The organism is Elusimicrobiota bacterium (assembly GCA_016180815.1).
Lineage (GTDB): Bacteria > Elusimicrobiota > Elusimicrobia > JACQPE01 > JACQPE01 > JACPAN01.
In genome coordinates, this window is record JACPAN010000007.1 from 1 (window position 1) to 57,671 (window position 57,671).

Here is a 57,671-nt window from a genome sequence, read left to right on the forward strand (position 1 = left end):
GTTAAAGGGATCAAGACTTTTTAGACGGGCCAGCCTCTTGATGCCGGAAATGGCGCCTGGACCAAGGCCGGCTAAAATCGCCGGGCCGTCTTCCGTGATGAAGTCCGAAAACCCATCATCAAGATCGAGACTAAAGAGCTTCTCGAAGTAAGGCAAGGCATCGGGCTCTCCCAAAGCGCCCAAAAGGTACATGGCATGGATAGGGGCCCAGCCTTTGGGCCATTCGGCGTTATGCAACTTTTTATCCAGCATAATGGCAGCCAATGGCTTTAAAGCCTTTTTGCCGAAGGAAAGAATCTCTTGGGGCAGCCCTTCAGGGACATCTAGGCCGCAGTTTAAGAGCGTTTGGAGGCTTTTTTTGGGAGAGCCGAGCCTAAGGCCGAACATCGCTTGAAATTATAGCGCACAGACACAGGCCAACAGCCTAAAAATTTGCTTTATTTGGATTCTCTCCCCGCTCTACGCGCTCAACGTCATCATCAAGAAAAACCATACCCGACTTTCTACCGGGAACCCGGTAGGGAGACCCTGCTTTATAACGGGGGCAATCTTTGGGACCGTAACAGTGGGTTTCAAAACGCCAGCACTTTTTTGATGGATTCCAGTGGTCCAGAATAATCTCTGTCACCATGCTCAAACCCCAAGGACATCGCTGGCATTGTGTTTCCCAGGTCGTTTTATCCAGCCTACAGTGGCCATTGGCTCGGTAAACGGGTAAAGGCGGGGCAATGCCTCCATCGGGATGCGGTGGTTCATTATCAGGCGTGGGGCTTCTTTCCAAGAACTTCAAGCCGCTAACCTGATAAAGCTCAGCCCATTCTTTCAGGGTATCGGGGATAGGGGCTCCTTCTCCCGATAATTTATCCTCTATGCGAAAACGATGCTTTTCATGGGCCTTGGGGCCTATGGCCACGCGAAAAAGCCTCTCTTGACCTTGAATTTTGCCCTGTAGGATGAGCGTATAGCCCTGGTATTGATGCGTGGGGATTTGGTCGAAGGACCGGATCAGGCGGATTCTGGCTTTAACCGCCTGGATTTAGCCTTTAAACGAAATTTTCATAATGGGATTCATTGATCAATCAGGACTTTAGAACCGAATTATTGCGCCATAGATTGTTTAGCCGGCGCTTTTCAACAGACCGGGATTTTCTGCAACGGGAACACCATAAACCTCCCTGCGCCACATCGTTAGGCCTATGGAAGAATACGTGTCCCTCCCCACATCGCCACTTTAACGGCGTATGGTTATTGCTATAAATCCTGGAGAGGCAAGCGCCTCCTTTTAACCGAGCTAACGTGCGCATATCCTGAATGGTTTTTGTTTTGTGGCCGGAGCAAATGAGGCACCAATGACCCCGGGCAATGCCATGCGGTTTGGCCCGCCACTGGTGACCTTGGCGGCATTGCCACAGCAAAGGAGTTTGATTATTGACGTATTGATCCGATAGGCAATAACCTCCGCGGGTTTGAGCCAAATGGTGCATCTCCTCAATGGTCTTTTTGACCTTACCAGCGCAATACGGACACCAGGAGCCGCGTTTTAAAGATGCGGCCAACGGTTCCCAGTGATGGCCCTGGCCGCATTCCACCGCCATACGCGTTAAGGCGTTGGTGAACTCATATGCTCCGGTCAGGCACCTGCCCCCTTTATCGGTGATAATTTTTTCAATCATTTCAAAGGTGTAAGGATTTCCTTTTTCCGGATCGCACCGGGGGCATTGGAATCGACGCTCCAGTGTCCTAGGTAAGGCCCAAAATATATGTCCCATCGAACATTCCCAACGAAGCATGGTTTTTCCATTGCGATAAACCTTGGAAAGGCATCGGGCATGGTGCCGATGGGCCATTTCTTGCATTTCGTCTATTGTCTTGCCGAATCCTAGACAACGCAAGCACCAGTGCCCCTTTTGTAAGGCCAATATTCTGGGGCGCCAAATATGCCCCCTGGGACAGCGGACCCTCAGGCAAGACCTGGCGTGCAGGGAAATCGGCTTCGTTGTGAGACAAATGCCGCCTTTGGATTCAATCAAGCGGACGATTTCTTGAAAAACAGGCTGGCTTCTTTTGACCTTCCGGCAATAAGGGCACCAGAATCCCCGTTTGACCGTGCGCAGGCTCATCCTCCAGTGATGGCCCTGGCCGCACATCCATTCCAACGGCTCTTTATAGCGAACGTAATTTTGGGAAACTAAGATGCCGCCCCTGGGCCGGACCATATCCTGGATTTCCGGGATGGTCAATTTGGCCACTCCGGCGCACCGGCCGCACCAAGTTCCGGCTTTCACTTCGTAGGGCATCGCACGCCACCGGTGCTTATTTGCGCATATCCAAAGCAAGGGCGTGCGGGCGTTTCCGTATTGCTCGGATAAGCAGTCGCCGCCTTGGGATCGGGCGATCCGCCTCATCTCTTCAAGCGTTAATTTGATCTTGCCGTTGCACAAGGGGCACCAGCGCTTCAGATACAACACATTGCGTGGAATAGCCTGCCACGTATGGCCCTTCGCGCATCGCCATAAAAGCTTTGTAAGGCCGTTGGCGTAGGCAGCTGATAGGCAATCGCCTCCCCGGCTTCTGGCCACCTGTTTAATGGCTTCAATGGTCCACTTTCTGTTCACTGCAAACCTTAAACAGTGTTAATCAAAGCACTCAGAATATTTCTGGCATCATACCAGTCGTTTTGATTGTAGGCTGCATGAAGCTTCGGCAACTTACCTTCTAACTGCTTTAATTTTTTACTCATATCCTGGTCAAAAACGGACCGACAGGCTCACCCGATGCGTATCCCCCAGCAGCCCGAAGGGTTTGAAGGCGTAATCAATCTGCGCTCCCATCAAACGGAAGCCGACGCCTCCTGAGATTCCGTCTAATCCCCCGTTGCCGGCGAGGGGGACTTGTTGGCCCAGGGCGGCGATATAGCCTCCGCGCAGGCTCAGGACCGGCAGGGCCTGATACTCCGTGCCGATATTGATATTGGTTTTATGGCTGTAGAGCTGTTGTTTGACGTCTAAAGCCAAGGCAATGCCCACAGGGAGCCTGTAGCTTAACCCTCCTGAAAGGCTTAACGGCAATGGATCGCGCTGTTCGATAAATCGAATCCCTGGGCCTACGTTCTGCAAGGCTAGACCCAGGGATATGGGGTTAGTACGCAAGGGAACGATGAAGCCAAAATCAAAAGCAAAACTATTAGCCATAAACCCGGCAATCTCGCTTTGAATGAGCTTTGTATTTAACCCTGCCCGGATAAAGCCTATTTTTCTGCCATAACCCAAGGATAAGGATTGATCCTGGGCTTTGATCGAGCCTGTTCTCTCCCTGTTTTGTCCCCTGGATTGGGATTCTCCCTGGGAAAGAACGCTGATGGAGCCGGCCAGGGTTCCTTTCCCCTGTGGCAGAGGGTATCCTAATCCCAGGAAATTGTATTGACTGTCTAAAAGCCATTGGGAATACATGGCCCCGATTTCAGGCTGATTCATTAAAGCCAATCCCGCCGGGTTCCAGTGCAAAGAGGAAATGTCATTGGCCAAGGCTGTGTAAGCGCCGCCCATGCCCACGGGCCGGGCTCCTACCGGGATATTCAAAAACTCGGCCCCTGTTTTCTGGGATGATTGGGCAAAAAGGGATAGGCTTAAAGCCGCAATCCAAACTAAGGCAACCAAAACAGCCACCAGCCAAGCTCTGTCCTTTCGCGCCGGTTGCTGTGGCGGGTATACATGCTTGGTCATGAGATTATCACCTGATGACATAAAATTTGCCTTTTGCCCTTAAGACTTCCGAATCTTTTTTGGCTTCAACCAGATAAAAGTAAGTTCCTGAGGGAATATGCCCGTCCCAGCCCCATTCATAGGCGTATTGGGGGCCTTGCCCGTCGTCAATGACTTGGGGCTGTCCGCTTAGGTTTGTTTCCTGGACAAGCTCCCCGGATATCGAATAAATCAGGATACGCGCTGAATCAGCCATGCCGGTTTCAATGTGAATAATAGGCCTGGCTCCTCCTGCCGCCGGGTTGGGGTAGGCGTAGGCCTCTCCAAGTTTAAAGGCAGGGTCAGGACCAAATTGCGAAGGCGCGGATGCCAGGCTTGCCGTTTTTTTCGAGCCTCCATCATCGTTGCCGGCATTGTTTTGATTGCTCCCCTCTTTAGGCGGCAATAGGCCATCGGTTGCATAGAGAATGGGATTGCCTTTGATTGAGGCAGAGGCAAAATAAGCATGCCCGGCCAAGCGCACATTTCCATCTATTGAAGCTGCTGATAACGGCGCATACACAAAAGCCGCAGCCTCCACATTGCCTTTAGCCAGAAAAGTCGAAGAAGTGGACACAATAACCAGGTTCCCGGATTCACCCAAACTGTTGACTGCGGCATTGCCTTCCCAAATGATGGCTCCGCGCACGAACAGAGCTACGGGGCCTTGGACTTTGATTTCCCCATTGCCCGCGACCTCCAAGCCGTTGATAAGGTATTGGCCCGTGGTGAGCGTCAATGTTTGGTCCTTAACAACTAAGGAGCCGTTGACCAAATACTGGCTGGGAATCAGATGATTGTTATTGGATTGGCTTATGTTGCTCAGCAGCACCGCCAAATCTATAGGACTTGGATGAGGAGCCAAAGCAGTATTGACCAGCCGCGATCCTTTGATGGAGGCATTACCGGTCAGCTCAATCTGATCCGTGGTTCCAGCAGTCAAAATAGCATCGCCTTCGATGACGGCATTGCCGACCAAACGAATGCTTGAGGCAATGACGCTGGATACGCTGACCGGATTGCCGTTGGCCGTAAAAGCGCCCGAGGAAGCGACGCTCCCTTCAATGCGGACATTGCCGTCTAAATCCGAGGCTCCTTGACCGGTTACCAAAGCATGCTGCAGCAAAGCCGAGACATGGAAAATTTTCTTTTGCATAACCTCCGTATTGCCGAGACGATCCTTGGCCAGGAAGCTCACCGTATGCGTGCCCTGGGCTAAAGTGAAGGTGGAGGAATAAACCGCCATCGGAGTTTGATCAACGGCAAAAAGAATTTCTTGAAGGCCGGAAGCCGCGTTGTTGACGAGGGGGTCAACGGCGCTAAGCGCGATTGGGGTTTCAGGCGTAATAAACGTCTCGCCAAAAGCCTCAAACAATGGTTGGCCCACGGCCAGGCTTGTCTCGGGCGCGGTGTTATCCACCGCCACTTTAAGGAAGCGGGATGCTTCCGCATTGTCCACTCGGTCCTTGGCGAAATACTCGATTAAATAAACGCCTTGAGAAGGCAAAGTAAAGCTGCCGCTATAAACCAAAAATTCTCCGCCGTTGATTCTGTATTTGATTTCTTTGACCCCGGATGCGACTTCCTGGGTCACCGGGTCCTGGGCCGAAAGAGCAATCTTTGTATCTCCGGTGATAAAAGCGCCCACGTCAGAAGGTTGGGCGTCGGCAGGATGGTCGGGGAACGCCGCGGGCCCTATATAAGACACCAAAGTTTGAGGAGGGGTCTGATCAACGGATGCTTCGACTGTTTTGACGGGTTCTTCATTATTAAGCCGGTCTTTGCTTGTGATGAGCACAGTTCTTTTGCCTTCGGGCAAGGTGAAGCTCGCGGCGAATACCTCAAAAGCCCCGCCGTCAATGCTGAATTTCGTTTCTTGAAGCCCCGATGCCACGCCGTTGACGATAGGATCAACGGCATCCAAAGAAATCAAACTATGCGTGGCGATAAACAACGGCCCGCCCACGGCGTCGGGCACATCCCCTATCGCCTTGAACTGCGGTCCTGAGATATGAACCGAGGTCAAGGGATGGCTGTTATCCACGGCCACGGTTGTTGTTTGAACTGTCTCTTTATTGCCGATCACGTCTTCGGCAAAGAAGCCCACGGCATAAATGCCGTCCGTGTCCCCGGAAAGTAGCAATTGCGAAATAAAACTTTGCCCCTGATTTGGAGACGGATCGACGAATATCGAGCGAATCACACCGTTGACGGATACGGTTTGGGTCGCCACGCCCAAACCTTGATTGTCGCCCGAGATAACCAAATCATCAATCGAACTAAAAGTAAACGTGGTCTGCTTCGTGACAAAGGTAATCGGGTCGGGAGACGGGGGCGCGGACAATTCAAAAGCCGGTATCTTGGGAGCGCCGATGGCCAGCGATGTTCTAGGCGCCAGGATATCATGAATAACTTCGAAGGGCTCGGTTGCCGCGCTTGAAACATTCAGCGCCCAATCCTGGACTGAAACGGTGAAACTCCATATACCGTCATCTATACTCAGCGGATTGATCCTGTCTCCAGCAATAACGGTTAAAACCGTGGGGCCGCGTAAAAGCCCCCTGTTTTCTACCTGAACCAATTGCGCCGATATAACTGGATTGGGATCAAGATCACTGACCGCAAACTCAATGGGAATCGAACTTATGGCAGCTACATAGACTTGTCCGGCTAACGGGGATTGAACGCTGATAGCGGGATTCGTAGCGTCAAAAGCGATGCTTCCGGTCTCGTCAGTTCCGGTATTTCCGGCCAAATCTTGGCCTTCAATGCGGATCGCGTGTATGCCCTCCGGGTCATCCGGCCTTGTCGTGGCCGTAAAGTTCCAGAGAAAACTGGGCGGCGTATTACCATCAACAGCCTGGATGCCGGACACAGTGACGGTGGGCATAGCGATCAAACGCTCCGAGGAAATAAAGTTGATCCCAAATTTCGACTTTGTGGGATTGATTGCGCGAACTGTGGTCAATACCTGACGCTTTAATTCAAATGAGAACGAATCAAGTTCAGGGGAAACCTCAGCCAAGGAGTTCCGGCTTAACGTTGAGCGAAATTTGACCTTCTTGGAGGAGGGATCAGCATTGCCCAAATCAGCGACCGGCCGGTAATTGAATCCATCAGTGCTGAATTCATGAACAATATTGCCCTCCCTTGGATTTTCCACACTTTGGAAATTGTTTATTTTGGTCACCTCGGTGAACTCGATGAACGGGGTTTCCACGGTCCCCGCCAGACTGCCCGCAAGCTCGATCGTCGGCGGCGGAGGTTCGCGGGCTTCCTGGTTGTTGACGCGGATGTAATCGATTTCAACCGAGCCGCTGATGGAAAAATTGGCCCCCCGCAAGCGATTGTCTATTTGTTGGCCGAAGGAAGCGGCCGGGTCTTTGTAATCCGATACCACGGTTTCCATGCCGTCGACAAAAAGCTTAAACACATTATCCGGCCTATAGACGAGCCTGTATACGTGAAACTCCCTGGGATCGATGTTGGGAAAGAACAGTTGGCCGAAGCGCGGTCTCATAAACACTTCCCTCGAAAAGGGCGTCACTGATATTCCCAGCGTAGAATCAACCTGGGGCGCAAATATGGAAACGAACATACCGGCGTCATCGACCGCCCGCACTCTCAATTCCACGGTAAAGCCGACCGAGGCGTTGACGCCGGTGGAAAACATGCTCAGAATGTATTGAACCGGATCGCGCGGCACGGGACCGGTAAAACTGACTTTATAGATGCCGTCTTGCACGCTTTCGCTGATATTGGCGTCCCTTTTAAAGACGGCAAACTGAGGATCGCTGCCCGGCAAAGAGTCTCCTTCAAAGCCCATATTCCAGACGATATTTTCCGGCGAAAAAACGGTTATCGTCGTTGTGATGAGACGCGCCAAGCCGCCTGCCGCCTCAATGCCGGCGAGGATATTTTTAGGGTCTTCAGCTTGGACCAAGACCGTATTCGTCCCGGAGAACGTAGGCGGCGAATTGTCGATGACTATGGTCGCCTGCTGCAACCCCTCCTGATGCCCCAGACGGTCCACGGCGTTGAAACTCACCACATGAGTCCCTTCTTGCGCAATCGAGAAGGGTTCTCCCGTAAAAACCTGATCCGGGCCATCATCAATCTTAAATGTGATGCGCTCAATGCCGGAAAGATTATCCGTCGCCACAAAGGCGAAAGTATCTTTGCTAGTGGCGTAGAGCATTCCGTTTTCCATAAAAAGAGGTCTTGATGCCACCAACCGGGTTAAGGGGGGCAGGCTGTCTATGGCTATGGTGCGCGTTGAAAGCGTTTCAGTTTGACCCAAAACATCGATTCCTGCAAACCTGAAGCTATATACGCTATCTGGAACCCCCACGAAATTAAAACTGGCGACGAATGTTTGTCCGATAGCCGGACTGGGATTGGTAAAGGTTGAAGAAAACAGGCCGTCCAAACCAACGATTATGCTGGAGACGCCGACCCCCTGACTATCCCCTGTTTGCCGGAAATCATCAATCGAACTTAAAACCATGAGGCTCTGAGGCGATACGAAAGTCACAGGGAAAGCTGACTGATCTAGAGTGACCGCGCTGGAGACAAGTTCGGCATTATCAATAGCCGTAAATTTTGGGCTGCCTTCGCTTAAAACAGTACGCGGCGGCAGTTCGTCCCCCGCGACGATGGTAAACACTTGGTTGCGCGCATTGCCCACGTTATCTAGCGCGATAACGCGCAATTGATGGACGCCCGGCCCCAGAGTAATGGTCGCACTCGAACCTACAACAAAACTGCTTGTCGTCTGATTCAGCCCAAATGAAAGGGAAGAAACTCCTGAAGCGACGCTTTCTTTGATCGGGTCCGATGCCTTAATCAAGACGGACGCCGTTTGACCGCGCACGGCCAGCCCGCCGGGCAAAAGAACGTTCGGTTCTATTGAAGCCAAAGAAATGGCAGGGCTTGTCGCATCGGTGCCCAAGGAAGCGCTTTTAATGGGTTCCGTATTGTGGGCCAAGTCAAAACTTCTAAATTGAATGGTATGGAATCCTTCGGTAGGAAAAGCTAGGGCGAAACCTGCTACATAGGGTTCAAAAGGCGCGACCGTGGTGTCAATTCTAAATTCCGTACCCAGCACCCCAGATCCCGCAAGCTTGCCCAAGGGCCGGTCGCTGGCCGAGAGAATATGGGTTGTTTGACTTGAAATAAAGACTTGTCCTGACGTGGATACGAATTTAGGTCCTTCGAGCAAATTTAAGGATGTAACCGGAGCGATCCGATCTTTAAGAAGCACCGCAAACAAAGAAAGGTGGTTAAGCGGCACGCTAAAAAGATTGTTGGCCGTATCCGGCCCTACGTCAGCCGCAAGCTGCCACATGGAAACAGCGGTGTCAAAACGATACACCCTTAATTCCTGCTCCAAAGCATCGCTGCCTAAATCCTGATAGCGGAAATTAAGCGTCGCGCCTCCGGGCAAAGAAGGATCGGGACTTAATATGTCGAATAAATTGCCCGCTAAAATCAGACCCTGGACCGCGGCCGCGCTCGTGGCAATGGCCACGGCCGGATTGACGGTTACAGTGGAAACGTGGTGGATCGTAATGCCGGGAACTTGAGAAGCCAGGGCAAGTTCGGGCTCGCCCGCCAAATTTCAAATTCTTGATTCCCCGGTGCAGCAATAGGCGATGGAGGATTGGGGGCTTTAACGCCTTGACCAAAGTTCTCCGCAGAAAGGGCAAAACTCGCAAAACGGATATCGTAATTCATGACCGTGCCCACGCCCGCATCATCACCCGGAGCGCTCCAAGCAAGCCGGACGCTTCCTTCGCCCTGAGGCTGGGCTAAAAGATCGGTTATGGCTCCCGGAGCAACCGGGTCGATGCCCGCAAAATAGCCCGTATAGAGGTGGTTTGCCCCTGAGGCCAAATACCCCGTCGTGCTGATAGAAGAGTCCGGCCCTGGCCCGATTTCCCCAATAGCGATTTCCATTTGCGATTGTCCGATGGCTTCGCTGAAACCTCCGCCTGAGTTGATGGACAATCTCGCCAACCTTGCGGTTCTCTGGGCCGTGTCGATTAATACGCTTTGATTAAACCCGAATCCATCCAAGCTGATATTGACGTTTTTCTCACCCTGGGCCACTGTCCCGGTATCCACAAACACTTGGGCCGCTGATGACGTGCTTAAAACAAGAAAAACGGTTTGTCCGTTGATGGTAACCGTGGCCATGGTCACGCCTGGATTGGTGACGGAAATGGCGATGGGTTTGGTCACATCCACCACCCCGAAAATATCCTGCGGAATAAACACATTGGCCGGCGTTGTGAAATTTCCGGTTTGAGATGTTGTTATCAGCCCTGTTTTGTTGATCGCCGTAATCCTGAAGTAAATCACAGCCGGAGACAAAACCGAACAATCGATGAAAACCCCGTGCGTTCTTGTTGAAACGCCGACCGCTTTGGTTTTGGTCAAACCAATCGGAAAAGCGCTGTTTGTTGAATACTCCACCAAGGCCGTCGTCCGGTCGTCCGTGGTCCATACGATTTGCGCGAAATTAGAAGCGATCAACGGCACTTGGACATTGGATATGACCGCAGACGAAGCGTCGAAGAAGGCCCCGGCCTTGGCCGGCGTCGTGCTTAACGGCGCATCCTCAAAGTTTCCGGCAATATCCTTAGCCTGAGTGTAAAACTCGTAATTGCCGTCTTGTAATCCGGGAATCTCAAATATGAAATTCCCCGTGTTCCCAAGAATCTCAAGACCTGTTTGCTGCCAATCCCCAAGTATCCCGTCGTCGTTATTATCCCGCCTAAACCATAAAAATGTCCTCTCCATCCCGCTGCCCACCGTGCCGTTTTGATCGAAAGACGCAAAGCTCACCGGGATCGGCCCCACGGAAAACGTGGATACCAGCACAGCCGCCGTTGATTGGGGTTTTAAATCATCGTATCTCAAATTGACGATTTGAGCCGTTGCATTGTCCGTATTGCCGACATTATCGGCAAGCCAGACGTACAGTGGGTTGCTGCCGTTGACCAAATTGCCCGACGTGAAATTAAACGACGTGAAATTTGACATGAAACTACCATCGTTCGGGGATGCAGGAGCTTCTCCCAGCTTGACAAACGCCCCACCCACACCCGAAGCGTCATCCGAGCCGGACAAAGTTACCGTAAAAGTCGAAATGTTCCTCCAAGGAGAAGGATTGGCGCCACCGGCCAGCAGGCTTGAAGGGGTTGCCGGAGCCTGAACGTCCACAATAAAGCTGCTGATTTTTACGGACTCGGCATTGCCCGCATTGTCCGAACTGCCAAAAACAATGAAGTGGCTCCCTGAAGCCGAAACTGTAAAGGTGCCTACAAAAACATCCAAGAGATTGACGTCCCCGATAGACTGATCAAGCTTAAACCCGGTAAAAGCCACCTCCGAGGTCACCGCGTCCACGACAATGGCATCTATACCTTCAAGACTAAGCGCTGTAGATGAAGAAATGAATAGAGCGCCCTGACTGTCGGTAAATGTCGGGCCGATGAATGAAAGCGTAGTTTCCGGAGGCTCGGTATCGGGAGATAACGCGCCGCCGTAGGAACCGCCTTCTTCGTCTAGGCATTCGGCATTTGATGTTTTGAACCCGTTTGAAGTGCGGAAATGCCAGCGATAAAGCGTGGCGTTGAGGTTCGTAACATCGGTTTTGACCTCAACGACGACCTGGGCGGCGGCCTGGGCGGGAGTAAAGGAACCGTTTATTTCAAAATGAAGAATAAAGTCAACCGATTCGCCAGTGGGAAGCTCCACGGGGCCTGTAAACGATGTCGGAAGGAGAGTCAACCAGGCAGGCGCGGAAATAACGATAGTCCGGGCATTCGATAGGTCGCCATCATTGTCGCTGCCATTGGTCAACGGTATGGTCAGGGCAATTTTATCCCCAGGCTCGACAACCCCAGGCGTTTGATGAAGAGCATAGGCCTTCGAGCCAGCCAGAATGCCGGTCAGCAACAATATGACGACTTTTCCCTTACCCATGGCCTTTGTTATTCCTATCTCATTTGTTACGTTCGCGGCTTAATCGACCGCTACATCCTCCTGGCTCCAAGCAATGTGTCCCTTACCCATGAAAAATCCTTTTATTTCTTGCCCTTTTCTTCTTGATTCATTCTCTTAAGCAGATAAAGAGCATTAAGCCGAACTAAGGCATCCGCTTCATCGGTTAATCGGCCAGCTTTGTGTTCTTTTGAGACGTATTTTTCTATGACGTTAACGGCTTTCTTCAGTTTCTTCTTGTCTTGCGTGTTTAAATCTGCGATCAATTTTTTGATCTTGTCCAACTGGTCATCGGATTTGATCCAGCCGAGCTTACGGGCCTCGGCAACATCGGAGAGCATCCGGGCGGTCCAGGCGCTGGCCGTGAAGGGCTCGGGAGGGGAGGCGGGGGCGAGAGTTGTTTGGTAGTAATCTTCATTCCAATCAGTTTCATTCGAAGCCCTGAGCATAGAATTTCTGATGCCAGGCGGCTCTTTCGTAATCAATATAAATCCAGATAATTTTTGCCCTGGTTTTACGCTAGCCTCCCTATCAGCCCACGATGGACAAGTCCACCAGCCGTGATAGGGGGTTTCCAAAACATATTTATGGTCCCATAGCAAAGGGGCTAATTTTTTGACTGGATAAACTCGCGGAACCTCATCAAGATTTCTATCGTGTTCATCACCGGGTTCGGTTTCTGGTTCTCTATGAGGGTAAAAAAAAGAATGCCCAAGGGGATTGTGTCGCAGGTCCACTCTAAACTGACCTACGCGGCCAAACGGATTAGAATAGAGGTCGCCCGTTGGATATGAAATCGTGTATTGGTAATGATATCCCTCTTTAGCTTGGGTGACAGCAACAGCGACTGTTGATGAACTTGATTGAGCTAGGCCAAATTCATTAGCCCTGGATTTTTTTTCTTCTGCGCCCAGGGTTTCCATTAAAATTATCAAAATGCTTAAAATTCCCGTTATGGACCGCACTTCGTTCCCTCCAGTAAAGTGACGCATTTATTCTTGCAGGGATCAGCCTGGGCCGTTGCATCGCAAGGACAACGGTAGTGGATTGGCTCTTCGGGGATCATGCAACAGGCAAGGATCTTGCTTTTAATGATTTCGCAAATTTGGGTTGGTAGCTGTATGGCACGAGAATCTGTCTTAGAAATTGCACGTTCTCTTTTAACATCGAATGGCTGCGAATTTATATCCACATCCTCCCCCGTCCTATGGGAAACATGCCCACGCGGAGACGCAGACCAGTTGCTGTCGATGTCAAAAAGCCCCCCATTGATAAGACTCATGTCGTTGATGGATATAACTAAACTGCTGGTTCTAACTTTGTATTCCGTGGCAATGATGTTGAGGGTATCGATAAAAGCCTGGGTGCCGTAGGTGTATTCTGGGTGCAAATTGTCGTTGCTAGAGGCAATATGATTCGGCCCTTGTTTGGGGAGCCGCCTTAACCCATCCACCCTCACATCCACAAACTCCTTGGCCTTCTGGGTTTTTCCATCGATGGCGAATTCGATCATTTCCTGCCCCGAAACTTCTCCGGAGACGTAAGTCAGGGTTGTTTGGCTTGAGGCTCCGATGGTAAAAGAGCCTTGGGTTTGCCCGTTGATTTTACCGATCGGCCTGGTCGTATTGTGGATATGCCCCCCGGTGTTGAAGACTCCCTGAATTCGATAGGTTCCCTGGCCGTCAGCGGGGCCTTTTAAGGTCAAGATGGCGTTGGTATTCGCGGCGCCGACTTCTTGAGGAAAGACCGTATCGGTATCTTTGGTGACAAACAAGCCGTCAAAGGCAGGGTTGTCCTTGTCGCGTCCTTCGCTGTCAGGGATTTGTAAATTTCTGAAGATAAGCACGAGTTCCGAGCCTTTTTGCGTCATCTGGGCAGGCGCAATGACGGTAACCTCGATATTCGCTGTTTGTCCCTGCTCGCAATCCTGGCAGAAGGCTTGGATTGTATATGCCCCCGGCTTTCTGCCAAGCGCACTGAACTGAATCTTGGCGATTCCCTTCTGATTGGTCAAATCGCTTCCCAGGGCCTCCGATGTCGGGCCATCGGGAGTTTCGATTAATGTAAAGACAACATTAAGACCTTGCTCTCCTTTGCCGTCGTTGATGTTGTGCGCCTTGGCGATGATATCAACCGGTTTTGAGGTGTCCGATGAGGCGGCAACGCGACCGACAGGAGCGATGAGCTTCGTCGCCTCTTGGACGGTTTGAGTCTGCTGGGCCACGAAGAAAACTTCTTGTTTTCCACTTGTGCAGGTGGCATCAAGAGAGGTGGCGGTGACCTGGTAGGTGCCGGTGGATTCCCCAAGAGTCAAAAAAGTTCCGGCCAAACCATTAGCATCTGTTGCCGAGGATTTAGGGCTGACGAAAGCGCTCTGGCCGGTGGTCGTGGCAAAGCTGATGGAAGCCCCGGAAACGGGATTGCCGTTTTGTCCGATCAATTGAATTTTTAGGGGACCGATCTTTTGGCGGCGCCCTCCTTCCAGATTGGCCGGTGAAGCTCTTATGAGAAGCTGCCGCGATGAGCAGGGAAAAACTCTGGTGAGCACGGTGCCGACGGTGAACTGCTGACCGATATTGGCGATGCCGGTAAAACCCTCATTAAAGACATTGTTATTTTCGTCTCTGCGTTGCCAATCCATGCCATAAGCGGTAAGAGTGGGCGTTGTTTGGCAACGGGCGTCTGCGGGCCCGGCGGCCCTTACCGTGATTGAATAAATTCCCGGAGGGTAAGGTTCGGGGCCTGTCGGGTTATCACCAAGGCCCCCTGAAATGACTTGGGTATGCTGGTGAGGGCTGACAAATTTATTGATGTGGTACTGATTGTTAGCGCTCACCCGGATGGGACTCCCTGGGCACGGCGTAAGGTTAAATCCTGTTTCTGACCCGCCCTGCAACTGAGGGCTGACGATAGCAGAGTAGGTGCAATTGGGCAAAGAAAACGTCACTTCGATATCTCCTACTGGAAAGCATGGTTCGGTTGCGGCAGGGATGGTCGTGCTTTTTGTGGCTTCAAAATTAATGTGACCACCCATTGTGATGACTGAAGGGTCGGCATCGCCGCTGCCTACGACCTGCGCAAATAATGATAATGTCCCCATCCCGATGAAAACCATAGCAAACAGGAGGGCGGTTCTGGCCGCAAGCGGGCCTGAGTTGGTTTGGCCCACGCCAAAAATATCGGTTTCCCTCCCGTTTCCCATCATGGCTTTTCCTTTTTTTCGTTTACATCGCTAATCCTTCGTTCGTTTCATCCCTTTATGCCGAACTCCTATAAGTTGAAATTTAAAACAATGCACTCTTGCGAGCTGTGATATTTTGCGGAGACGAGAAAAAATAATTGGCGCCCACGTAACCTTTTACCCATTTGCCGGAAAATAATTCGATGCCAGCACCGAAGCTAGGGATCAAACGTGTGGGATAAGAATGGCTCGACCTGTCGATTCCCGTGCCCCAGACTAATTCCGACCGTACTAACGCGACTCCAATTCTCAGGAAAGGAGAAATGGATTTCGGATAGAAAAAATTTTTGCTTAGAGATAAAGGGCCGAAAAAACGAGTTTTTATTTCAGGGACAGGCGCTTTGATCGTGGTTGTGGAGGGCTGCGTGAAAAAAGTTTTTGTATTTTCCGAAGCGAAAGCGAAGTCTTTTTGTGAATCCGAGTGAACGCCCAGATTGGCCTGAATTTTCCAGCCGTCACGAAAACATAGTTCCCATATAGCCCCCTGCCCTTCACTGTAACCTTCGGTTTCCGGGTCGCTATTTTTAAACGCCCTGGCGGAAGACACCCAGAACCCCATGCTGATGGGTGAGCGGCGGCCGATATGCACCGCCTTGTCGCCAATCGCTGGACGAAAGGTGTTGCGAAATTCCTCAGCAGGATGATAGAAACGAGCTGTCGATTGAAAGTCGCCGATGCCGCGAGTCTCAATTTTGCCTTTGTAGAGCCCGCTTGTATCATAGACTGCATACACGTCTCTCTTGTCGACCTCATGGATTGAGCCGCGGTCAATCAGAACATTTTTGTTTTGAATGGCCGTGATCTCGGCGACGCGCTTGGGAACAAAAGGTTTTCCTCGTAGACTTTTTCTCCACGTGAACACCTTGGGCCCTTCAATATCAAGGGGTCTTGTTTGTGTTTCACCAGGCGTGCCTGGGTCCGTGAATTGGGCATAAACTTTTTCGCCGACGTCGATTTTTAATTTTTTAGGGACGGAGGCCGTATAGTAATAAAGATTGCGCTTTTGGCTAAGTAAATCCCCAATGACAATGGGGATGCCGTCTTGTAAATAGATGGTTCCGCCCAGGACAAGCTTTCCGTCCACCTCAAGGACCATATTGGTCGTGTTGCCGTCGAATTCGATACCGAGGACTTGACCGATCGGCACAGGAGCCGGCGCTGAAAAACCTGAAAATGGCGTTGGAAGGAATAACGTCATGGCCATCAGCAACCTTCTGAAAGTGTAATGTTTGTCCACGAGATACCAACTTTATTCATTTTTTTATAGGTATTCAATTTGCGCATAAATTTTTTCATGATTAAGGCTGCTGCGGATTATCCCGGATGACGGGGACGTTTTCGTAGCCTATGCGAACACCTTGGACTAAATAATCAAAGCGAGCGCTTGAGGTTCCGCCACCGATCTCCTTGACGACAATCCGGATCGGGCTTTTTTCGACGATATAAAGTCCCTGGCAGTTTTCCAGCGGAGTAACCTGGGCGGTCATAAGCGCTGATTGGCTGGTAACCATGCCGAAGTGATCAGGAAGCTCAATGGTTGCTTCACCGTTGACGAGTTGTCCGGTGCCTCGATAATAAGTCCCGGACTCCGATCCCTCTAGTGTGTAATACAAAATTTGCTTATTGGGATCGTTGGGATGCTTTTGAATGAAACTTTTCGTCCCTGAGGCAGTAATATCGCCTGTTGTAATACTGCGTGCAGTAAGAGCTTCTGAAAAGGCTCCCGCGCCTCGGACGTTTAATCCATCAATCGTGCCATCAGGTAAAAGATGGGCCTCTCCGCGAATAACCACGGAGCCGTTGACATCCAACATTCTAATTGGCGCGGCGGTTCCGATCCCAACATTGCCCGGCGGATTGATGACCATCCGCCTGAAGATTCCGCCGTCATTGCGCGTCCAAAATTCGAATTGGCCATCGTTGTTTGCCTGGTTGACGTTCCTGCCGACGATGGCCGCCACGCCATTGCCGTTAGCCTGAGCGAAGAGAATGTCGGACTGGGCGTCGTTAGACGTGTTGGGATTTCTCAACACGAGTGTCCCGTGCGCTCCTCCAAAGCTCGGCGCCGCCGACTTGTCGATTTGTACTGCGTGCCCCGCGACCGCCTTCACCACGTGCAGGGTCGATTGCGGGCTTGCGGTGCCGATGCCGATTACTCCGTTGACGACCAACCCTCCGACAGTCAGGCCCGATGACGTGGTATTGCCGCGATTGGCGACTGATTGAAGGGTGTCCGTTTCCGCTGTGATTCCGATATTGTCAACATTGTCCGAGAAGCCTGCGGGAATGCCGGTGATCGAAGTCCATGGGAGGCTCGTGGTCACTGGAAACGAGGTGCGGCAGTCTCCTGAGAGACAAATACCCGCATTAAAGGATTGTTGAGCACTCCAGGTGTTGGGGCTGCCTAAATTTAAGGAAATGGTCCTGTCCGCGCTTAAATCCCCGCCGCCGGTCAGCCCGGTTCCTGCGGCAATGGAGCGCGATGATGGGGCTTTTGAGTTTAATTGAGTTTGAATATTGGAGGAAACACCGCTTAAATGTCCCAATTCGGTTGTGGTGACGGCGCCGGCGTTTAAATTTCCTGCGCCGCCTGAAGTTAAGACGCGATTGGCCGTTAAATTTGAAGCGGAAAGGCTGGCGGCTGAGAGCGCGCCTGCCACCGTTAAATTGCCTTGCGCCATGGCATTGGGCTCAAGTTTATTGGCTTTGTCCGATTTGAGGGCAAAGGGGACGGATTGCAGTTTAATTCTTGGAACCAATGGCGCCTCTGACCCAACTTGGGTCTGCAAATAACGGTTTGGAGCGCCAATAACCGAGGTGGGCAAGGGGGTAACGCCACCTAGAGAAACCTGAAAATTTCCGCCATGCGTGGTCACTGTGCGCTGTTCTTGCCAAAGTGGAGTTCCGGCGCCCACCGTTTCTTGGTCCCAAATGGAGAAGGTGACTGGATAGCTGGCATCCGGCTTGTTAACGCCGGCGCTGTCCGTCAAGCGCGCAGAGACGTTCATGGTCTGGGGCACGTCCTGGGCATCAAGCAGGCCGCTAAAAAGGACCGGCAGGCATAATCCAGTCAGGATTTTTAATTTCGTCATTCGATTTAATAACGCAAATTGCACTTTCTGAGGCATAATCCCCCCCTTCAACCTTTTTAGAACCGGCGCTTTAGAAAAATCAATTCTCTCCCAGCGGATATTCGCCGCTACCTAAGCCTTTGTCTGGCCGCACGGTTTGTCAAGGGGGGTGACCCCTGCTCTAAAAAATCGGAAATTTCCGATTTTTTAGAGCAGGGAGTATCGATAACGGCAGCAAGCGCTTTCCCCTCGGAAAATCATCCTCGCGGACTGAAGATCAGCGCTGGAATTTTTTAAGTGGTTTCAAATTGTCGGAAATTTCCGGCAAACTGCTTGTTAACGAGCACCCTTTTCCGGGATGATGTTTAAAAACGAAATGATCCCTAAAATGGGTAGGGAGGCTGTTTTTGGCGTCACTGATGGTTTTACGTAGCGTTGACTGTTTCTTAATCCCAAGGTGAAGCTGAAGGTTGGCATAACTGGTAAGTTCGCCTAGGTGCAGGGCAAGGAAAAAAATTAATTGAAATATTTGAAACTGAAGCTCTGCTGGCTTGCCGGCCTTTTCTGCGCAATAAATTAAACATCGGCGTGGGTCAAAAACAGCGCAGCCGATTTTAACCAAACCCTGAATACGTTTGACCTTGGCCTGTTCGACCCTGATGCGCTGAATAAGGTCCGCGAATGGGATATCGGCGGGGAGAGTTTCGATGGCATCCGTCATCGAGGGCTCCAGAATTTTTGTGTCGTTTTCTGGTTTCAGACAGAAAATCGGTAGCGCGCAAAAAGGTTCTTGGTTAAATAACCAAAGAAGTCGGTCGATATCATTCTGATTTAATTTTTCCCCCAAATAAATCAAAATCGCGTCCGGAAGATGATTGTTGAGCATGGATTCGGCTTTATTGACGCTGTCCGCCGCCCAAAGGCAAAATTCCTCACCGTGTGCCCCCCCGTCTTCCAGCTTTTTCATGTAGGATTGGACAGCGCCGACAATCATGATGCTGAAAAGGCGACGACTAGAACCGGTTCCAAAGCGAGTTTGTGAAACATGACCGTTGACAAATTTTAAGTTTGATGAAGTAGAAGCTCCGTCTTTTGCGCTTTGCAATAATAGTGCGTTCCCATCGACGTTGCATCCTTTGGGACCTCTTTTACCGTTGGTCATGGCTGAATTGAATGCGGAGGCACCCAGAAGTTGGCCCATTTTTTCGGTCAAGGCAAACAGGGAAAGAGGTTTATGAAACACGGCGTCGAACCCGATGGTGCTGCACCGGTTGAACAATTCCGATTTATCGGCATGTCCAGTGATGAGGACGATACGAAAATTCGGATGGATTTCCTTAAAAAAGTTAAGCTCACGAAGCAATTGGTCGCCGGGGGTTTGGCCGGATAGCACCATATCCACAATAGCCGCGTTCAGCGCCTCCCTCTCCATAATTTCGAGGGCCTGGGCGCCGTTTGATGCTTCGAAAGCCTGATATCCCTCTTTGAAGAAGGCGCGCCCGATTACATGACAGATTTCTGGATCATCGTCGACAATTAATATTTTTTGATCCATACGTACGCCTATCCCGGTTAAACAGTCAAAGACTGCCGCTCGTGGTCCTGGTATAAGCCTAACCTCATAAAATAAATTTTCAAGGACCAATCTTTGCGCGTCTTGACGACAAGTGAAACGAATATTCCTTTGATAGACTCAAAACAACGTGTCCAACAAGATTAAAAGGGTAGACCCTAAAAATCCGGTTTGGATGGCCATTGCAATATTCGCCATCGCCCTGGGCTTGCGTTTAACTTATCTCTATCTGGTCAAAAACGATATTCTGGCGGTCAATCTGATCGTTGACGCCCAGGCCTACGACGCATGGGCCAGGCAAATTTCGGCTTCGGGCTTTTTTGGGAAGGAAATGTTTTACCAGGACCCGCTTTATCCTTATTTTTTGGCCGTGGTTTACAAAGCCCTGGGGACCAACCCCCAAATTGCTTGGCCCATCCAAGCTATTATCGACGCTTCTATCTGCCTGTTGCTGTTTTTTTCCGCCAGAAAGCTTTGGGGCGATGTTGCGGGACTGATTTCGGCCGCCCTTTATGCGTTCTACGGTCCGGCTCTGCCCTACATCGCCCTGCTCGATAAAACCACGTTAACGGCTTTATTGTCGACGCTGGCCCTTTTCTGTCTAATTCAAGCCCATGCCCTTAAAAGCAACGCTTGGTTTTTATTCAGCGGGCTCGTCTTCAGCTTTTTGACCTTAATCCGGGGCCATTTCGTTTTGTTCTTGCCCCTTTTCACTTTTGGCCTATTCTTGCTGTATGCCCGCAGAGAAGGTTTGCCGGCGGCCATAAAGCGCGTTGGTTTATTGTGGTTGGGTCCACTATTAATCTTTGGTTTGACCGCGCTGCGCAACCGCTTAGCGGTCCAAGACACGACTCCCTTTGCCGCCAATGCGGGTTTGGTTTTTTATCTGGCCAACGCCCAAACATCCAAAGGGTATCCGGCCACGACCCCTTTTTTCTGCATGACCCCGGAATGCGAATATCAAAGCGCCAAAACAATCGCCGAACGAAAAACCGGAATCAAATTTGAAAAACCGTCGGCACTGTCCCGGTTTTGGATGAAGGAGGGGCTCAAAGAAATCATGGCCGACCCTAATGCGTGGATAAAACTCCTCGGTAAAAAGTTAGTTTTTCTGGTGAATGATCTCGAACCCCTGGACACGCACAGCATCGAATATTTCAAAGACCGGATTTGGCTTCTACGGTTTGTGCCCTTAGGTTATGGGGTGCTTTTGGCTTTGGGTATTTTAGGATTCATTCTCAGTTTAAAATCCAAGCGTACGGCGATTCTTCCCTTATTCTTCTTCCTGGCATATGCGATCAGCCTGCTGGCTTTTTTTGTTTCTTCTAGATACCGGTATCCCCTTGTTCCGCCCTTAATTCTTTTGGCGGCGCTGGGAACCCAACAATGTTGGGCCTATATGAAGGAGAAAAAATTCAAACCATTGATCGGCGCCGGGGCGCTTTTCATGACAATTTTTTACTTGAGCAAGGCCAGCCCCATCTTTATTAAAGAAGCCAGAGCGGATGCGCTGGCGACGCCTTATGCTAACGCCGCTATTTTGCACAAAGATCAGGGACGTTTGGATGAAGCCCTGGTCAACCTGAAAAAAGCTATTGAGATCACGCCGCATTCAGCCCGGAAAACAGCTTTATTGGGTGAATTGTATTACCGACAGGGAAAATATGAGGAAGCGCTGCCTCTATTTCACCAAGCGGTCAGCCGCAACCCGTCCCTGGATCAAGCCTGGAATTATGCGGGGATTATTTTTTTGAAAAAAGGCGATTATGCGCAGGCTGCTCAATTGTTCAGGCAAGCAGCGGCTGTTTCGACAGTGCCCGAGGACATCGAAATTTATGAAACAAATGCCGCAGAGGCTGATCGTTTCGAACTTCAAATAAGACGAAAGTAACCGCCAATAACATACCTTAGTACGAAAGTACGAAAAGGTTAATTCCCAGCATCAACAATAATACGCCCACTTGCTTTGCCGCTATCAGTTTTTAATCGAAAAATATAAACGCCTGACACTACAAATGTACCGTTTTCATTCCTGCCGTCCCACGTTGTACCTTCGATCTCCCGTATAAGCATCCCGCTGATATCGTAAATCTGAACGCGCGGGTTGGGGCCGCCGAGATTCTGAGGCGTGGTAAAAATAACTCGGCTAAACGGGCTTGGCTTAAAAGGATTTGGAACGGCGATTGCTTCGTGCGTGCCATCAAAATCAGCCAATGTTCCGAAGCGCGCCAAGCGCATAGTCTTAAAAAGGTTAAGTCGGCCGTGCCCGAATAAATCATCTCGTCCTGGTGAACCAAGGTCATCAACTCCACCCAAAAGAAAACTCTCAATTTGAGTTGTGGTTGCAGATGGTAAGGCACTCATTATTAAAGCCGCGGCTCCAGCAACTATTGGAGCTGAGAACGACGTCCCATCATCACCGTTATTGCCAAAACCGCCATTAGAATTGACTCCAAAGATATCAACGCCTGGAGCCACCATGTCCGTACCGCTTCCGATACTTGAAAATGGCGCCAAAGAATCGCTTCGAGAAGTCGCCCCCACGGCCAATACGCCAGGATAATCAGCCGGAACAACTTTGACCGAATTGCCGCAATTACCTTTGGCTGCGATGACCGTAACTTTATTGTTTAACGCACGACTGATTACGTCTTGTACCGCCAGGCTCTCAGTGCACGGGAGACCGCAAGCATCTGAAGGTGGACACCCTAAAGACATATTAATCACCATGCGTCCCGTATATGAAGAGTGTGCTGTTGAAACCCAAATTGCATAGTCAATTGCTTGAATGATATCCGCGTCGGACCCAGAGCAAGCACTAGCAGTACTAAAAACCTTTAGAGGTAAAATTTTAGCTCCCCAGCTAATCCCCGCAATGCCGATGCCATTGTCTGTGATGGCAGAAGCGATGGAAGCCACCAGGCTACCATGGTAACCACAATCCGCAGAAACATCGTTATTTTCTGATACAAAATTCCAGCCCCAAATATCATCTAACTTTCCGTTACCGTCCTGATCGCCCCCTCCGGGCAAATCAACCGGATTAGTCCATATCTTGCCTGTAGAAGAACTAAGGTCTATATGGTCTATGTTTATTCCCGTGTCCATAATACCTATGGTCACAGGGGTGGAAGCACCCACGTCAAATTTCCATCCGCCGTAAGCTTGGATAATGTCGAGGTGCCATTGATTGAGAACTAGGGGATCGTTAGGCAAGCGGCCGAAAGGGTAATTAATGTTATTGACCGCGTATGAGGCAATCCCTGGCTCGGAGCTTAGAGAACCTAAAGCTTTATCGCTTTTTTGGCCTGACATGACCCTGCGTTTGGCAGCCTCAACTTGGACTGCGACATAAGGCAACGCTGTGTCAACGTGTTTATCCGATGGCAGCTTCCATAATTCCCATCCTGAGTTCCCCAGCCTCTTAACCCTGATGATTGTGATTCCCGACCCAGGAATGGTCCAAGTGCTTAGCGTTGGAGAATTTTCCCATTTAATCAACACTTCATCAGGAACATGGGAGGCCTGGGCAAACGCAGCAAAAAAACAAAACCAAAAAGAAAACAAGCCTATCATTTGACGTTTAAGGGTTGGTACGTTTGAACCGGTGGTTTTCGCGTTTTTTCGTTGACGCGAAACTCTTGAACGGCCTCTTTGGCGGTAGGCGTGCCAATCGCCGACAAGGCGTCGGCGGCCTTGGCTCGAATTTCACCATCTTCGTCATCGAGAACTTTTATCAAAGCCGCTTCCGCTTTTTTAGCTTTCAACCCGATTTTACCAAGCGATTCAACCGCAGCGCGACGAACCGTTGCCCATGAATCAGTAGCGGCCATGGCCAAGGCAGAAACGATTTTTTGGGATACGGGTAAAACATCTCCCAAGGCTATGGCCGCACGAATCCGATAGTCGGGATTACCGCTTTCCAAAGCCTGCAACAAAATAGGCACAGCTTTTTTGGAAGTTGGGCTGATGTTGACTAAGGCTTCCGCAGAGTTAAACTTTACATCTAAATCTTGAGCCTTGAGGCTTTTGCCAAGCGCAGGAATGCTTGCTTGTGCTACAGGCCCGATTTGCCCCAAAATTTTAGCAGCCGTGGCCCACACATAAAAATCCGTATCATTGAGCAAAACGACCAGATGGGGAACGGCTTCCTTGGCCCTTGGTCCCATTTGTATAAGAGAGTGAGCAGCCCTGCCGCTGATTCCCTTGTCGGGATTTTTTAGATCTTGAACAAGGCCAATAACATCTTTTCCCGAAGCGCTGGGGTGGGCATTCAAATCAGCATTAGTCAATCCAGAATATGCCTTTGCGGCTTTAGACGGCCTTGCTTCGGTATCTGTGATAGCGCATAAAGTAGAGATGCCTGAAAAAAATACCGCAAATACTAAGACACGCGGTTTTAATAATTTCTTGCACGGAACATCTGCAAGCAAGCCGATACTGCCCAAATTGATTGGAGACATTGTCGGATCATTTTATCTCTCTTTTAGCTAATTGTTTTTACATGAAATGCAGTGCAAATGCAGATGCTCTCTCTCTAAATCGGGCAGTGTTGGCATTATCTTCTTCCAATCTTTGCCCACAAAAATCCATCGATAATCCAAAGCAGCGCGGCGATTAACCACACGACCAAGGATAATAAAAGGGGCATCAACCAAAAAACCCATAAAATGTTGTATCGCAACAACCCTATGATTGAGGCTATGCGCGTCGCGTATAGGTATCTTCGCCAACCCATGTCTCGCATAATCAACAAAAAAAACTTAATCAACCCAAGCTCGATAGCCGGCCATCTAATCCAGAAAAAGCCCAACAAGGAAAAGAACCCAAAAACGACAAGGCTCGACCACCATCTCTCAAGGGGAATTTTAATTGCCGGAACGAAGAATGGGTGACGGATCGCCCAAGTCAAAGCTTTCATTAGCCAATGGCCCGCCTCAGCGAGGGAAATCTGGGAAAGCGACAGCGCCAGGGAGACCAGAAGCGCTCCCAGCATGCTGCAGCGCACCATTGGAAAAACCTTACCCAGGCGAAAGAGACTCGCTCCTCCAGCCTTCAAAATCTCCGTCATCCTCTTTCGCTCGGCTTGGGACCCGGCCAAGGGAAATGGCGCTTGTGGTATAAGCGTCCCCTGGATAAATGAACCAGGAATAAATCGCCTGACGAATCTGTCAGCCAATTGATAGCCATGATAGATTAGGGACTCCTGTTCGATCTGATTGAAAAGGTCTAAATCCGTTCTTAAATGCGCGATCTCCTCTTGATCCGGGTGAGCCGGAAGCGGCCTGGGCTGATTGGGGTCCGGTTTACCGTCATTGGGATTTGAATTCATATGGAAAAAAACGACGGCTTCAAGGTTATAGCGCGAAGCCAAATCTTCCCAGTCAGGCGCCGACGATCGTCGGGCCACCGCCTGGTCTTTGCCCGCGCTGACGCGGCGTTTCTCCCGGAGCGACCGCAATTGAAGATCGCGCACATTGCTCATCAGGACTCCGGCTATACGGGTCATCATGGGCAACCGGCTGTCGTGAGACCGCTCCTCACGGCCGAGCAAGCCCCCCGCGTCGCTTGCGATAATATGCGTACAGTCTTCCTCCAACAGTGCCTCAATTCCCTGATTGTCAAAGACACCGCCATCCGTCAAAGAAAGAACGCTGACCTTGCCAGGATCATAAAGCCCCAAAATCTTATAGGGTGGGAATACGGGAGGAAAATTGGCCGAAGCAGCCACAGCATCAGCTAACGTCAGTTTTTCCAAGCTCTCCGGCGCTGTCCAAGCAAAAGCCTCTGCGCTTCTGAAATAGTAAAGATCGAGAAGAAAACGATAAAGCGAGTGCAGAAAGTTAGAAATTTCTGCCATTTGGCCTTCCAATTTTTCGGCCATTGAAGCGTCGATGTCCTTCAACGCATTCCAAAGCCGATCACGGTGCTCGTGATGCGTGAAACCGTCGCGCCTGTCGACTTCATCCCATCCTCCTTCGTCTTGAAGGTACCAAGCAGCAAGCTTGGCCCGTCGAAGATGACTGAATTTTGAAAGGGCAAGATGACGCGAGGCGTCCCAATCGGACATTAACAGATGCAGGGTCGGATTATCCTCCATTTTCACTTGAATTTTGCTCATTTTCTCTCTAAACAAGGATGAAACAGTCTCTGTCGGAAATTCCTTCTCCTGGGCTAACACCTCTTGAACACTCACCCACCAGTAAAGGTGGCTAAAAACCGGGCGATCTATTTTTACCTCTTCTTGCCAGCGACCTACGCTCCGCTCCAAAGACTCGCCATCGCGATGAGCCAGACTCAGAAGCCATTTATAGTGTCTGATCAAATGAGCTTCATCCCGACGGATAAAACCCAATTCTGGATCACCGACTTCAACCAAAGTAAATCGGAACGGCTTGCCCGTGTTAAGACACGTGGCATTGATGATAAATTTGGGAATGCAATCGGGATTAACTGCGTTGAAACCCTCCAAGCCAGCGGCCAGACCGATTTGTTTTGGCTGATTTCTATCACGGAAAAACATGACGTCTTTTAAGGGGGCCCCGTCCGGTATCCTAAGCGATCGTGTCACCTTGCCGTATAGATGCCTGGCATAAATCAACGACATCAGCTTTCCCAAGCCCAGATTGGTACAAAACAGTCTGATGTTATCCCAAAGATCAAACAAAAGCCGGTTTCGAAGGCTTTTATTGACGCCTGAATAAAAGTCCCGCTCGACCTCGATGATTATCTGGACATAATCCGCTCCTGCCAGCGGTTTAGACGATTCCTCAAGACGCTTTTTTAAATGGAGAAGATATAAAGCGCCGACAATTGATCCGCCGGACACGGTGGATAAAACGCTTACGTGCCTCAAGAGATCAAGTTCAGCCAAACGCCTAAGTACCCCCAGGTGAAAAAGGGAGGCCCGGAATCCGCCCCCCGAGAGAGCGAGACCCAGCTTTCCGGGGCGTGGTTTGGTTGTCTGAGCGCTAGGATTAGGATTTGATGGATCGAGATTGAGTGATTGAACAAACGATATGATTTTTTCCAAAGAAATCGATTCGTCCGTCACGGTTCAATCACAACAGATATGGCGCCCAGAATGCGGCCGCCTCTGAAAAAAATTTGGAACGGGATAGCCATTGCTAAGGAGACGGCGGTCGAAATATACTCCCACCCCTTCCTCCAGACTTTCCTCCACCTCCAGCAGTTCCGCCGTCACCCCTAGAGGCACCTCTGCCTCCCTGATTTCCAAATCCGCCGCTACTGTCGGTATTCGTCCAAAACCATCCGCCGCCAGGCGGCGGAAAATACGAAGAAATCAAATACAAAATAAAACCAACCCCGAGGCCGATGGCATACCACGCCAAAAGCGTCTTGTCATCCCCCACAAATTTGACCACTGCGCCGCCAACCAACAAACCGATCACCGAGGTTAAAGTTTTTAATGTGAATTTTTCAAAACGTCGCACGAAATAACAGACCACCCAAAAAATAACAACGCCCAACGAAGCCGAACCGATCCGAGGAACCCATTCATCCATAAATCGCCTCCGCGCTATAAAAATTCTGCGAACACCGACTTCTTTGGTTCAAAATCATAATGTCTGCGCCACTTCATGGCAGTTACTTGTAATGAACCCGGGCGATCTTTTTGCCATTTTGCCTGAGGATTGAAATTGATTTAACGTTTGGCTCATCAAGCGTTGTCATAATCCACTTGCCAAAATCCTCATTGGACCAATCGTCAGATATAGGAAAGTCTTCACTTTTTTTGGGCATTTATTTGACCTCTTGGGCAACGTTTTTTAACGCCTTAATAATCCTTCTAAGCAGTTCGTCTTGAGACTTGCCAACGGAATGCCGAATCTTGGCCCGGGCAAAAGCATTGCCTGGATTCTTTTCTTCCTTCTTGTAACCTTCGTACAGGCCAAAAAATTCATCGCCAAGGCTTTTGGCGGCCTTTTCGTAAATATCGGCCTTTGTCGGATCATCCAGCCGGTCAATCTCGGCTCGTATGGCGACATAATCTTCCCGAATCTGCTCGAAGGGACGTTTAATCCCTAAAAGCCCGGATCGCGTAGCTATGGGAGCGCCCAAACTGCCATCTTTTTGCACCGAAAAATCAAAGCCAAGATAGCCGACCACTAATGGCCTAGGGAAGGTTTCCGAAAGGGTCACGCTGCGATGAGAACCCTGAAGTACCTTAAGCGCTCCTCCGGGAAGAGTCTTTTCCAGGCCCTCGTTAAGCTTTTGCCGCATCGTTTCGTAACCTTTGGCCGCGTCGGTGCTAGCTTCCGGAATGGCAACCGTTTTCTCGGCCCCACCTTTAGCTTCAGCGCCGCTGGTTCTGGTGTTAGTCATGGACACAACCACGCGGCCAGTAAGGTAGACTCGGTTAATAACTCGAAGGTAAATTTCATGGCCAGCAATCTCCTGAATCTGTTGGAGCATTTCGCGGTTCTTTTCCTGCTTCGCCCATCCCAAAACCTTATCCTGGAGTTCAGCCAGGGAAACGCCATAAGTATAGGCATCGGCAATGGTGACCGCGCCTGCAGCTGAATCAGTACGCATGAAGGAAAGTCCGATGGGAACGCCCTGGACGGGCAGCGCCAGCTTGGCCCCAACTCCTTTTTTGACCTCAAAAGCATAGCTGGGGAAGGCGGCTCGAGGCGCCAAACACCAATCCGTTTTCTCTATATCTAAAGTCGACCCCAAACTATCCCCCCGTGGCTTGCAGGCATCGGATTTTCGGGCCCTAGCTGTCTCCGGGAATTGCCAATGATGAGGGGTATTGGGCAATTTGTCAACGCCATATGATTCCTCATAAAAGCCGCCATAATCCAAGCCATGAAGACGGGCCAAATGTTGATCAAGCGGCAAAAATCCCTCCTCTTTGTACTGCTGGGTTTGCTTTTGAATAGGGGTTTCAACTAAAAAGATGTCCCCTGGTTGTAAATCCTCGGTCAACGGATAAACGGGGATAACCTGGCTCGCCCGAATCAACATGGACCAGTCCTTGGCCACGGTCTGCATTTGCTTCTCCATGGAGGCGCAGCCGGTAAACGTCAAAAGGGCAACCAACGAGACCAACGCTTCGGTGGTAAAGCGACCCTTATTCATACGCCTTTCAAAAGCATAACTTGCAAAATCAAATGCCGCCAGTGGTTTTCTAAATATTCGCTTAATTTATAGGATGCTGGACAAACCATATTCAAGCTTAAGCGTGTTTATTTGGAAAATCCAAGCAGGATTTTCCTGTGGGGGAAAAAATGAAAACCGCCGAGAGTTTCGTCACGCCGCTTAAATACATCGCCTTGGCAACGGCAATGTATTTCCTTCAGGGCTCAAGCTGCCATCGAACGTTCCGTGGAAGCACAGCGTCGCCATCAGGACCGATCTTAAGCGATTCAAAACTGCTAATTGACCAAAGAGAGGGGCTGACTCGCGTCAATATCAAGGAGCAAAACGCCGATACGAAAGACATGATTTTTGAGCCCGATTATCTATTGAGGGGCCCTGACGGTTCGCGGTTTTGGGGTTTCATTATTACTATCGAAAACGCCGGGATGCCTTTGTTTCAAGGAAAAATCGAAAGATCAGACGGCTCCTGGCCTATCGCTCTCATCGCACCAACGACTATTTACACCCAAAATTATGATCCGCGCAGCAGCATTTCGAGGGAATTGGCATTCATTCTCAATAACGAAATACGGGCCAAACAAGAACTCTACAACGAACCGCCGGCAGCCATTGTGTGGCTTCAGCCATCTCACGTAAGATTTCCAATTCCATCCACAGATACTGCCCGCCATCGCCTAGGCCTTCTGATCCCCGATGAGATTGTTCCGGCTTATCCTGCAACAGCAACAGTCAAAATATTCACCAAACCGAACTCACCAGCTGTTTTCCAGCTGACAAAACAAGGAGTTGTGGATATATTGGCCATAGGCGAGTCTGTTGGCTGGGGTCAGGGACTCAATGAACGGAATAAGTTTCAAGCAATCGTGGCCCAAGCCATGGCCTCGGAGCTTGGCAGAGGCGCGCGTCTTTACCGATTTGCCCAATCCGGAGCCACGGTCGAAGACCCCGAGGGTCCTCCGGCCCCATGCACTCGAACCATCTTGGACAAGGAAATACCCGGAGAAATGGGCGATGACTATACCGACAACAAGGAACATCGCGGGACCCGTCTAGTTTGCCAGGCTGAGAGTTTCAAAGAGCACCCTTACGACCAAAAGTTGGACCTTATTTTAGTCAACGGTTGCCTCAATGACGTCTCCATCGAAAATCTGTTGTGTTTTTTCGCTTTCCCTAACTTTAAAGACAATTGCGCAGGCTCGGCCATCAACTTTTTTCCCCTCGATAATCCCCTCGATAGCTTCAGAGACGTGGTGGATGATAAATGCGGTTTTAGGGTCAAGGGTTTGTTGAACGTTTTAAAGCGAAGCTTTCCTGATACGCCTATTGTATTGATGGGTTATTATGCGTTCAAACCGGAATTCTTTGGCGGCTGGGAAAGGTTAAAGGCGCCATTCCCGGGATTGGGTCATAACTCTCCCGATGAACAAACGAGAACCAGAATCGAACAGCGCGCCGATTTATGGGAAACAAATACCAAGAGAGCCTTGGCTGGAGCGGTCCAGGAAGCCAATGGCCCGGACCCGCGGCAAAGAAACATTATTTTTGCGCCTGTTCGGCTGGATGGATTTCCACAACCGACTCTATGGGAATTGACGGACGGTCCTCTTCCATGGAATGATCCCACTCCCATTGATCCTATGGCTGACAACAGGCGCCCAATCTGCCGTATTTTAAAAAGAGCCAACGATCCCATATGTCTTTGGGCTTCCTTCGGCCATCCGAATCCCCAAGGCCATATCGCCTATGCCAAAGCTGCTGTTGATGCCTTGCAAAGTCTGGGAAAGCTTCCCCGAGGATCAGCGGATCCCGCCAAATGCATACCCGAGGCCAATCAGCCTAATCAAACCATGGGAATTTGCGGCGATATGGATGACGCTTACGATCCCAACTGTCTTTTGGCTAGATTTGAGGACCCGTCATGGAATTGCCCTCGATAAAATAGCCGAAAGATTCGCATAAATAGAGCCATCAGTCTGTGCGTTTTTTCGGCTGTTGTTTTAATCGGCTCATTTTTCAATCTTGAGGCAGGGGAATACAAGGTCTTTTTTGGCAACCTGCATAGTACAGCCTTCCAGGTTCCCATGAAATCCAACGTTAGCTGTTAAAAATGGATGAGGAACAGCGCAGACTCTACGAAGTGATCCATAAATAGCCCGGGTGTCCCAATGCGGAAGTCAGGGGATAAGCGCCAGCATGACGCCGAACATCTTACGGATTGCGATCCGGAGGGATTGCGTCAAAATTACGACTTTATGACTAATTTGCATCAAAAAACTATCGGTCGGTTTGACGCAATCCCTGGCTCTTTCGTCCAATGACCACCAAGCTGATAAATGCTTCATTAACGCCGTCCACGTCCAACAAACGCTCAGCCAAAGCGTGGCGCACGGAGTACGTGGTGCAGGCGCCAAGGCCCAAGCCAGCAGCCGCTTGATAAAAGGCCTGCGAAAGATGGCCGAATTCCCCAAAAATCGCCCTTAAACCGAAGTCGTGCCTGTATTTCCAGCTTGTGCGCTCAAAAACAGAGGTCACCATGAGCACAGCGGCACAATTTTTCATCCAATTCTGACGGCAGGCGGATTCCCAAACTTGATTGTAAAACCGTCCCGGCCGCAAAAACTCAAGAGCATGTTTGTCGACGTTGTAATGATAGACGCCGGGCTTTAGACCGCGGACATTGAAAACAACCGGATAAACCTCAAGGGGATGGCGGTACCCCGCGGAATAATACCCCTTGACCAAAAGCTTCCCAAAAATCCCCCCATCAATTATCGAGCGTTTGCCGCAAGCTACATACAAAAGCTCGTTTAATTGCTCAAGAGCCAGAGGCTTTTTCGCAAAATGCCTGGTATTGATAATTTTCATGGCAACCCGACTGTCCGGAGCGAGCTTTGCCAGTTTGGGAAGGACGATTTGAGCCGCCTGGGGGTAGGATTTCAAAACTGGTGGCATCGGATCAGGAGCAATAATCCGGCGCGCATAGCGCATCCGCTCGGACTTGGACACAGGATTAAGGTGGGCGTTTTGGGTGCTAAAGAAAAAATGCCTGGCGGCCGCACCCCATTTCCAGCGGCCGAACTCCACTTGAGTTTTGTTTAACTTGCGGCGAAGGAACCCTAGGCCGGCTAAAGAACGCAAAGCGCGTCGAGCGCTAGGGCTGGGGTTCCCGCTTCCGGTACTTTGAAGCAATTCGATAGTCTTAGGAGCGACAACAGCCCGTTTTTTAGAAAGATAATCTTCGCAAATGAGCGAATCGTTTTCCCAATAAAGAACCAAAGACGGCGAACGCTTCAAACCGTTTTTCATGTCAGGCGGCAGCGTTGGTTCGCGCCGGCGGTGTGATCGATAGAATTGGTTTGCGGCTACTCGTTAAAAACGCGACGACATAAATCAGACATAGAACCACGAGTCCAGTGCCGCCGAATAGGGTCCAGTAAGCAGGAAGATTGCCCGCCTGTGCCGCCCAACCCAGGGCCACCCCGCCTCCTGCGCTGCCCAAGGCGCTGCCGGCGGCCACAGTGGAGCCAAATAGGCCGAAGGCGAACCCAGCGCGCTCACGGCCTAATAACTGCGCGACGAGCGCGGATTGCGAAGGCACGACTAATGCCTCACCCATGGTGGATACCAAAGTCAGCATGGCTAGAGCGGCCATGCCTTGCGCGGGCCCATAGAAGCCTAGAGCAGCAAAGGAAGCGACAAAAATAAGGCTGCCGGCAAAATAAAAGCCAAGCATAACACTGCGGGAGCTGTGGGTAATCCAACGGCCGACCAACGGAGTGAGCAACACGATCAGAACACTTTGACCGGTGTAGTAATAGGACGTTCCCTGAACAAAACGAAAGTGATCGGCGAAATGTTTCGCGATTCCGATTTCCGTCCATTTAAAAATCGCACTGAAGGTGAAAACGAAAGCCAAGAAGGCGACGCCGAATGCGCCAAGCCGGGAAGTCCCAGCGCCGGGTCCCGCGACTGCAGCGGCCTGCTTAATCGTCGAATCGGATGGTATGAAGCGCCACACGATCGCGCACCCGATTGAGTAGACCGCGACCATAGCCAAAAGCGCGCCGGCGTAATTTTGTTGGGATACGAATGGAAGTGAGATGACCGGACCCAGGGCATAGCCGATATTTTCAATTGAGTGCACGCTCGCAAAATTTTTGGCGTACGTTTTTTCTTCGGATAAATTGGCGACGCAGGAGCGGAAAGTAACGTTTAAAACGCTCACGCCCAGGCCGGAAATGATAGCTCCCACATAAAGCGTTATCGGATTTCCCAAGTCATTGATGAACGCCAGTGTCCCCGCCGCCAAAGCGGCCAGGGAATAAAAGAACATGGGTTTTATCCCCGTCGCTCCGACAACGGCGCCGCCCAAGAGACCTCCAACAATAGGCACCAGGAGCCGCAAGGCGATCACGCTGCCCGCAACCGCCTCGGAATAACCCAGGCCAACCGTCAAATGCAGCAACAAAAAGGGATTGCCGGCGGCATAAGCCGCGGCCTGAAGCAGGCGGACCAAGTAAACGGCCCGCAGGGGACTCAGTACGTTATTCATAAATAAAATCTGCGCCCATTGAAGGGCGCTGGGCTTTATCAGCCAAGTATCGTGTTCATGCGCTCAACTTTAACCGGCAGCCGCCTAATAGCGTACTTTGATCGGGCTGCTGATTTGGCGCTCTTTGATTTCTTCAACGATTTCTTCATAACCCTCCTCATGTGTCGGAAACGCTAAAAAGCGTTTCGCTTTTTTTGGCGATCCTTTTGACTTTAAACGCAGACATTAAGGGCTTTTTGGCCGCCTTGCCGCGGTTTCTTTTTCCCTTCAACATTCCGGCCTCCTTTTTTGACTGATTTGATCTTGTCGAGCCATCGCTTAAGCTCGGAAAATTGATTGCATAGAGCCTCTCCTGCACCATTTTCGGAGGACCAGCCCGCAACAACTCGCTCAAAAGCCGCGATGCGGTCTTTCCCGGGCGTCCCCGCTGCGCTGTCTGGAACCAAAAACGGAGAGGGCCCTTTTGTCTTGAGGAAGTTGGCCAGCGTAAAGGCGTAAAGCAGGCGCAAGAATTTAAAATCCCTATCCTGCGAAGCCAAGATATCGAGCAGCCAGTCGCATACCCGCTCCCAATTCGGCGTGGCCTCTGGTGCATAACTGTTAAAGTCAAGCCGGCTGGCCTCTTCACGCTTAAAAAACTGGAAATAGGTAAGGTTAAAGTCCAATGCTTTCGGGTTGTCGCGAAGGCGTTGGACATAAATCTCAAGCGCCTTTTCCTCCCCTCTATAGCCCAGGGCCATGGCCGCGGCCAACAATACCAGTTCGCGCCTACCCTTGGCTTCCTCGAAAGCGTTCCATAGAAGCTCGCGGACCTCGGGCAAGTCCACAAAGGCCAATGAATGAAGAGTCTGCGTGATAGAAGTCTCCAAAGATGGGTCCTCGCTTTGAAGGCATTCACTCCATATCGTGCGGTAAAGAACGCGACTGACCTCGAAATAGCGCCTTTTCTCTTCATCCGGAAGACGCCCCAGAGCCTGAAAAAGATAGCGGCTCACATTGTTGTAGCGCCAGGGGACGAGCACCGTTTCTCTTGCGATTTTATAGTCGCCGTTGGCCATGACGCGCAAAATGTATTTCGCCGCAAAAAGATGGTCATAAGGCTCGGCCACCATGATCCAACCGCCCTGCTCATCGTGCTCGATAAAAGGAAGCTGAAGAAGAAACATGAATATTTCCGTGTGTTTTTCTGCTAAATAAGGAGCGCAGTTTTGGATTATTTCATGCGCGTCTTTAACCGGCAAAGCGCGCCAAAGCCCCATTTGGCAGCGCTTGAACACCTCCCAGGAAAGGCGCATCAAAATCGAAGAAACTATGTCCGTCATCCAAGAAGCGTTGGCCTTAGCCGCGGCATGGCCCATGAGATATGAGCTCATAAAATCAAGGAATTCGTATTCGCTTTGCGGGATGCGCCCTTCTTTGGCCATGACAAAATTAGCCATGGCCAGCACTGCCAACGGCGTGATTCTCCGAACGCGCGTTTTTTCCACGATTTGCTCGGCTGGAAGCCGGGATAGACGCGATTGGGCCTCATGAAGGATAAAGTCTTTGGACTTACCGCTCGCCTGAATGATCCGGCGAAGAAAGGCCCGGTAGGCGGCGATGTCCCAGGCCGGGATTTCGCTCTGCCAGAAGGGACCGCGGGTCAGTTCATCGATCGTTCCCCTTTTCTTGAACGTCTCAAGAAAGGCGGGCGTCATGGTCAAAACCACGAAATTTTTGCGGGCCAACTGCCAAAAGAGCCGGACCCCGGGGTTAAAAAAATCCAGGCAGCCGGGGTTTTCATGGACGCCGTCAATAAAAAGCGTCAAGCGCCCTTGCTTAAGCAATGCCTCAAGCCGCTCGCCCATGGCCCGCTCAACGCCCGGTTGGCCGGCCCAAAACGGGGCGCTGCCGGACCAATCAAATTTCAAAGACTTTGCATTAAGGTAAAGGGCCTCCTTATTCCAAAGCCCGAGTTCGTTCCAACGGGATAAGAGACGGTAAAGAACCGCTGTTTTCCCGGCACTCGCATCGCCCATCAATAGCGCAACGCCCTGGTGCTCCGTTTTGATCAGGTGCTCAAGCCGGGAGACGACGCTGAATGGTTTTTTGGCGCTTTTATCCTGAAAATCGACCCAAAAATCATCCAAGTCAAGGGATGCGAAGACCCCCAAATCCCGCAAAAAAGCGCTTTTAAGATGAGAGAGTTGGTTTTCAAGAAGCCTTTCGGGCAACGGGCGAGACTCCCCATCAGCGCTCGCGACGCGCTCAAGCGCCTCGGCGAAAAGCTGCAGCACCGGGCCACGGCTGCTCTTAAGCTGGGCTAGGAAGAGGCCAATGCCTCCCAAGTCCGGATAATACACCCGCAATTTGGCCTGTTTCTTTTGAGCCACGATTTTCACGCCGCCGACGCTGCGCGCGATTTGATTCATGTGAAATACGCGCTGATATAAGCGCTGCCAATTGGACCGGGTGTTTAAAGGACCGAAGATAGCCTTCAACTCGTCGCCGTCAAAAACAGCGCTATGAGGCAGGCGAGAAATAAAACGAGATTTCTTGGTGGGCTTAGTGGACGCCAAAGATAAAGAGTGCATAATTGCCTGTCCGGCAACCAAGCCCGCCCGCGCAGGCGCGCACTCTCCCTGGCCCGCTCCCGGCAAAGCCGGAAGCTTTCCCTGAAGCCAGACCCACTTATTCTAACACAGCAAAGTCGAAATCCAGCCCTGCTATAAATTTTGTTTACGGTTGTTTACGATTGTTTACGATTAGTGCACTTTTATCATCGGTGCCCCTACGATTTATTTTGTTTACGAATGTTTACGAATTTCTACCAAGCAAGGCTCACCCGCGCCCTAATGGATATTTTCCGCATACCAGCCAGCCACGTCATCGGCCACGACGTCGCTCAATCTCCTCTGCAAACGGCGATAGCACGCCAACAGCCAAAGCTTTGGATTGTAGATTGTGGAACCTTTTCCAATCGTCTTTGTTGAGATATTGTTGACTATGAAGCAAATTGGGGAAAAAGTAGTCGTGATGCATTATTGTTGGATAGCCCAGACTACTCAGCGGGCCACCCGAAGACCCTATGAAGCCAAAAGCGGAGGTGACAAATGGACGACCGGACGAAACAGCTACTATGATTTCCTCGGCCAAGGCATCCTCGCCGAGGAGACCTTTTGTCCATGCGCCGACAAGCTGAAGATAATCCCATGTTTCATCAGGAACGGATTGGTTGGTATTCGAAGCCTCCTTTCTCACAAATTCCAGGATCGCGCGTGTGCCGGAAATTATTTGGGTTTTCAACGAAGATCGGCCATTTTCAGCACAAAGCGCTGAGGCTAACCCTAACGCTGCAAACAAAGAATGATCGGCGTCGTAGGCACCCGGATGCGTTGACTGCCGGTAACATTGGTATAAGGCAATCCAGGTCTTAAATATGGATTTTTCCAATTCCTCCACGCCCTGCAAAGGTAATCCTGGGACGCCCCGTAGCACAAAATAGGCCATCTCATAAAATGCTTCGGCAAAATATTGAGATGAACCGATGCTGCCCTTTGCCGAGACGCAGCCGAGAACAGCTATCAAATCAAAAAGACTTTTTAGTTGATCCACGCACGCACGATGCTCCCATGCCTCCGAACGTTCCCTATGCGCAAGGGCAAAGAAAATGTCTTGAAGAATCACAGTATCACTAGCTGTACGCCCCGTGAGTACATTGGGGGCATCACTGAAATCAAAAGTCGGTCCCGGCCTGACCGCCATTTGCAGTAGCGCCATCTCTTTGGTAGCGGTAAGCATTCGCTCGTGCGTGTAATGAATTGCAATTCCGCAATCGCGCTGCAGAATTGGGTAATACCAGACCATCAAAAGGTCTCTTAGACATTGTCCCGCCAATGTCATGTAGTAACTGTCTTTCCCTACAAGACAAGTTCGCTGTATCTCCTGTAGCGTGGGAAGATAAGTAAAGGTCACGACCTCAACTACATTCTCCCTCAGAGACGCGCCAGCTATGCCTTTTAATTGGGAGAGGGCTTCGAATGGTGCCGACGTACGAAGCAGCGTATGGCTGGCGAGAAAGGCTTCCTTGAGGATACCGATCCAGTGAATAACGAGACTGTGCCCCTTGGGACCCCTGCCCTCCTCTTGAACGCGAGAATCCTTGGGGAAATGGCCAATTTTTAGACTCAGATACCCGAACATCCCGGCAGTAGAAACAACGTTTGTTAGGAGCTGTTGATTCGAGGCCTTTACTGCGGCTCCCATAAGCGCGGCCATTTGATCATTCAGGTAAGAAAAAAAAAGATCGTCTGCGGCGTAGTATGCTTTCCGTCGCTCGACATATGCGTTTGCAATAAGTACAAGCCCAGAAAGACTAGCCCCCAAGGCTTCCTCCTGGCCAGCCTGAAGTGAAATATTGGCGGCATTAAACAGCGTCCGGGAAGCTACAATCGCCTCATTGACCGACCTCGCCGGAGGAATCAGAGGTGAAATTCTATCTGGGCTGCGAAGTGCCAATCCGTACGAAGCAAGCGCCCTCCAAACCCAACTGATATTTTCAGGGTGTGGCCAGGGGCCCTTAAACCGGCGGCGCAGGCGGTTCGCAAAATGTTTGCCTGCGTAAATGATCGCCTGCTCGGTGTTAATGCTTCCAAGCGAAACGAATACGGAAACCAGCAGGGCAGGAAAGCATAAAATTATAACCACATGCGGAAGACTTGAAAAAGTCTGAGGATATCCCCAAATTTGAGCTATGCCGAGTAGTCCGAGCGAGAGTACCCCAAAGGATACAAGTGCCACGATGGAGCGATGCCAAATGATGGCGGACGCCAGAGATCCAGAATAGCGACCCAATACATGGCTTAGGATAAAAGTGAATAGGGTCAACTGTGCGCCAAGTAGGCCAGCCGAATAAGTAAATGCTTGCGCGATATGCTCTCTGTTTTGCAAAAACGCCGGATCGCCAGGAAAAATCCAGTATTGTGCGCGAATTAAAGCATCAATACTCCAGAGGGTAAACGGTATCCAAATCAGAGCTATAGATACCCAGTAGTGTACCACCAAAAAATCTGTGGCGCGGACCATGCGCCATCTTTCAACAAAAGTGTCGAGTGATTGGCCTACCCATCGGAGTACTTTTTGGTTCGGTCGAAAAAATTCCGCAAGGACTATAACCATGAGCGTACCGATCCAGGCGGCGCGACCGCCTAGAGTTCCCACCCAGGACTTTTGAATGCTCAAGTAGATAACTGTGAATCCCAAAAATGCCCCGCTAAGAAGAATAAGATGGTGGGCAAGGCTTTGCCTTTGGGCGTTCCGCACCGCTACAGCCGCCTGGGCACCCTCGCGGGCAGCGTCACGTTCCATTTGTTGACGGATGATTTCAATCACTTCTTGCGCTGTGACGGCCTTGACGCAGTAGAGGAATGAGCAGTCAAATCAAACCGAAGGACCTTGTAAGTACGAAACAGTGCTGTAAGAATATATGCCACGACATAGATAGAGCCCAACACCATTAGGGACTGTAGACCAATTTCAGTAAGTGGTTTGATTCTAAGCGGCGCTATCCAATGGAGCCCCGCGCAGATCAGATAGGCAGGAAGTAACAATAAGACGCCGACCGAAAAATCAATGAGCGCTTTCTGAAGAACGAAATGCCACAACCCATAAAAATAATTTTTACCCAGAGGGAGCAATGCCTCGGTCCTTGATGCAGTAGATTTTGCCTCTTGTTCTTGGTTTAGTTCTGCCATGTTTAACGATTTAACTTTCCTCAAAACCTTGGGCGGCGACCCGACTTCTGTAGAAATTCGTGTATTCCCTTCGGACGACAGGTGTCATCTTAGTCTTTTTTAAGCTACGGCGATCAATTCGCCGGTTTCCTCCGGTAACGTAAAATTTCTTTCCTTCGGGGGTTGAAGGCATCGGCGGCAACGCTTCAATTTTGGCGGATAATTCGTGCGACCTGTTTTTTTCTCTGTTAAGCCTCCATCCTGCCAGCATAAGAAGAAAAATAAGCATCGTAATGGCGACGTCTTTTGGCCTGCGGATTATGAAATCAGCGGCCGACCTGAGTGCCGATACCCACGCCATAAATATCGTTAAAATTAGTTATATGCGAGATAGAAATTGCATGAATTCCAGGAACGAAGACCTCTCGGGCACAATCCAAGAGCCTTTCTTTAAGCTTTAGGTCACCGCAGATATAAATAATCCAATGATGTGGTTGGCCTGATGGCGGTTTTAATTTTTCCCACATGCGAAGGTAACGTTGTTTGCTTTTTTCGGAAAGTTCAACTTCGACCCGAGTCCATCTGCCATTGAGTTTAATAAGCAAGTCGGGCAGAGGGGTTCTAAGAAAAAAGCCCTTTGCTTTTGCCTTTTCTGGTGAGCGCAGGCCGGCGATGAGTTCCCGTTCAGCCACTGCTTCCAGCTTGAGCCATCGGGAGAACCAAAGGCCGGTCGAGGCGACGAGCAGGCTGTGGCGCAATTTTCCCTCTCTGGGCCAGGCCGGAGGCAATCCAAAAAATATGGCGCTCCCCTTGCTTTTTAGCCAATAATGGCCTCTGGGCGTCAGGGTGAAAACTTGGCCAAAATCGGGAACCCTGGTTCGCCGGACGTATTCATAGCGAAGGAGTTTGGCCATTCGTACGTAAGCCGGGTGACCGGAACCGCTGCGGTAGTCAACGGGCCGATTTAAAAATAGGGTTTCCAGCACACTGTCATCCCGGCTGAAAAACGCGGCCCAAACTTGATCAAGGCTTAGGACCCCGTAAATTTCTAAGGCTGATAGAATTTCTTTATCCCTTTCGGTAAGTTCCAAGCATTCGCGTGAAGCCGTGACCGACCATGATCCCGATTTCTCCAATACTGTCCCTGCCGCTGATCTGTCCCCTTCTTGGTTTAAACCCATTTTCTACCCCCTCCTCTCTGATTTTGCTTTCTGGCCCTCGCCCAATTTTTTTACATTCGACTTTCCAACTCATCCTGCCCCGCCCCCTTTTCCGCTGGTTTCCCGACCACCCCCGGCCAACCCAACTTGCAATCTACATTGCAGGTGGGCGGGGGTGGTCGGGAAACAAACCGGCGTCCACCAAGCGACGGTTTGAGGCGGAAAAGGGGGCGGGGCAGGATGAAAACCATAGTAACAAGCGTTACCAAGGTTGTTACCAGGGTGGGGCTCAGGAAAAAGCGCCGATTTTTTCTTATCGCGGCTTTGGCGTCGCCATTTTTGGACGCGGTTTTCTTAACGCCAGACTTTTCAACTAACGCTTGGCCGTGACCCCAAAGTTGAAGCTCTCTTATTTGCCGCTTTTTTTGACTAATGGCTAATTTGAGCTTACGGCGCTCTGCGGAAACAGCAGGGACGCCGCGCATGATTAAGGCGTCCTCTAGGCTTGCCAGACGGGCGTGGTCTAGGGTCGCGACGTACAAGGAAAGGTCTGATTCCGCAGCATCGGAAAGTGGCGACATTGCTGTGCAGAGAGAGAACGTAAGCGGCATGAACAATAGTTTCACGGTGAAACATCCTGATTTTCTTGCGATTTGAGCGGAATGTTCGGCGCCGAACATTGATCATGCCTCCTTTGAATCAAGGCTTATCAGGGCCTGTTTCAAAAATTTTTTAATTTCTTCGTTGCTGACATTGGGTCTGTCAAATACGATGGTAAGAACAGGGCCTTCCGGTTTCGGAGCGTAACGGAAACGGTAGTGCCGCTGATACCGCCTGGCCAGCCTTTCACGCAGGCTCCTTAAGTCTTTTGACTTGGATTCACCCTTAACAACGCCGTCAAGCAGAGCCTGGGCTTTCTGCGGATTTTTTTCCCTGGCGATTTCAATCAGCGCATCCCGGCCGACACCTGGCTCCTGCTTAGCCACTTGAAGCGCGGCCTCGGGCAGTTTGACGATGACGAGCGTATTGGTGACCCACGAACGGCTTTTGCCGACCACTTTAGCCAAGACCTCATCAGTATAACCGTGCTTGCTTTTTAAAACCCGAAGGGCCTCGGCCATGTCCACGGGTTTCAAGTCCTCGCGTTGGATATTCTCAATCAACGCAAGCTCAAGGGAATCGCCGTCTGCGCGCATCAAGGCTGGGATGGATTGAAGTCCGGCCATCTTAGCCGCACGCCAGCGGCGTTCGCCCATCAAAAGCACATAGCGGCCGTCCTGAGCAGGGCGCACGGTCACCGGCTGGAGAATGCCCCTGTCTTTGATCGACCGGGCGAAGTCTTCAAGCCCGGCTTCATCAAATTGCTTGCGCGGCTGTTCGGGATTCGGGTCAATGAGATTGATACTGATTTCCCGCACGGATGCGCCGGCGAATGAATGCCTGGCGAGCCAAGGAAGCGCCGCTGCGTCTTTGTCGGGCGCCCCCTGATTAGCGGACGGCGCCAATGGGTTGTCTCCGAGTGCGCGTCTCAACATAGTCCATGACCTCCTGTGTCAAATTTCGGTAGTCTTCGGTTCCGTGGCAAACGGGGTCGTAAAGCATGGCCGGAATACCGTGGCTCGGAGCTTCGGCCAGTTTGACGTTATCGCGAATTTTAGTTCTAAAAACTTGGCCTTTGAAATGTTCCTCAGCCCGGCGCGCGACTTGCTGGCAGAGGAGTTTTCGTTGATCGTAGAAGGTGATGAGGGCGCCCATAAATTCAACCGGCCATTCCAGCCTTTGGCGAACCAATTCCAACGTGTTTATTAGTTGGCTCATGCCTTCAAGCGCCAGGTACTCCGCCTGCAAAGTGACGATTACAGAATGAGCTGCGCAAAGCGCGTTTAGGGTCAATACCCCGATGCTTGAGGAGCAGTCAATAAGAATGTAGTCAAACTCCCCGGCCAATGGCCTGAGTTTGTCCCGAAGGATTTTTTCCCGGCCGATGACGTTTAGCTCAAGGTCGGCTCCGGCCAGACTGATATGAGAAGGCAGGACTTTTACCCCTGGAGCGGAAGTATCCGCGACGGCCTCTGTAGCAGGGCAGTCCTTGGCCAAAACATCATAGACGGTTTTTGAGTTTTGCCATAGGCTCATAGCCTTTTCCTTGCCGAGAAGATGAAGCGTGGCGTTTCTCTGCGGGTCAAGATCAATAATCAGAACTCTTTGTCCCGCCTCAGCCAAGCCCGCGCCCAAGTTGACGCAGGTTGTAGTTTTTCCCGAACCCCCTTTTTGGTTGATAACCGCGATTATCTCTGCCATGATTTTTCCCTCCTCCACTTGATTCCGTTTTGATTCATGTGGCGAATGGCCAGGTCGGTGAAGTACCGGGCTTTGTTGGTGCGAATCCGTCCGGCTCGATCCGCCTCTCTGGTGTCGGCCAAAATTTCATGAATAATATCTTCCGGTAAAAGACGAACGATTTTTCTGTAAAAACCTGCGCTTCGCTCGTCGCCAAGTTCTTCCAGGATGCGTTCCGTTAAATATTCCTTGCGATCAGAAACGTCAACGTTATTTTCTTTGTTCCAATCTTTAACGTTTCTATCTAAGCCAGCTACCGTCGGCGCAGGGGTTCTCCAGGAAACCCCCTGTTGATATCCCCCTTCTCGCGAAAACTCCCCCGGTTCTCCGGGGAACTCCCCTGGTTCTCCTGGAAACCCCCGGGGTTTTCCTGAGAACCCCCCTCCCCCGACTCCGTTTTCTTGTGGGCGAAGGCCTTTTTTGAAACGGACAATCACCACATCATCGAGCCGCATCGCCAATACCTGGACGATGGTTCTGGTATCGCCACTTTTGTTTTTGACCGTACGGTAGGCGATCAGGTGATGCTTTTTGGCGAGGTTTTCCCGAGCTTTTAAAATTTTAACCCGAGACATCTTAAGCGCGGCCGCAATCGGAGTTAAGCCGTAGTCGGAGAGCCCCTGATGCGATTTATCCAGCGCCGCCGCGTGGCAATAAAAACAATAAAGAAGATATTCTTCTTGTTCTAAATCGTTGAGCTTGTGAAGGATGTTGGCGTCCAGCCAGCCGAAATAGGCATTAGCCGGGTCCGCAACCCGAACCGGATCAATCAGGTCGGAATCGGTGAAATTGCCGGATCGCGGAACAAATTTCGCACGCGTCTTTCCCCTTGCGCTTTCCATCTTCCCTCCCTATGCCTGAGCATCAAGGAGGAGTTTTTGCGGGATGGAAATGACAACCTTTGCGAGGTGGCCATTAGGTGTCCATCCCGATGGAAAAAGCAGGGCCCTCTTGGGTATTGCTGACACAACCTTCCGCCGTTTCTCGACGGAGAGAGCACATCCGGCCACATCTGACACAGGGTTGCTTCATTTTAAAAGTCGGATGCTCTACCACTGAGCTACGGGCCCAAACTAGTTGATATTCAGCACTTTTAGGCTAATATTCAACAAATCTTTTTCCACATTGGGACGGATTTGGGACGGTTCCAAATGAACTTGCGGCTTCACCGCTGCCATTCCCGCATCAAAAATCTCCATGTTAACGGCCAAATGGCTGTTGGCCAAATGGGCATAGCGCTGCGTCATTTGGGCCGTAGCATGGCCCAAAATGCTTTGTAAGGCCGGGATATCCTTGGTCCGCATCACAAAGTGGCTAGCGAAGGTGTGGCGCAAATCATGCCATCTAAAATCCCTAATCCCTGCCTCTTTAAGCGCCCGGTCAAAATACCGCCGCATCATAATCTCCGGCAATTCAAATACGGAGCCGGACTCTTTCGGTCCCAAAGAAAGCAAAACCTGCCGGAGCTTGGAGGAAACCGGAATTTCCCTCTTTTTGCCGGACTTGGATTTCAAAATATAAATAAAGCCCCTTTCAACGTCCACGTTTTTCCAATCCAAACTCAAAAGCTCGGATTTGCGCATCCCGGTCATCATCGCGCAGACCAAAGCAGGGTAAAGCCTTGGATGCGCGGCTTTAAGCAAGGCCGCCATCTCTTCTTGAGACAAATAGCGCAGCCGCTTATTGTCCTCCTGTAGTTTCTTTACCTTGGAAGCGGGGTTATGCCCCGAAAACTTCTCCCAATCAATGGCCCGGTAAAAAATACTGGAAAGAAAAGCATGGTAGCGGTTCACCGCCGCCGGCGAAAGATTGGCCTTAAGTCCGTTTAAATAGGCCGTAATGTCTAAAATGCTGATCTGATCCAGCCTTTTATCCCCGAATACCTCCGAAAGCTTTTTGACATAGGGCCAAGTCGTCCTGGCGCCCTTTTTGGTTTTGGCGTAATGCTCCCAATACAAATTCGCCATTTCCCTAAAAGTGATCGAGGGTTTGTTGCGCTCCGGAAAAAATTTTCCCTCGGCTATCTCGGTCAGTCTTTTATTTAAAGCCTGAACCGCCAAAGTCTTGCTGGTACCCACGCGCTCTCTAAAGCGCCTTCCCTGGTGGTGATAGTCCACATACCAAATATCGCCCCTCAAGCGCAGGGACCCCATTCCTTTCGCTTTATTCATAAGAAGCTATTTTACCCTATAACTTTGTGGGCATTTACCCAGCGATCAATCTCCGCTACTTCAAAACGCAATGCCCGTCCAAATTTCACAATGCACGATGGAGGTATTTTTCTGATGCAAACCCACGTATAAATCGTGCTTTTGGGAAGACTGAGGTATTCGCAGAGGCCCTCAATATCGAGAAGGCGCTTTTCCGCCGCCCGATCTTGATTTAGCGCTGCTTCTTCATTGATCATATTATGGTCTCAGTTAAAGAAAATTTGCGGCCAAAGGGATTAAAAAATTCGCATCGCCCCAGTGACTGCTTAAAATCTTGCAAATCGCACACATAAAGCCCGGGAGAATAATCTTCTTCAGCAAGGGCAAGAAGATGGGATTTTATAGCCGGAGTCCCGGCAACATAAAACAAATAGGGTCTTGGGCTGCACATGGGCGCATCCAAAGAATCCCAATACTCTTTGTACCGGGCATTGCTTTTTAAATGAAGCTCAAGCTCGAAACGTCTTTGCCGGTCCCCGATAAATACCATCATATCCGGCACGACTTCCATTTCTTGCTCAAAGCCTTTGAGGGCCTCGGCCATAAACTCTTGGCGCACCTGCCGTTCTGATTTCACCTTAAGCCCCAATCCCTTGGTCAATGTTAAAGCACAGGCATTAATTAAAAGGGCATGGTGCAGCTCAACTTCTTTGGGCCAGCCGGTAGAAGCATGAGAGAAGCGGTTGATCTGCCTTTTAATAAGCTGCCAATGTCCTTTACTGGAAAGCCTAAAAAGCATGTTTTGGCGCATGCTCAAGCGTTCCAAATACCCATGTTCAACCAGCTTTAACAGGCGCTTATAAACCCTGGTGAATATGCCCCTAGCTGAAGCCGCCTGGTCCAAAAATAACCAAGGAACCGTTTCGCTATTAACTTCCTTAAAGAACCCAGCCCAAATTTGGCCCAAGGAACTAGCCCCATGAGCCTCAAGACACGAAAATATGGCCAAATCCCTATCATTTAACTCGCACCCTGAACCAGAATCCCTATCCAAAATCTCAAGATTTCCCTTAAATTCTTCATTCATTGAACTTTACCTCCAACCCCACCCCCGCCGGCGGCCGCAGTCCCGAGCACTTCCCGACTCCCCTACCACAACCACACTGGTTGGGGGAGGGGAGTCGGGAAGGCGCAGGGCGGCCCTGGCCGCGGTTCTCCGACGAAGGCCGGCGGCGGACCCCATGTTTCACCTAGCTGAACTCTCAGCCACCATCTCAGCTAGGGGTTCAAGACCTGTTTCCAAATAATTCCTACCCTTCTTCTTAAGGGCTTTGGAGCAATTGGGGCACTCCTGAGCCCTCTTTAACAGATCACGCCATCTTTTATCCCCTACCAGCCTGCCGACTAATGTCACCATCTCAACGCTCCTGTCGAACCTCTTCTCAGCCGTCATCGTGCGATACCGTTCTATTCCGTCATTTTCCATGGTTACCTCCTTTTGTTGCATACGCAATCCACACTATAGCGCCACTAAAATCAATCCTGAGCGGGTCAAAAACCCCGAAGGTACGCTGAGGTACGGCAAATGAACGAGCACAATTTTTTAGTCAGAAAAATCAACGATATTTAACGACCTGACAGGTACGTGTGGGTACGTCGTTAAAACGCATACGCTAAGTTGCGGAAAAGATTGTCTTTTTATCATCCGAGGCGCTTTTCTTTCCATGAAAAAAACTATAGCGCGTCCATGAGGCCAAATTCCGGAATTGAAGGGAAAGGAACTAAAACAATAACGTTCTATAACGAATTATAACGAACTGGCTGTTCGGAAAAATCTTTTTCCGACGAGAAAGGAGGTTTGAATCAAGTGAAATGAAAATAACGTCTTATAACGAGTTTCAGCGCGTGCAGGTTAAAGTTCGGAAAAAACAAGCTTTCTAAGACCGCTGGTCTTTATCAGCAGGATCCTTTGTTCTCATAGAAATGCATCGGCCATCGCGATGACCAGGATTATTCTGCAATCTCTTAAGCAGGGTTCCGCAATAACGGCACTTGAATTCCCGTGGCGATTCTTCGGCCTTAATGAGTTCCTCGATGGTCCTTGGAGTAAAATCCCAAACATCCACCCCTACATTAATGACCCAGCCTATACGCTTCCATTTCTCATGGATATGGCCGCAAAGGAGCTTTCGATTCGTGGCGATCGGATGATGTTGGAGCATCCAGCCGTTCCATTCCAGCTTTTCATGGACCTCGGTGAATCCGCCCTCGAGCATTTGCCGGGCGCTGCGGTCATGATTGCCAAGGATCAGTATTTTCTTAGCCCCACTGAGCCGGTGAAGAATCCCCGGCCACTCTGAATTTTTTCCCAAGGCGAAATCACCAAGATGATAGACCGCATCTTCAGATCCGACGACCGTATTCCAGCGTCTAATCAATTCGGCATTCATTTCCTCGACTGAACCAAATGGGCGGGAACAATACTTAATCACGTTAGCGTGATTAAAGTGAGTATCTGCCGTAAAGAATACTTTCGCCATGATTCGTCGACCTAGAAATCGGGGGCTTGTTCCCGGATTCGTTTGATAATTTCTGAGAATTTCGGACGCGGCGGCATTAGCATGATGCTCATCACCTCGAATTCCCTATCGAAAAGTTCATAGGTACCAGCATTTTTGAGCGTAAATGCATCTCGGGTGCCGAATTCCTTCGCATCCGTTGTTCTGAGTTTTTGCTTCTTATAGCTTTCATATTCAGCCGTACCGATGAATTCCCGTACCCTCTTGACACCCAGCAACATGTAAAGGTCGTAGTAGTGCCTCAAGAAATGCCGTGGTTTGTCTTTTTCCGGATCATTGCGTTCACGATGCTGCCGGAAACGGCGGCAAATCGTCTGTAGTTTATCGACAAAGGTGTATTCCGGATTAAAACATTTGACGCCGAGGGCACGGTTGTTAATCACTGCGATCTTGGCGTCTAAAGCCCTGTCCAGAGCCCAACTGCTGAAATCACACGGCTCATTGGGCGCAGTTTTATCAAAGCCGACTTCTAATAAGACTTCTTTCCTCAACTCAGGAACCGCTGGGAAGCACGATTCGTATTTCAAGTTGATCCCGCCATTTTGAGCTTTGGGATCATCATATTCGCGATTCCGTTCCACGATAATGCCGGGTATCTTGATACGTTTAGCCAAATCATCATAGAAAGCAAAGCGAGCCTCAATATGCGACGGCCTGTCGCCCTTGGTATTCAGTTGGGCAGGCGCATCAAAACGAATATCAATGTCTTCTGAGAAGCGTTCAATAATACACCAGCCCTTTGAAAGGGAGGTTCCACCTTTCATCTCGAATTGAAGCCCGGATTGCTGCAATCCCCAGAGGCAATGCATGATCCAGTAATCTTTTTCGACAATGGCTGGGCGCAGATTCTTTTCGTCGCCAATTAATTCAAAAAGCCCCTTAGCATCGCTTAAGGTGTGGAGAAATTTAGACATAGGCTTCTTGAAACACTCGCTTAGCGGCTGAGTTGCCGTAGCGCTCAAGACATTCAGACATCTTATCGCGATCAAACTCAAGGAGGTGTGACTTTAGATTCCTTCGCACGGCTGAAACATCATCAGGAAGATTCTTAAGGTTGTTCAACAAATCGACGAGCAAGTACTCCTTGGTGTACGCTTTGGGATAAGCGGGGACAAGCCGGAACTTAAAATGCTTATTACCCAACTGGAAATCTCCAGCCCGTTTGTGGTTGTAAACGATATAGGTATGGTAGAGCTGAGTCAATCCAAGCCCCAGATCATTGAAATTATCATAGGAGGTCAGCAGAAAGTCATCGGTTTTAAGGAAGGCACGAACGAGTTCCCGGTCGTCCGGCGGCGCCGCTCCAAAAACGGTCTCTTTAGGGCGGCAATAAAGCCCCCCGGCAAGCCTACTTACTTCCCCTCTCTCGACAAGAGTCTTTAAATCGCGGTCTACGGCGCTTGTCAACCCAGTCAAATCCTGCCGCCGATAGACGCGCCCCGGCACCATTGCTTTTTTGAGTTTTTCCGCATTTTTCATCAGTCCACCTCGGATACCCATAGTATAAACCCAAAACAGTAAAATTGCAAGTATTTTTTATTAAATTTCATGCACTTTGGCTACAATTTTAGGGGCATTTTAGAAGCCTTAGATTATTGACCAAGCAGAAAGGAATTACGGCGATTGTATAGTGTTTTTTACCAACGCCTTAAGCTCATCCATCGGAAAAATCTTGCCGTACGGCGTATCGTTGATGTCGGATATGGCCTCGTCCAGGCTTTTGCCATCCCAATGCAGCCACCTGTAATTTAAGGCCATATCATTCATGCAGCCCAAAACCTGCTTGCTTTGGGTCCGGGCATAAACGAATTGATCGCAGTCCACAAGGAACGCCTGAACCGCAGCCGCAGAAAACCCCTCATAAACCAACAACCTGCGCCAATTCTCCCGAAAAATCTCCGGCAGCCGCTCCCGCAAGTCCTTTCTAGAAACATCCACAACCAAAAAATTAACCAACGTCTTCTCATTGGCAAAAAGCAAGCACTTTTTGCGGTCAATAAAAATCAAATTCGCATACCAGGCCCCCAAAACCGCCCCCGGCTCCACACCTGAGTAAAGCCCGGCTTCCCCTAGTCCCAACTCGACTAGTAATTTCTTAGTACATCGAATCAGTTGCATTTATCAAATTCAAACATGCATCGGAATAAAGCTCTTGGGCTATTCGATACCCAGGTTTAACAAGTTAGAGGAAATCGTTTTATTTTCAATCCTCGAACAAGCAAGCATCATTTCCTTTAAGTTGAAAGAAAGCCTCAAGCAGAACTGTCTTTGTTTTTCTAAATAATTTTCCGTTGCTTTAACAGTTCTTATCAATTTATGTGCACCTTTAACTCGCCACTGATTTAATTCTTTGAAGTTCTCAATGCCATCCATTACTTCTTTGTAATTTTGGTAATTTTCCTTGAAATACAAAGCCAATAAATTCCACTTTTGCTTTTTCTCCAGGAGATCATTTTTTATTGGTGACTGCACTTTTTTAGCAATGGTTTTTTCTGTTATATCCAACATCGAATACAAGTCGTGAGCCCATCGATTGAATGCCTTTTCTGTATTGTAAGAAAGAGGTCGTAGGGAATCGGGCAATTCTTCGGGCAACGAAGAAAACAGCATATCGGGATCAAAAAACTTTTGAATTTGTAATGCGTACCGATGGATAGCTTCATGGGCACTCATTTTATCCGGAAATTTACCATGCAGGATTGGATTTGCATAGCGAGACTCAATCCTTGCTCCTTGCGCTAATTTTTTATCCAGCTGCCTAGATTTCCAAAATAACTGATCTTTATAAGAAAGCTGAGCTAAATGGGGCTCGAGTGCCATGATGCATGGTGTACTACCGTTGTATTTGGCCCAGACGAATTGCTGAATACCAGAAGGTTCAATATGAGTAGGCACATCGCTTCGGGTATAAAAGCGATAGCTTTCAAAATGATAGTAAGGATCATTTCGATAATGATCCAAAATATCAGATTCAAAAAAATAAGGCCGAAGCCTATAGCCATATTTTCTATATAGTTTAGAGTAAGGGCCAAACTTCTTTCTCAACAGAATATTGTAAAGGCTTCCAAAAAAGTAGCCTGTCCCCTTTTCCCTCCGATTAGCAATCCAGGGAACACTCGGTATTTGAGCCACCGAACAGACCCGCTATCTTCAGGCTGCATTGAATCCAAACCCTTTTTCGCATTGAATTCGTACATCACAGGCTTCTATCAGTTCATTTGCAGTCCTTCCGTTAAAATAAAACAATTCCACCTGTTTGCCAAAACCTTTTACGACCCTAACTGCTGGGATAAAATCAGCATCTCCCGAGCATAATATTGCGACATCGTAATTAGAATTTGCCGCATGGCGAACTAAATCGATGGCTAATTTAACATCTACGCCTTTTTGGATTTGTTTCCCTCCAGCATTATGTCCACCCCCCAGATGCGTCTCGCAGTGATTCAGCTCCCTGAATCTTTGATGAAGTTGCCATCGAGGATCTTTCTCTGAACCTACATAAGAATCATAAAAATACGCTCTAACCAAATATCGATTATCTCGCGTGAGTTTTCCAAAAAACGATACAAAATCGGTTTTTTGGGCAGCATAACCAGCTTGTTTGCAACTTTCAAATAGATAGTTACCGTCAATGAAGATCATTACTCGTCCAAAAAGTGCTGTGGGATCAAATTTACCTGGGATCATTACCGTTTAGCGTATCCCCGAAATTTTAAATTCATTTCAAATGTATATCCATTGTTCTTCTTCTGGTTGCCAACCCATCTTCATGCCATTGGGGCCGCGTTCCAAAACGACGAACTGGCGAAGGGATGGGAAAAGGTAGGGCTCGATAGGATTTTTTGCCCATGGATTATGATAAAGCCCGGCAAGCACACCGAGCCTGTCCCCGCTTGTATCCCTGGGCTCCAAAAAGAGAACGCCGCTAATTCGAGTATTTTGTGGCTGAGCCAAAAAAATATTTTTTGACAAGATCCCGGCTCCAAACCTCCTTGAAACAGCACCGTGTCTGGGCCCACCAAATGTCATGGTTATTGCACCAAAAAGAGCGTATTCAATAGCCTTGGCAAAAAAGGCATTGCCGTGGCCATTGCCCAACACAATCAATAAAGGTTTATTAAGGTCTTTCACCGCACCATATTTGCTTGCCTTTTTAGAAATCACTTTCTGAATAAGTTCAGCTTCCGTTTCCAAGTTTGCCCCTATGGTAGTGACGTTCATTGGGATACCATTGGATGCCCGACTGTTCTCGTGCTTTATTTCGGCGCGATTACGAAAAATGCACGCTACTTCACAATAAAATTCATCGTCAGCCACCTTGCCTGCTGAAAAGTCCGGCGTCTTGCTGCCTAATGCCGGAGAATAAGAAACCTCTAATCCTTGTGATTCGAGCAGCCTCCAAAAAGCTAATTCATAAGTTGCCGCAAGTCTGTCGTCTGCATTGGCCAACAGACGTGGCTCAATCGCTTGGCACAGATTAGATGGGGAACTATTTAGCCAGCGTTTTACCAGAACGCAAAATTCTTCAAGCAACTGATCATGAACACCATGATTCATATTAGTTTGTATCTTTTGAACCATACACCATCACTACATGCCATTTACTCATTTTACCGCATGCCAACGATAACGTTTTACGTTAACGAAAATCGTAGCATGCTGAATTAATTTTGGGACGGTCCTGGGACGGATGGGATCAAAAATCGTCAAATTTGGTCAAAGTCGAAAATCGTAAAAGTGCTGATTTTCAGGGAGTTTCAATATCCGTCAAAGGCCGTCAAAGTGGGGTGAGGCCCTTAAAAGTCGGATGCTCTACCACTGAGCTACGGGCCCTTAAGGAAGCCCCATTTTACCCAATAACCCGGCGATGATGAAGCTCGCTAAAGCTGGAAATTTAGGGCTTGTTCCCGGATTCGTTTGATCGCGGGTTAGATGGGCAAGACGGCGAAGCCGCCCTTTAAATTTCGAACGTTCGTTATGCCTAACGATTTAAGCAAGGTGACGGCATAGGCGCTTCTTGATCCGCTCCGGCAATAAACCACGATCTCTTTGTCTCCGTCTATTTCTTTAATCCGATCGGCAAGCTGCCCAAGAGGAATGTGCAACGCATCGGGCAGGTGGCCAAGCGCCCATTCAGCATCTTCCCTGACATCAAGCAGAACGAATCGTTCTCTTTGCTCTAGTTTTTCCTTGAGCTCATGCGGATTGATTTCTTCACCGCCGCTGCGGTGTTTTTCACCGCTGCAACCAGGAATCCGGTCCAACTTATTCAATATGCCGCGGCCGGAGCAGACGCAATTTTTGGATTTCGTGATTCTAAACTCGCGCCATTTCATTGTTAAAGCGTCGAAATGAAGCAATGCCCCTAACAACGGACGTCCGACGCCGGCCGCAAGTTTGATCACTTCAAGCGCCTGCATGGTTCCCATGATTCCGGGCAAGACGCCCAAGACACCGCTTTGCGCGCAATTGGGCGCGGCCCCCTCCGGCGGCGCTTCGGGATAAAGGCATCGGTAGCAGGGTCCGCGGCTCGCGTCAAAAACGCTCAGACGTCCCTCGAACTGAAAAACACTGGCCCAAACATTCGGCTTGCCGAGCGCAACAGCGACGTCGTTGATGAGGTATCGCGACGGAAAATTGTCCGTGCCGTCAATCAGAATATCGTATCCCGAGGCGATGGGGAGGGCATTTTGAGCGTCAAAAAGCCCGGCGTGAACATTGACTTTAATATGGGGGTTGATCGACTCAAGGCGCTTTTTGGCGACTTCCAGCTTGGGCTTGCCGATATCGCCATGCTCGAAAAGTGTTTGCCGGTGCAAATTACTGGCGTCGACGTTATCGCCGTCAACCAAACCGATGGTCCCGATGCCGGCCCGCGCCAAATAATTCGCGCAAGGAGAACCCAGGCCGCCGGCGCCGATTAAAAGCGCTTTAGACGCCTTGAGCTTGCGCTGCCCGGAAAGCCCCAGCTCGGGAATCATCAACTGCCGCGAGTATAAGGACAGCTCGTCGCGATTGAGCTCATCCATGATTGTTCTCCCAGCCGGGGGCTGCCACGCCGGCCGGTTTTTCCGCGGGGCACAACCAGCGCACCAAAAAAATCGAGCCTTCATAAAGCAGCAGCGTCGGGAAAGCCAAAAGCAATTGAGAAAAAACATCGGGGCCCGGCGTCAGCACGGCGGCGGCCGCAACAATGCCGAGATAAACGGTTTTTCTGTAAGCCGTCAGCTTAAAGGCGTCGACGATGCCTAATTTCCCCAGGAAAAGAACGACCAGGGGCAATTGAAACAACAGCCCGAAAGCCGCGGCCAGAAACAACAAAAATTCTACATAGGAACCGATGGTGATCATGGGGCGAAGCCCTGCCGAGCCGAATCCAAGCAAAAATTTGGCGGCCGTGGGCGCGACGCCCCCCAAAGCCAACGCCGTTCCGGAAACGAACAATCCGTAAGAAGCCGGCACAATCCACCGCAGCAGTTTCCTCTCATTGTCCGTCAGCCCCAGAGCAACGAATCGCCACGCTTCAAAGAGAAGAACCGGGAGGGACAAAAACAAACCCAAGAAAAAAGCGATTTTAAGCCGCGCCAGGAACGCTTCCGCGGGCTTGAGGAAAACCAAGCCGCCCGTGCCCTGGGCCAAACGGTCGATGATCTGCGGAGAAAAATGATAGGCGATCGCGGAAAAAATAACGACGGCAACGATGATAATCCACAGCCGCTGCCGCAATTCTTCCAGATGCCCGACTAAAGACAAGGGCTCGTTATTCATGACATCATCGCCACCTTGAACATCTTATAGGCCGCGACCGCCAAAACCCCGGCCAAGGCGCGCCGCAGCGTCATTTCCCCGAAACGGCGGGCGCCGAAATTCGCGCCAATGGCGCCCCCGAGAAACGCGGCAAAAATCAAAGGCCCGAGCCCGCTGACGTCGAAATGATGGCGGGCGATATGGCCGTAAAGCCCGGCCGCAGAATTGACCCAGATGAAGCAGGCGGAAACCGCGGCCGTGCGCTTGGCGTCGGCCCAACGCATCAAAAGAATAATGGGGCTGAGAAAAATCCCGCCGCCGACGCCCACGATGCCGGATACCAAGCCGATGCCCGCGCCCACGGGCAGCGCAACGCTCAGGCGAGGGGATCGCAACGAATCATCCTCGCCGCGCCTGATGCCGGCCAAGGCAAGGCGGATCGCGGCGAAAAGCAGCGCCCCCATCAACAGCCAGGAATAAAGCCGCACCGGAACCTGCAGCATCCCGCCCAAAAAAGCCGCAGGGATCGAAGCCGCGGCAAAAGGCCAAAACAGCCTAGACGAAAAATAGCCGGCCCGCCGGTAAGAATAAAAGGCGGTCCCGGCAACCAGCAGGTTAAGAACCAACGCACCCGGAGCCATTTCCTTGGGCGCGAAACCGAACAGCGCCAGCACCGCCAAATACCCGGATGCCCCGCCGTGGCCCACGGAGGAATAAAGAATAGCCACGATAAAAATAAGTACGGCGATGATCGGATCATCCATAACCGTTGCTTAGCCTCCGAGCGAGCACATAAAAGCCTCGCGGACCATGCCCGCCTCCATATGATGACGCTCAGGCTTGATCAAAACCGCTTTTTCGATCAAACCCTGAATCTCCCGGTCCGAAGCCCCGTTCCTCATGGCCTTGCCCAAATCGACGTTCAAATCCGAGGCCAAACACGGATGAAGATTTCCGGATGAGGTCAAGCGCAAGCGATTGCAGCGGTTGCAGAAATTGCAGCTCAAAGCGCTGATGAAACCGACGCTGCCTAAACTGCCCGGGGCCTTGTAGTAAAGAGCCGGCCCCCACCCCTTGGGGCATTCATCCGGCGGCAACAGCTCAAGCTCGCCGCAGGCCGCTTTAATATCGTTAAGAGAAACCCATGTCGCCCGGCTGAAAAACCCGGTCTCTCCGATGGGCATCAGTTCAATGAACCGGACATGAACGGGCAAATTCCTGGTTAACGCCACAAAATCGCTGATTTCATCGTCATTCGTCCCCCTCATGACCACGACATTGATTTTGACTGGGTCAAACCCGATTTCCAAAGCGCCCCTCAAGCCTTGAAAAACGTCCTCGATATTCCCGTAGCGCGTAATCGTCTTGAATTTTTGCTCATTAAGCGTGTCGAGGCTGATATTGACGCGCCGAAGCCCGGCGCTCCACAGTCCGCGGTACATGCCGGAAAACAGCACGCCGTTGGTTGACAGAGAAACATCCGCAATCCCCGGTATTTCGATCAATTGCCGGATAAGATCGACGACCCCGGGGCGCACCAAGGGCTCGCCGCCGGTCACCCGCACCTTGGAAATGCCCATTTGCGACGCGATGCGAATCAAGCGCAGGATTTCTTCATCGTTGAGAATCTCAATGGAATCCTTAAAGCGGTAACCATCAGCCGGCAAACAATAAACGCAGCGAAGATTGCACCTGTCCGTTACGGAGAGGCGCAGATAATCAATCCGGCGTCCAAGAGAATCAACGACGAATCGATGGTTCTTCTTGAAGTTTTCCAGCTCGTTCATAATCCTCCCAAGTGTCCAAATCTAAAAAAGACAATCCATGAGGGTCGATTTTCCGGACTTCGTTTTCGCTCAGCACCGAAGCGTTGACGTTCCTTAAGATGGTTTCGATGGAGTCGCCCGCAGCCAGGCCCGCGTTGATCGCGGCTAGGCAGCGTTTGGAATAAAAACCGAAAAAAGGCTGAATTTTCCCGTTCCACAAACCGATGGCTGCGGACCGGCCCTGATACGCCTGCCAGAGAGCGTTGATCAGCCCGGCATTGGGAAACGGCATATCGCAGGCCGTCACAAAATTCGCCCATGTCGGCGAGGCGCGCAACCCGGCCTGAAAACCGCTCAAAGGATGGACGCTGCGCTCAAGATCAGCCACCACGGAAGCGGCGTCGCTTCTCAGGCGCGCATAGACCTGTTTATCTTTGGCGACTACGATTACTCTGGGGAATATTTCCCTCAAACGCCCGATCACCCATTCAATCAAGGTCGCGCCCCGCCACGGGGCCAGCGCCTTATTGCTGCCGAACCTGGAACTCAGGCCTCCGGCAAGAATAATGGCCGTCGCCTTTTCTACTTTAACCATTTGAAGGCCAGCTTCTCCCCTTTTTTGACCACGGCTGTTCCCTCCCGGACGACAGCCAGGGCATTGGCTTGAACCGCCATGGCGATCATGGCCGAACCCTGCGGCCGGATGACATGAAGATGAAACCGGCCGTTTTCTTGATAGGCTTGCGAAAAAAGAAAATGGCGGCGCTCATGATCCCTGATGCGCTGATCCTCATCAACCATGCCTTCCAGATGCCAGGAGGGATGCTTGATTTTATGACCATGCATTCTTTCGATGGCCGGCCTGAGGAACTCCTCGAGGCAAACCAACGTGGACACAGGGTTGCCGGGCACGCCGAACACAATGCGCCCGTCAAGGATGCCGAAGAGCAGAGGTTTCCCCGGCTTCATGGCCACCCGCCAGAAAACCGTTTCCATGCCCATTTTTTCAAGGATGGATTTCGTGTAGTCGAAATCGCCCACCGAAACCCCGCCGGAAACGATCATGAGATCGGCCCGGTCGATGCCGTTGCGAAAAGCTTTTTCCAGTTTCTGCGGATGATCCGGTGCGATCCCCAATTCAACCGTCATCGCGCCCCACCTTTTTAGCGCAGCGGCAATGGCCGGCGTGTTCGAATTTCTAATTTGCGCGGGACCGAGCGTGGGTCGGTCAAACGCCACCAGTTCATCGCCGGTAGCCACGATCGCGACCCTCGGCCTGCGGACCACGCTCAAGCTCGTGATGCCCTGGGCCGCCAACAAGGCCACTTCGTAGGGCCTAATCAAACTGCCGGCTTTGAGGATCAAACTTCCTTTGGCGACATCCTCTCCCGCAGGCCGCACATTCTCCCCCCGCGCCACCTTGCGCATGACGCGAACGCAACCGGCGTTTTCTTCGGTATGCTCCCTCATAACCACCGCGTCCGCGCCTGAAGGGATCGGCGCGCCGGTCATGATCTTGACGGCCTGCCCCCGCTCAAGCTCAACGCGGGATAAGCTTCCCGCGCGCACTGTTTCGCTGAGTTTCAAGATTACCGGCTTCTTCAAAGAAGCTCCTCCAAGGTCCTGAGTCTTGACCGCAAAACCGTCCATCGCGGAATTATCGAACGGCGGCAAATGGTCGCGGGCATGGACGTCTTGAGCGACGATGCGGCCGACGGCTTCCTCGGTAGCGACCGCCTCGGCCGGCAACGGCGCGGTCCGGCCTAAAATGAGATCAAGGGCCTGGTCAACGCTGATCATGAAGGACTCCCTCCTCTCGTTGATGCGCGTGCGCTTCGCCGTGAAGCATGGCCAGAGCGTGCGGAAAAATATCCGCGACGGCCCGAAGGGAATCAACGGCCCCCT

The 57,671-nt window shown here is 50.5% G+C and carries 45 protein-coding genes (1 of these 45 running past the window's edge); 2 read left to right on the forward strand and 43 right to left on the reverse strand.

Features of this window, described 5'->3' with window-relative positions:
- The 10 genes from HYT79_03035 to HYT79_03080 form a co-directional block, all read right to left on the reverse strand.
- On the reverse strand, positions 1-387 hold a 387-nt coding region (locus HYT79_03035; protein MBI2069551.1), incomplete at its 3' end, for a DUF1186 domain-containing protein.
- A 692-nt stretch (positions 388-1,079) separates the two neighbouring features.
- The gene (locus HYT79_03040; GenBank protein ID MBI2069552.1) at positions 1,080-2,615 is read right to left on the reverse strand and encodes a hypothetical protein; all 1,536 of its coding nucleotides are present in this window, start codon (positions 2,613-2,615) and stop codon (positions 1,080-1,082) included.
- A 132-nt stretch (positions 2,616-2,747) separates the two neighbouring features.
- Positions 2,748-3,722 (reverse strand): PorV/PorQ family protein, encoded by a 975-nt coding sequence (locus HYT79_03045; protein ID MBI2069553.1) that lies wholly within the window; start codon positions 3,720-3,722, stop codon positions 2,748-2,750.
- A 7-nt stretch (positions 3,723-3,729) separates the two neighbouring features.
- The gene (locus HYT79_03050) at positions 3,730-9,357 is read right to left on the reverse strand and encodes a T9SS type A sorting domain-containing protein (protein MBI2069554.1); all 5,628 of its coding nucleotides are present in this window, start codon (positions 9,355-9,357) and stop codon (positions 3,730-3,732) included.
- A complete protein-coding gene (locus HYT79_03055; protein ID MBI2069555.1) occupies positions 9,285-11,732 on the reverse strand; it encodes a hypothetical protein in 2,448 nt (815 codons plus the stop codon). The genes HYT79_03050 and HYT79_03055 overlap by 73 nt, the downstream gene beginning before the upstream one ends.
- Before the next feature lie 101 nt (positions 11,733-11,833).
- Positions 11,834-12,673 carry a hypothetical protein gene (locus HYT79_03060; GenBank protein MBI2069556.1) on the reverse strand — a complete coding sequence of 280 codons (840 nt, stop codon included), beginning with the start codon at positions 12,671-12,673 and terminating at the stop codon, positions 11,834-11,836.
- Between the two features lie 29 nt (positions 12,674-12,702).
- Positions 12,703-14,919 carry a penicillin-insensitive murein endopeptidase gene (locus tag HYT79_03065; GenBank protein ID MBI2069557.1) on the reverse strand — a complete coding sequence of 739 codons (2,217 nt, stop codon included), beginning with the start codon at positions 14,917-14,919 and terminating at the stop codon, positions 12,703-12,705.
- A 115-nt stretch (positions 14,920-15,034) separates the two neighbouring features.
- Positions 15,035-16,228, reverse strand: a complete 1,194-nt coding sequence (locus HYT79_03070) for a hypothetical protein (GenBank protein ID MBI2069558.1) — start codon at positions 16,226-16,228, stop codon at positions 15,035-15,037.
- 61 nt (positions 16,229-16,289) lie between these two features.
- Positions 16,290-18,083: a hypothetical protein gene (locus HYT79_03075; protein MBI2069559.1), complete on the reverse strand. Its 1,794-nt coding sequence runs from the start codon at positions 18,081-18,083 to the stop codon at positions 16,290-16,292.
- Between the two features lie 256 nt (positions 18,084-18,339).
- Positions 18,340-19,617, reverse strand: coding sequence for a response regulator (locus tag HYT79_03080; protein MBI2069560.1), 1,278 nt, complete (start codon positions 19,615-19,617; stop codon positions 18,340-18,342).
- Positions 19,618-19,810: 193 nt separating this feature from the next.
- Between HYT79_03080 and HYT79_03085 the strand changes: the two genes are divergently transcribed.
- The gene (locus HYT79_03085; protein ID MBI2069561.1) at positions 19,811-21,526 is read left to right on the forward strand and encodes a tetratricopeptide repeat protein; all 1,716 of its coding nucleotides are present in this window, start codon (positions 19,811-19,813) and stop codon (positions 21,524-21,526) included.
- Between the two features lie 38 nt (positions 21,527-21,564).
- Here the strand turns inward: HYT79_03085 and HYT79_03090 are convergent, their stop codons facing one another.
- The 5 genes from HYT79_03090 to HYT79_03110 all read right to left on the reverse strand — a co-directional run bounded on the left by HYT79_03090 (position 21,565) and on the right by HYT79_03110 (position 28,740).
- Positions 21,565-23,202 (reverse strand): S8 family peptidase, encoded by a 1,638-nt coding sequence (locus tag HYT79_03090; GenBank protein MBI2069562.1) that lies wholly within the window; start codon positions 23,200-23,202, stop codon positions 21,565-21,567.
- Positions 23,203-23,207: 5 nt separating this feature from the next.
- Positions 23,208-24,098 carry a HEAT repeat domain-containing protein gene (locus HYT79_03095; protein MBI2069563.1) on the reverse strand — a complete coding sequence of 297 codons (891 nt, stop codon included), beginning with the start codon at positions 24,096-24,098 and terminating at the stop codon, positions 23,208-23,210.
- A 95-nt stretch (positions 24,099-24,193) separates the two neighbouring features.
- Positions 24,194-26,656, reverse strand: a complete 2,463-nt coding sequence (locus HYT79_03100) for a patatin-like phospholipase family protein (GenBank protein ID MBI2069564.1) — start codon at positions 26,654-26,656, stop codon at positions 24,194-24,196.
- Between the two features lie 106 nt (positions 26,657-26,762).
- Complete coding sequence (locus tag HYT79_03105; protein ID MBI2069565.1) at positions 26,763-27,161, reverse strand: hypothetical protein; 399 nt, start codon at positions 27,159-27,161, stop codon at positions 26,763-26,765.
- A 238-nt stretch (positions 27,162-27,399) separates the two neighbouring features.
- Positions 27,400-28,740, reverse strand: a complete 1,341-nt coding sequence (locus HYT79_03110; GenBank protein MBI2069566.1) for a hypothetical protein — start codon at positions 28,738-28,740, stop codon at positions 27,400-27,402.
- 149 nt (positions 28,741-28,889) lie between these two features.
- On the opposite strand from HYT79_03110, the gene HYT79_03115 reads away from it, so the two are divergent.
- Positions 28,890-30,698 (forward strand): hypothetical protein, encoded by a 1,809-nt coding sequence (locus HYT79_03115; GenBank protein ID MBI2069567.1) that lies wholly within the window; start codon positions 28,890-28,892, stop codon positions 30,696-30,698.
- A gap of 337 nt (positions 30,699-31,035) precedes the next feature.
- Here the strand turns inward: HYT79_03115 and HYT79_03120 are convergent, their stop codons facing one another.
- The 28 genes from HYT79_03120 to HYT79_03255 form a co-directional block, all read right to left on the reverse strand.
- Positions 31,036-32,067, reverse strand: a complete 1,032-nt coding sequence (locus HYT79_03120; GenBank protein ID MBI2069568.1) for a SagB/ThcOx family dehydrogenase — start codon at positions 32,065-32,067, stop codon at positions 31,036-31,038.
- Position 32,068: 1 nt separating this feature from the next.
- Entirely contained in the window at positions 32,069-33,313 is a 1,245-nt protein-coding gene (locus tag HYT79_03125; GenBank protein ID MBI2069569.1) for an MFS transporter, read from the reverse strand.
- A 212-nt stretch (positions 33,314-33,525) separates the two neighbouring features.
- Positions 33,526-35,886: a hypothetical protein gene (locus tag HYT79_03130; protein MBI2069570.1), complete on the reverse strand. Its 2,361-nt coding sequence runs from the start codon at positions 35,884-35,886 to the stop codon at positions 33,526-33,528.
- 292 nt (positions 35,887-36,178) lie between these two features.
- Positions 36,179-38,683 (reverse strand): hypothetical protein, encoded by a 2,505-nt coding sequence (locus HYT79_03135; GenBank protein ID MBI2069571.1) that lies wholly within the window; start codon positions 38,681-38,683, stop codon positions 36,179-36,181.
- On the reverse strand, positions 38,680-39,045 hold the full coding sequence (locus HYT79_03140) for a hypothetical protein (GenBank protein MBI2069572.1): 366 nt from the start codon (positions 39,043-39,045) through the stop codon (positions 38,680-38,682). Before HYT79_03140 ends, HYT79_03135 begins: the two co-directional genes overlap by 4 nt.
- A 305-nt stretch (positions 39,046-39,350) precedes the next feature.
- A complete protein-coding gene (locus tag HYT79_03145; GenBank protein ID MBI2069573.1) occupies positions 39,351-40,010 on the reverse strand; it encodes a hypothetical protein in 660 nt (219 codons plus the stop codon).
- Between the two features lie 245 nt (positions 40,011-40,255).
- Positions 40,256-40,864: a hypothetical protein gene (locus HYT79_03150; protein MBI2069574.1), complete on the reverse strand. Its 609-nt coding sequence runs from the start codon at positions 40,862-40,864 to the stop codon at positions 40,256-40,258.
- Between the two features lie 3 nt (positions 40,865-40,867).
- Positions 40,868-41,719: a ParB/RepB/Spo0J family partition protein gene (locus HYT79_03155; protein MBI2069575.1), complete on the reverse strand. Its 852-nt coding sequence runs from the start codon at positions 41,717-41,719 to the stop codon at positions 40,868-40,870.
- Positions 41,673-42,485 (reverse strand): ParA family protein, encoded by an 813-nt coding sequence (locus HYT79_03160; protein MBI2069576.1) that lies wholly within the window; start codon positions 42,483-42,485, stop codon positions 41,673-41,675. The genes HYT79_03155 and HYT79_03160 overlap by 47 nt, the downstream gene beginning before the upstream one ends.
- Positions 42,473-43,366, reverse strand: coding sequence for a hypothetical protein (locus tag HYT79_03165; GenBank protein MBI2069577.1), 894 nt, complete (start codon positions 43,364-43,366; stop codon positions 42,473-42,475). The genes HYT79_03160 and HYT79_03165 overlap by 13 nt, the downstream gene beginning before the upstream one ends.
- A 231-nt stretch (positions 43,367-43,597) precedes the next feature.
- Positions 43,598-44,695 (reverse strand): tyrosine-type recombinase/integrase, encoded by a 1,098-nt coding sequence (locus HYT79_03170; protein MBI2069578.1) that lies wholly within the window; start codon positions 44,693-44,695, stop codon positions 43,598-43,600.
- 11 nt (positions 44,696-44,706) lie between these two features.
- Positions 44,707-44,931 (reverse strand): helix-turn-helix domain-containing protein, encoded by a 225-nt coding sequence (locus tag HYT79_03175; GenBank protein ID MBI2069579.1) that lies wholly within the window; start codon positions 44,929-44,931, stop codon positions 44,707-44,709.
- Entirely contained in the window at positions 44,928-45,761 is an 834-nt protein-coding gene (locus HYT79_03180; GenBank protein ID MBI2069580.1) for a hypothetical protein, read from the reverse strand. The genes HYT79_03175 and HYT79_03180 overlap by 4 nt, the downstream gene beginning before the upstream one ends.
- 159 nt (positions 45,762-45,920) lie before the next feature.
- Positions 45,921-46,160 carry a hypothetical protein gene (locus tag HYT79_03185; GenBank protein ID MBI2069581.1) on the reverse strand — a complete coding sequence of 80 codons (240 nt, stop codon included), beginning with the start codon at positions 46,158-46,160 and terminating at the stop codon, positions 45,921-45,923.
- A gap of 451 nt (positions 46,161-46,611) precedes the next feature.
- Positions 46,612-47,214 (reverse strand): metallophosphoesterase, encoded by a 603-nt coding sequence (locus tag HYT79_03190; protein ID MBI2069582.1) that lies wholly within the window; start codon positions 47,212-47,214, stop codon positions 46,612-46,614.
- Between the two features lie 11 nt (positions 47,215-47,225).
- Positions 47,226-48,167 (reverse strand): nucleotidyl transferase AbiEii/AbiGii toxin family protein, encoded by a 942-nt coding sequence (locus HYT79_03195; protein ID MBI2069583.1) that lies wholly within the window; start codon positions 48,165-48,167, stop codon positions 47,226-47,228.
- Complete coding sequence (locus HYT79_03200; GenBank protein ID MBI2069584.1) at positions 48,160-48,732, reverse strand: hypothetical protein; 573 nt, start codon at positions 48,730-48,732, stop codon at positions 48,160-48,162. Before HYT79_03200 ends, HYT79_03195 begins: the two co-directional genes overlap by 8 nt.
- A 135-nt stretch (positions 48,733-48,867) precedes the next feature.
- Complete coding sequence (locus HYT79_03205) at positions 48,868-49,371, reverse strand: hypothetical protein (protein MBI2069585.1); 504 nt, start codon at positions 49,369-49,371, stop codon at positions 48,868-48,870.
- Between the two features lie 39 nt (positions 49,372-49,410).
- On the reverse strand, positions 49,411-50,298 hold the full coding sequence (locus tag HYT79_03210; GenBank protein ID MBI2069586.1) for a hypothetical protein: 888 nt from the start codon (positions 50,296-50,298) through the stop codon (positions 49,411-49,413).
- 105 nt (positions 50,299-50,403) lie between these two features.
- The gene (locus tag HYT79_03215; GenBank protein ID MBI2069587.1) at positions 50,404-50,940 is read right to left on the reverse strand and encodes an NYN domain-containing protein; all 537 of its coding nucleotides are present in this window, start codon (positions 50,938-50,940) and stop codon (positions 50,404-50,406) included.
- A gap of 36 nt (positions 50,941-50,976) precedes the next feature.
- A complete protein-coding gene (locus HYT79_03220) occupies positions 50,977-51,834 on the reverse strand; it encodes a hypothetical protein (GenBank protein MBI2069588.1) in 858 nt (285 codons plus the stop codon).
- Between the two features lie 347 nt (positions 51,835-52,181).
- A complete protein-coding gene (locus tag HYT79_03225; protein MBI2069589.1) occupies positions 52,182-53,282 on the reverse strand; it encodes a ThiF family adenylyltransferase in 1,101 nt (366 codons plus the stop codon).
- The gene (gene tatC / locus HYT79_03230; protein MBI2069590.1) at positions 53,275-54,021 is read right to left on the reverse strand and encodes a twin-arginine translocase subunit TatC; all 747 of its coding nucleotides are present in this window, start codon (positions 54,019-54,021) and stop codon (positions 53,275-53,277) included. The genes HYT79_03225 and tatC overlap by 8 nt, the downstream gene beginning before the upstream one ends.
- Positions 54,018-54,764 carry a sulfite exporter TauE/SafE family protein gene (locus HYT79_03235; GenBank protein MBI2069591.1) on the reverse strand — a complete coding sequence of 249 codons (747 nt, stop codon included), beginning with the start codon at positions 54,762-54,764 and terminating at the stop codon, positions 54,018-54,020. The genes tatC and HYT79_03235 overlap by 4 nt, the downstream gene beginning before the upstream one ends.
- Before the next feature lie 9 nt (positions 54,765-54,773).
- Positions 54,774-55,787 carry a GTP 3',8-cyclase MoaA gene (gene moaA / locus HYT79_03240; GenBank protein ID MBI2069592.1) on the reverse strand — a complete coding sequence of 338 codons (1,014 nt, stop codon included), beginning with the start codon at positions 55,785-55,787 and terminating at the stop codon, positions 54,774-54,776.
- Complete coding sequence (locus HYT79_03245) at positions 55,741-56,361, reverse strand: molybdenum cofactor guanylyltransferase (protein ID MBI2069593.1); 621 nt, start codon at positions 56,359-56,361, stop codon at positions 55,741-55,743. The genes moaA and HYT79_03245 overlap by 47 nt, the downstream gene beginning before the upstream one ends.
- Positions 56,349-57,566 (reverse strand): molybdopterin molybdotransferase MoeA, encoded by a 1,218-nt coding sequence (locus HYT79_03250; protein MBI2069594.1) that lies wholly within the window; start codon positions 57,564-57,566, stop codon positions 56,349-56,351. The genes HYT79_03245 and HYT79_03250 overlap by 13 nt, the downstream gene beginning before the upstream one ends.
- A protein-coding gene (locus tag HYT79_03255; protein MBI2069595.1) for a MogA/MoaB family molybdenum cofactor biosynthesis protein crosses the window boundary here: on the reverse strand, positions 57,553-57,671 show its 3' portion. It continues 400 nt past the right edge of the window; 119 of the gene's 519 nt are visible here — the last part of the coding sequence; the start codon falls outside the window, past its right edge; it ends in the stop codon at positions 57,553-57,555. Before HYT79_03255 ends, HYT79_03250 begins: the two co-directional genes overlap by 14 nt.

What these genes read in the sequence shown, in the direction of transcription:
- HYT79_03105 (MBI2069565.1), bottom strand. Translation starts at nt 27,161, where the DNA reads ATGGATGAATGGGTTCCTCGGATCGGTTCGGCTTCGTTGGGCGTTGTT.
- HYT79_03110 (MBI2069566.1), bottom strand. Translation starts at nt 28,740, where the DNA reads ATGAATAAGGGTCGCTTTACCACCGAAGCGTTGGTCTCGTTGGTTGCC.
- HYT79_03140 (MBI2069572.1), bottom strand. Translation starts at nt 39,045, where the DNA reads ATGGCAGAACTAAACCAAGAACAAGAGGCAAAATCTACTGCATCAAGG.
- HYT79_03115 (MBI2069567.1), top strand. Translation starts at nt 28,890, where the DNA reads ATGAAAACCGCCGAGAGTTTCGTCACGCCGCTTAAATACATCGCCTTG.
- HYT79_03130 (MBI2069570.1), bottom strand. Translation starts at nt 35,886, where the DNA reads ATGCACTCTTTATCTTTGGCGTCCACTAAGCCCACCAAGAAATCTCGT.
- HYT79_03235 (MBI2069591.1), bottom strand. Translation starts at nt 54,764, where the DNA reads ATGGATGATCCGATCATCGCCGTACTTATTTTTATCGTGGCTATTCTT.
- HYT79_03185 (MBI2069581.1), bottom strand. Translation starts at nt 46,160, where the DNA reads ATGGAAAATGACGGAATAGAACGGTATCGCACGATGACGGCTGAGAAG.
- HYT79_03150 (MBI2069574.1), bottom strand. Translation starts at nt 40,864, where the DNA reads ATGTTCGGCGCCGAACATTCCGCTCAAATCGCAAGAAAATCAGGATGT.
- HYT79_03085 (MBI2069561.1), top strand. Translation starts at nt 19,811, where the DNA reads ATGGCCATTGCAATATTCGCCATCGCCCTGGGCTTGCGTTTAACTTAT.
- HYT79_03225 (MBI2069589.1), bottom strand. Translation starts at nt 53,282, where the DNA reads ATGGATGAGCTCAATCGCGACGAGCTGTCCTTATACTCGCGGCAGTTG.
- HYT79_03195 (MBI2069583.1), bottom strand. Translation starts at nt 48,167, where the DNA reads ATGTCTAAATTTCTCCACACCTTAAGCGATGCTAAGGGGCTTTTTGAA.
- HYT79_03250 (MBI2069594.1), bottom strand. Translation starts at nt 57,566, where the DNA reads ATGATCAGCGTTGACCAGGCCCTTGATCTCATTTTAGGCCGGACCGCG.
- HYT79_03155 (MBI2069575.1), bottom strand. Translation starts at nt 41,719, where the DNA reads ATGTTGAGACGCGCACTCGGAGACAACCCATTGGCGCCGTCCGCTAAT.
- HYT79_03200 (MBI2069584.1), bottom strand. Translation starts at nt 48,732, where the DNA reads ATGAAAAATGCGGAAAAACTCAAAAAAGCAATGGTGCCGGGGCGCGTC.
- HYT79_03045 (MBI2069553.1), bottom strand. Translation starts at nt 3,722, where the DNA reads ATGACCAAGCATGTATACCCGCCACAGCAACCGGCGCGAAAGGACAGA.
- HYT79_03125 (MBI2069569.1), bottom strand. Translation starts at nt 33,313, where the DNA reads ATGAATAACGTACTGAGTCCCCTGCGGGCCGTTTACTTGGTCCGCCTG.
- moaA (MBI2069592.1), bottom strand. Translation starts at nt 55,787, where the DNA reads ATGAACGAGCTGGAAAACTTCAAGAAGAACCATCGATTCGTCGTTGAT.
- HYT79_03170 (MBI2069578.1), bottom strand. Translation starts at nt 44,695, where the DNA reads ATGAATAAAGCGAAAGGAATGGGGTCCCTGCGCTTGAGGGGCGATATT.
- HYT79_03190 (MBI2069582.1), bottom strand. Translation starts at nt 47,214, where the DNA reads ATGGCGAAAGTATTCTTTACGGCAGATACTCACTTTAATCACGCTAAC.
- HYT79_03175 (MBI2069579.1), bottom strand. Translation starts at nt 44,931, where the DNA reads ATGATCAATGAAGAAGCAGCGCTAAATCAAGATCGGGCGGCGGAAAAG.
- HYT79_03245 (MBI2069593.1), bottom strand. Translation starts at nt 56,361, where the DNA reads ATGGTTAAAGTAGAAAAGGCGACGGCCATTATTCTTGCCGGAGGCCTG.
- HYT79_03160 (MBI2069576.1), bottom strand. Translation starts at nt 42,485, where the DNA reads ATGGCAGAGATAATCGCGGTTATCAACCAAAAAGGGGGTTCGGGAAAA.
- HYT79_03165 (MBI2069577.1), bottom strand. Translation starts at nt 43,366, where the DNA reads ATGGAAAGCGCAAGGGGAAAGACGCGTGCGAAATTTGTTCCGCGATCC.
- HYT79_03095 (MBI2069563.1), bottom strand. Translation starts at nt 24,098, where the DNA reads ATGTCTCCAATCAATTTGGGCAGTATCGGCTTGCTTGCAGATGTTCCG.
- HYT79_03080 (MBI2069560.1), bottom strand. Translation starts at nt 19,617, where the DNA reads ATGGATCAAAAAATATTAATTGTCGACGATGATCCAGAAATCTGTCAT.
- HYT79_03120 (MBI2069568.1), bottom strand. Translation starts at nt 32,067, where the DNA reads ATGAAAAACGGTTTGAAGCGTTCGCCGTCTTTGGTTCTTTATTGGGAA.
- HYT79_03060 (MBI2069556.1), bottom strand. Translation starts at nt 12,673, where the DNA reads ATGGAAACCCTGGGCGCAGAAGAAAAAAAATCCAGGGCTAATGAATTT.
- HYT79_03220 (MBI2069588.1), bottom strand. Translation starts at nt 51,834, where the DNA reads ATGGTTCAAAAGATACAAACTAATATGAATCATGGTGTTCATGATCAG.
- HYT79_03205 (MBI2069585.1), bottom strand. Translation starts at nt 49,371, where the DNA reads ATGCAACTGATTCGATGTACTAAGAAATTACTAGTCGAGTTGGGACTA.
- HYT79_03075 (MBI2069559.1), bottom strand. Translation starts at nt 18,083, where the DNA reads ATGACGAAATTAAAAATCCTGACTGGATTATGCCTGCCGGTCCTTTTT.
- HYT79_03055 (MBI2069555.1), bottom strand. Translation starts at nt 11,732, where the DNA reads ATGGGTAAGGGAAAAGTCGTCATATTGTTGCTGACCGGCATTCTGGCT.
- HYT79_03180 (MBI2069580.1), bottom strand. Translation starts at nt 45,761, where the DNA reads ATGAATGAAGAATTTAAGGGAAATCTTGAGATTTTGGATAGGGATTCT.
- tatC (MBI2069590.1), bottom strand. Translation starts at nt 54,021, where the DNA reads ATGAATAACGAGCCCTTGTCTTTAGTCGGGCATCTGGAAGAATTGCGG.
- HYT79_03215 (MBI2069587.1), bottom strand. Translation starts at nt 50,940, where the DNA reads ATGATCCCAGGTAAATTTGATCCCACAGCACTTTTTGGACGAGTAATG.